This is a genomic window from Mesorhizobium sp. M0571 (assembly GCF_040320985.1).
Lineage (GTDB): Bacteria > Pseudomonadota > Alphaproteobacteria > Rhizobiales > Rhizobiaceae > Mesorhizobium.
Window position 1 is genome coordinate 399177 of record NZ_JAMYQT010000002.1, and the last position, 52602, is coordinate 451778.

Here is a 52602-nt window from a genome sequence, read left to right on the forward strand (position 1 = left end):
GCGGGGTACCAAATGTCAGGTTTTCATCACTAGAACGGCAGCTTCATTCCCGGCGGTATCGGCAGTCCCGCGGTCAGCGCCTTGGTCTTCTCCTGCATGGTCTGCTCGACCTTGGTCCTGGCGTCGTTGTGGGCAGCGAGGAGCAGGTCCTCGAGAATCTCAACCTCGTCCTCCTTGAACAGCGACGGGTCGATCTTCAGCGACTTCATCTCGAATTTGCCGGTCAGCGTCACGCTGACCAGGCCGCCGCCGGCCTGCCCGGTGGCTTCCAGCGTGGCGATCTCGTCCTGCATGGCCTGGAACTTGGCCTGCATTTCCTTTGCCTTGCCCATCAGGCCAAGAAGATCTTTCATCGCATGGTCCTTTGCAGTTGGTGCTGGTTGCTGTTGTATCTCTATTTGAGCATGATCTTCGCCGAAAAACCGGTCCCACTTTTTGCTACGCTGACCTTCGGTTCGGGATCATGCTCTAGGTTTCGTCGTCGTCCGACGGCGGCTCGACCGGCACTTCGGCCTCGGCCGCATCGGCTTCCGGCGCGTCGGGAATGCGCACGTCGATGATCTTGGCGCCGGGAAAGCGCGCCAGGATGGCGGCGACGGTCGGGTCGCTCTTGGCATCGAGGAAGGCGTTTTCGCGCTTTGTCGATTCCATCTCGGCCAAGGTCTGGCCGCCCTCCTCCTTCGACAGCGACACCAGCCAGTTGCGGCCGGTCCAGGCGCGCAGCTTGGCGGTCAAATCGTTGAGCAGCATCTTCGGCGCATCGTCGGTCAGGCTGACGTCGATACGGCCGGGCTCGATGCGCACCAGCCTCACGCAGCGCTTCACCAGCACCTTGAAGGCCATGTCGCGCTGGGCGTCGGCAAGGGCGACAATGTCGGCCAGCGATTTCACCGGCACCGGCGGCGCCTCGTCCACAGGTTTCGGCACTGCGACGAAGGCTGTGGGTGTCAGCTCGGCCTCGACCAGCCGCATGGTCTGCGCGCCGCCATTGGCAGTCGGCATCCGCGCCTGCGCAACGGCACTGGCACCACCGCTTGCAGGCCCATGGTTTGCTGGGCCGGGGCTTGCCGGTGTGCCATTCGCGCGCGGCGCGGCACCCGGCGGGGAAAAGCCGTTCTCCAGCGATTTCAGCGCCTCGTCCAGCGTCGGCAGGTCGGCGGCATGCGCCAGCCGGATCAGCACCATCTCGGCGGCACTGACCGGGCGGTTGGAGGTCTGCACCTCGGGAATGCCCTTCAGCAGCATCTGCCATGTCCGCGACAGCACCTTGACCGACAGCGTCTTGGCGAAATCGGCGCCGCGCCGGCGCTCGTCCTCGGACAGCGAGGCGTCGTCGACGGCCGCCGGCACGAAACGCAGACGGGTGACCAGATGGTTGAACTCGGCAAGGTCGGTCAGCACCGCTGCCGGATCGGCGCCGGTATCGTATTGGGCGCGGAATTCGGCAAGCGCGGCGGCGATGTCGCCCTTCATGACATGTTCGAACAGGTCGACGATGCGGGCACGGTCGGCCAGGCCGAGCATGGCGCGCACCGCCTCGGCGCTGACCGCGCCGCCGCCATGGGCGATCGCCTGGTCGAGGATGGACTGCGCGTCGCGCATCGAGCCTTCGGCCGCGCGCGCGATCATCGCCAGCGCATCGTGTTCGACTTCGATGCCCTCCAGACCGGCTATCCTGGCAAGGTCGGCCTTGATCATTGCCGCATCGATGCGCCTGAGGTCGAAGCGCTGGCAGCGCGACAGGACGGTGATCGGCACCTTGCGGATTTCGGTGGTGGCGAAGATGAATTTGACGTGCGGCGGCGGCTCTTCCAGCGTTTTCAGCAGGCCGTTGAAGGCTTGCGTGGAGAGCATGTGCACTTCGTCGATGATGTAGACCTTGTAGCGCGCCGATACCGGGGCGTAGCGCACGCGCTCGATGATGTCGCGGATGTCGTCAATGCCGGTATGCGAGGCTGCGTCCATCTCGATGACATCGACATGGCGGCCTTCCATGATCGCCTGGCAATGCTCGCCGAGCACGGCAAGGTCGACGGACGGCTGGTCGACGGTGGCGGTCTTGTAGTTGAGCGCCCGCGCCAGGATGCGCGCGGTCGTCGTTTTGCCGACGCCGCGCACGCCGGTCAGCATCCAGGCCTGGGCGATGCGGCCGGTGGCAAAGGCATTGGTCAGCGTGCGGACCATCGGCTCCTGGCCGATCAGTTCGGAGAAATTCGACGGTCGGTATTTGCGCGCCAGCACGCGATAGGCGGCAGGCTTGCCCGACTTCCCGGCCTCGTTTCCGGCTTCGCTCATTCGCCCGTTAAGCTCCCAGGGCTGCCACTGGAGGCGGCCGATTCCTGCGCATAGTTTCGCCCGCACGGCTTGGCGCCGTCAATGTCGGGGCAAAAGGCGAAGAGGCGGGAGGCTGGAACAATGACCCGTTCCGGGCTCGTTAGGGCTGCTTCCTTCCGGACCTGACCCGGTTGGCGAGTGGATCGTCCACCACCAACCTCCCGCTCCCCATATCGGCAATCCGGCGATGAAATGCAAGTGCGGATGATAGAGTAGTGAAGGACGGCGAAAGCTGAAACAAAAACCCGCCTCGGCGGGCGGGTCGCTGGCGCCAATAAGCACCATATGGAAATTAATAGCATAGCTGCCGGCACAAAGCAAGAACAAAATATGACTGCGGTCAATTTTTTACCTCGGTGCTGCCCCTCATTTGCCTGCCGGCACCTTCGCCCCGTGAACAACGGGGAGAAGGTAACGGTGAGGGGCAGCGCAAACCTGAAGCGATTTGCCCCAGGCCTGAATTCTTCGCCGGACAATCAGCGCCACGATGGCCAATGTTTGCCTGCTGCCCCTTGCGGCCCCCCGGCAGCCGCTCTAGCGTCCATAAAGTTCAAAAAACGTCATAATCGAGGAAACGCCAATGCTGCCGGGCCTCAAGGCCGGATTCACGCTTGACGCGCGGCTGGAAGCGGACAGCGAGCAGCTGATGTGGCTCGGCCTGTGCGAATTGCGCGTTATGAACGACCGCCGCTGGCCGTGGCTGCTTTTGGTGCCGCAGCGGCCGGGCGCCGAGGAAATCCACGACATGACGCCGCTCGACCAGGCGATGCTGACCTTCGAGACCAACATGGTGGCGCTGGCGCTGAAGCGGGTGACCGGCTGCACCAAGATCAACACCGGCGCGCTGGGCAACATCGTGCGGCAATTGCACGTGCATGTCATCGCGCGCTCGGAAGGCGATCCCGGCTGGCCTGGCCCGGTATGGGGGCACGGCCTGCGCGAGCCCTACCAGCGCTCCGACCTTCGCCGGTTTGCGGAAAAGATCAAGGCAGCGCTATAAGCCTCTCCCGTGTCCATCGTGAACCTGTCCATCTTGAACCTTCCCGAGTCTGCATGAGCTTCAGCCTGTTTGACGCGCCCGTGCGCGAGCCGAGCCAGTTCGTCGGCTTCGCCGGCAACATTATCGACCGGCAGTCCGAAAACCGCACCGACGATTCCGTCGAAAAGGCGCTCGCCGATCCCTCGGCGCGGCTTTTGCTGATGCATGGCGGCCGGCTCTATCTGAAGCTTGCGCAAGGCGCATTCGATCCCTGGTTCGGCGCGGCCGAAAGCCGGCCGCTCGAGGCATCGCTCGAAAACGGCGTCCTGCTCGGCTTTTCCGAAAGCGGCCCGGTGCTGGCGGTGCCGGCCGGGGTCGAGCCCGAGCAGCTTCCCGAGACGATCAAGGCCATCGACTATCGCTCGGTCTATATGCAGGGGCTGATCGACGAAGCAGCGGCCGGCGCGCTGGCGCAAGGGGCGGCCCTGCTCGCCTGGCATGCCAGCCATCGCTTCTGCAGCAAATGTGGCACCGAAGCCGAGATGCGGGCCGGCGGCTACAAGCGGCATTGCCCGGCCTGCGGCACCGAGCACTTTCCGCGCACCGACCCGGTGGCGATCATGCTGACGGCGACGCGTGAAAAATGCCTGCTCGGCCGCGGCCGGCATTTCGGGCCCGGCATGTATTCGGCGCTCGCCGGTTTCATCGAGCCGGGCGAGACGATCGAGGCGGCGGTGCGCCGCGAAACGCTGGAGGAAGCCGGCATCAGGCTCGGCCGCGTCGTCTACCATGCCAGCCAGCCCTGGCCGTTCCCCTATTCGCTGATGATCGGCTGCTTCGGCGAACCGCTCAACGACGACATCCATCCCGATCTCAACGAGTTGGAAGATTGCCGCTGGTTCTTTCGCGACGAGGTGCTTTCGATGCTGGCCAGGGAGCATCCGGGCGGCCTGGTGACGCCGCCGAAGGGGGCGATCGCCTATAACCTGATCCGCGCCTGGGCCGACAGCGCGTAACAGGATCGACATCGCAGGAGCAGAAAATGATCCGTCACACCGTCGTGTTCACGCTGAAACATCCGCCGCATTCGCTCGAGGAAAAAAGGTTCCTCGCCGACGCCAAGAGAATCCTCACGGCGATAAAGGGCGTCACGCATTTCGAGCAATTGCGGCAGGTCAGCCCCAAGAACGACTACCGCTTCGGCTTCTCGATGGAGTTCGCCGATCAGAGGGCCTATTCCGGCTATAACGACCACCCCGACCACGTCGCCTTCGTCCGCGACCGCTGGATCCCTGAGGTCGAGGCGTTTATGGAGATCGACTACGTGCCGCTCGGCTGGGGCTGAGACTGGGACGATCGCCATGCCCGGGCCTCAGGCGGCTGCAACGTGGATTTGGCGAAGATCGGGGCCTCGACAGCAAACACTGCCGCAGCCGACCGACGCGGCGCTCTAGAACGGTTCATCGTTTCACGGAAACGCCGAACCGGTCCATCTTTTTGTTGACGCAATTCCGGACGGAAAACCGTTCACACTTTTCCTGGAATTGCTCTAATACCCCGCGTCGCGATCCACCACATTTTCCAGCGCTTCGCCGCGCTCGAAGGCGTCCATCTGGCGCAGCATGATCGGCGCCAGGTGGACCGGATCGGAGGTCGCCGCCGCATGCGGCGTCACGAACACTTTCGGGTGGCTCCATAGCCGGCTGGTCTTCGGCAGCGGCTCGACCTCGAACACGTCGAGGCTGGCTTCCTTCAGCGTGCCGTCGTCCAGCGCGCGCAAAATGTCGGCGTCCTTCTGCAGCCTGCCGCGTCCGGCATTGATCAGCACCGAGCCGCCAAGGCCGTTGCGCTTTCGCAGCTCCCTCAGCACGCCATGGTTGATGATGCCTTGCGTCTGCGGCGTCAGCGGCAGAAGCACCACCAGGATGTCGGTGGCGTTGAGGAACGGGATCAGGCCGGCCTCGCCCGTATAGGTCGAGACACCTTGCATCGGCCGGTCGCTGCGCGACCAGCCATTGACCGGAAAGCCGAGTGACAAAAGCACCGACGCCGCCGCGCGACCAAGCGTGCCGAGCCCCATAATGCCGACAGAGATGTCGCCGGCCGGCCGCTGCGGCGGCTCGTGCCAGATCTTCTTTTGCTGCTGGGCGCGGTAGAGCATGCCCTGGCGATGGTGGTCGAGCACCCGCCAGACGACGTATTCGGTCATATATTGGGTAAGGTTGTCGGCCACCACCTTGACGACCGGTACGTCGGGCAAGGTGGGATCGGCGAAAATGTGGTCGACGCCGGCGCCGATCGAGAAGATGGCGCGCAAATTGGGCAGCGACGACAAGAGGTTAGGCCGCTGTTTCCACACCACCGCATAGGTGATCGAAGGATCGCCGGCGCCATTCGGCTCGAGCACCACCTCGCGCTCCGCCGACAGCAGCTCGCGCCAGCGCAGCGGATGAATACCGGTGAGGGCAAGCAGGATGCGGCCTTTTTCCATTGCGGATTTTTTTCCTTTTTACCAACAGCGTTCGCGTCCCAACGTGCAAGGGCGCTGCAGCGTTTTGATTTTGTGCATGATCGTCAGCGAAAATCTACTCGCTGACGATGCCGACCGGCGCCGTTTCGATCTTGAAGGCGGCCGAGATCAACGCCCTTGTATAATCGGTCTGCGGGTTGCCAAAAATCTGTTCGGAACGGCCGGCCTCGACGATCCTGCCATTGCGCATGACGATGACGTCATTGGCCAGCGCGCGGATGACCCTCAGATCGTGGCTGATGAAGAGGTAGGCGAGGTCGTGCTTGGCCTGCAGGCTGCGCAGCAGGTCGACGACCTGCGCCTGCACGCTCATGTCGAGCGCCGAGGTCGGCTCGTCCAGCATGACGAAGCGCGGGTTGAGCACCATGGCGCGCGCAATGGCGACGCGCTGGCGCTGGCCGCCGGAGAATTCGTGCGGATAGCGGTTGCGCGTCGCCGGATCGAGGCCGACTTCCCCGAGCACGTCGACAACGCGCTCGTCGCGCTCATCGGGCGACAGCTTCGGCTCGTGGATCTTCAGCCCTTCCTCGATGATCTCCGCGACCGACATGCGCGGGCTGAGCGAGCCGAACGGATCCTGGAAGACGATCTGCAGTTCGCGCCGCAGCGGCCGCATTTCGTTGAAGGACAGCTGATCGATGCCGCGTCCGTTGAACTGGATGTTCCCGGTCGACGAGATCATCCTGGCCAGAGCCAGGCCGAGTGTCGTCTTGCCGGAGCCCGATTCGCCGACGACGCCAAGCGTCTGGCCGGCCCGCACGGTGACGTCGATGCCATCGACCGCCTTCACATTGTCGACGGTGCGCCGGAAGAAACCCTTCTTGATCGGGAACCAGACCTTGATATCGTTGCCTACCATCACCGGCTTGGCTGCTTCGTTGGCCGCCGGCGGCTTGCCTTTCGGCTCGGCGGCAAGCAGATGCCGTGTATAGGCGTGCTGCGGATTGGCGAATATCTCTTTGGTCGGCCCGGTCTCGACGATCTTGCCCTTGGTCATCACGCAGACCCGGTCGGCGATCTTCCTGACGATGCCGAGATCGTGGGTGATGAACAGCATCGACATGTTCTTGCGGCTTTTCAGGCCGGCGAGCAGTTCGAGGATCTGCGCCTGGACGGTGACGTCGAGCGCCGTCGTCGGCTCGTCGGCGATCAAGAGTTCAGGCTCGTTGGCCAGCGCCATGGCGATCATGACGCGCTGGCGTTGGCCGCCGGAAAGCTGGTGCGGATAGGCGTCGAGCCGTTTCTCCGGCTCGCGGATGCCGACCTCGTGCAGAAGTTCCAGCGTGCGCGCCTTGGCGTTGCGGTCCCCCAGGCCCTGGTGCAGCTTCAGCACCTCGACGATCTGCTGCTCGATCGTGTGCAGCGGATTGAGCGAAGTCATCGGCTCCTGGAAGATCATGGTGATCTTGTTGCCGCGCACGCGGCGCAATTCCTTCTCGTCCGCGGCAAGCAGGTCGGCGCCGAGGAACTGGATCTTTCCCGACGGATGGCTGGCGGTCGGATAGGGCAGCAGCTTCAGCACCGACAGCGCGGTGACCGACTTGCCGGAGCCGGATTCGCCGACTAGCGCCACCGTCTCGCCCTTGGCGAGGTCGAATGAGATATGGTCGACCGCGATCGACTGATTGCCGCCTTGCGCGAAGGCGACGCTGAGGTTCTGGACCGAGAGCAGCGGGGTATCGCTCATCTGAACGTCTTGCGCGGATCGAAGGCGTCGCGCGTCGCCTCGCCGACGAAGACCAGCAGCGACAGCATCAGCGAGATGACGACGAAACCGGAAATGCCGAGCCATGGCGCGTTAAGGTTGCGCTGCGCCTGCTTCAACAGCTCACCAAGCGAGGCGGCGCCGGGCGGCAGACCGAAGCCGAGATAGTCGAGCGAGGTCAGCGTCGAGATCGAGCCACTGAGCAGGAAGGGCAGGAAGGTCAGCGTCGCCACCATGGCGTTGGGCAGCAGATGCCGGAACATGATGGTGACGTTGGATACGCCGAGCGCGCGCGCCGCGTTGACATATTCGAAGTTGCGGGCGCGCAGGAACTCGGCCCGCACCACGCCGACCAGCGCCACCCAGGAGAACAGCAGCATCAGCCCGAGCAGGATGAAGAAGCCGGGCGGCAGGATGGCGGCGACAATCAGCAGCAGATACAGCACCGGGATCGCCGACCAGATCTCGATGAAGCGCTGGAACAGAAGGTCGGTCCAGCCGCCGAAATAGCCCTGCAGAGCGCCGGCCGCCACGCCGATCAGCGCCGAGCCGGCGGTCAGGATCAGCCCGAACAGCACCGAGACCCTGAAGCCGTAGATGACGCGCGCCAGCACGTCGCGGGCCTGGTCGTCGGTGCCCAGCCAGTTCCAGTTGCCGACGATGCAATTGGGGTCCGCCTCGCCTTTCGGATACTGGTTGCAGCGCGTCTTCTTGTCGTAGAGCCAGGACGGCTTGGTCGGTGCTGCCTCTGGAATGGCGTTGTTGACGGTCTGGTAGGAGTAGCGCACCGGCGGCCAGATCATCCAGCCATTGGCATTGATCTCGTCCTGGATGACCGGATCGCGATAGTCGGTGACCGCGTAGAAACCGCCGAACTTCTCCTCGGGATAGGCGACCAGGACCGGAAACAGGATCTCGCCCTTGTAGGAGGCGATGATCGGCCTGTCGTTGGCGACCAATTCCGAAACCAGCGACAGCACGAACAGGAACAGGAATATCCACAACGACCAGTAGCCGCGCCGGTTGGACTTGAAGTTCTGCAAGCGCCGTTGGTTGAGCGGCGACAGAAAGGGCCGCGCGATCCGAGCCGGCGCCGTTTCGACCGTGGCCTGCGCCATCAGACGTCTCTCCGCTCGAAATCGATGCGCGGGTCGACCCAGGTGTAGATCAGGTCGGACAGCAGCCCGACGAACAGGCCAAGCAGCGAGAAGATGTAGAGATTGGCGAAGACCACTGGATAGTCGCGCTGCACCACCGAGTTGAAGCCGAGCAGGCCGAGGCCGTCGAGCGAAAAGATGTTCTCGATCAGCAGCGAGCCGGTGAAGAAGGCCGAGATGAAGGCGCCGGGAAAACCGGCGATGACGATCAGCATGGCGTTGCGGAAGACGTGGCCATAGAGCACCTGCCGCTCCGACAGGCCCTTGGCGCGGGCGGTGACCACATATTGCTTGCGGATTTCCTCGAGGAAGGAATTCTTGGTCAAAAGCGTCGTCGTGGCGAAGGCCGACAGCACCAGCGCCGTCAGCGGCAAGGTCATGTGCCAGAAATAGTCGACGATCCGCGCCGGCCAGGACAGTTGGTCCCAATTGTCGGAGGTGATGCCGCGCAGCGGAAACCAGTCCCAGAACGAGCCGCCGGCAAACAGCACCATCAGCAAGATGCCGAACAGGAAGCCCGGAATGGCGTAGCCGACGATGACGACGCCGCTGGTCCAGACGTCGAAAGTGGAGCCGTCCTTGACCGCCTTGCGGATGCCGAGCGGGATTGAGATCAGGTAGGACAAAAGCGTGATCCACAGCCCGATCGAGATCGACACCGGCATCTTTTCCAGGATCAGGTCGAGCACCGAGATGTCGCGGAAATAGCTGTCGCCGAAATCGAAGCGGAGATAGTTCCACAGCATCATGCCGAAGCGTTCGAGCGGCGGCTTGTCGAAGCCGAACTGCTTCTCCAGCTTCTTGATGAATTCCGGATCGAGCCCTTGCGCGCCGCGGTATTTCGAGCCGACGTCGCCGGCGACGTCGACATTGCCGCCGCCGGCATCGCCGCCGCCGCCGCCGAGGCGATCGCTGCCGCCCTGGTTCGTCAGCCTGGCGATGACCTGCTCGACCGGTCCACCTGGAGCGAACTGGATGACGGCGAAGGACACCGCCATGATGCCGAACAGGGTCGGGATCATCAACAGGATGCGGCGCAGTATATAGGCGCCCATCAGTTTTTATCCTCCTTGAGGACGACCATTGTGTCTGAAGGTGCCCCCAAGGCAATCGCTTCGGACCAATTGTCGACGCCGGCGCCGCCCCTCATTGTCCTGCCCGTCCTCCGCAGCAGCTGCGCTGCAGCTGCGGAGGGTGGACCGGGCACTTCTCCCCGTATAGTGACGGGGAGAAAGGGGCTGGCCGTAGTCTCGGGGCTTTTATTGCGACACTTGTGATTGGCGAAATCGTCGATGACAGCGCCCCTCTCCCCGTCGCTATACGGGGAGAGGATGCCGGCAGGCAGGTGAGGGGCGGCGCCAACGCCCGCAAGAAATTCAGCCTTTGCCAATTTTTGCCGCCTTGTCTTTGTCGAACCACCACAGCGTCTCGACCGGAAAGTCATAATCCGGCTTTTGGGCGGGAAAGCCGAACATGTCCCAGAAGGCTGCCCGGTGATTCGCCAGATGATATGTTGGAATCCAGTCTAGCCGCGCGCGCAAGACCCGATCGAGCGCATTGAGCGCTGTGACGAGTTCGATCCGGCTCTGCGCCTTGCCGGCTGCCTCGATCAGCGCGTCGATGGCTTTGCTTTCCGTACCCGGATAGTTGCGCATCCCCGGCGTTTTCGCCATCCGGGAAGCATAGAGAATCTCCAAACCGTCGGCGGTGGGCGTCGCTCCGATCGACCATGCAAGCATATTGAAGTCGAAGTCGAAATTGCTCTGCCGCGCTTCAAATTGCGTCGAGTCGACCTGCCGGATCGAAGCGTCGATGCCGATCGCCTTCATATTCTCGGACCACGGCGCGAAAATGCGAACGAGACCCTCGTCCTCGGCCAGCATTTCCACCTGCAGTCGCTCGCCTTTGTCGTTGACGACGAAATTGCCCGCTCGCTTCCAGCCGGCTTTGGCAAGCAGCCTCGAAGCCTCGCGCAGCAGCTTACGGTCGTGCCCAGAACCGTCGGAGACGGGTTGCATCACCGGTTCGCCGAAGGTCTCCGGCGGCAACTCGGCTCGAAACGGCTCCAGCAGTTTCAATTCCTGGGGTGAGGGCAGGCCCTTGGCCTTGTAATCCGATCGCTCGAAGTTCGATTGCGAACGCTCGTAGGAGTCGAAAAACAGAACCCGCCTGGTCCATTCGAAGTCGAAGCAATAGGCGATTGCCCGTCTCACGCGAATGTCGCGGAACTGCGGACGGCGCTGATTGAGCGCGACAGCCTGCATGGATGGCGTTTTCTCGCCGGGAAATTCGCGTTTGACGACCCTGCCATCCTTCAGCGCTGGAAAGTCGTAGCCGGTCGCCCATACCCGCGCGGTGAACTCCTCGCGAAAATGCGTATCCCCTTTCTTGAACGCTTCAAAGGCTGCCTGGCGATCAAGGTAGAAATCGATACGGATGCGGTCGAAATTATTAAGGCCGCGGTTCACGGCCAGATCGCGGCCCCAATAGTCGGCGACGCGTTCATATTCGACAGTCTGCCCGGCCACGACCCGTCCCACCCTGTATGGTCCGGAGCTAAGCGGTGGGGTTAACGTCGAGGCGTCGAAATCATTGGCCGTGTAGAAGGCTTTGGACACGATCGGCATTACGACGATCGCGAGGATATTCTGCGAGAACTGTTGGCCGTTGAAGGTAAGGCTGACTGTAAGCGGATCGATTGCGACCGCATCCGTCATATGCCGCAGGGCTTGGGAAAGGTTCGGATGTCCCCGGTCTTTGTAGAGGTTCAAGGCAAAGGCAATGTCTTCGGCGGTCAGCGGCGAGCCGTCATGGAAGCGCGCTTGTGGCCGCAGGCTGAAGCGGTAGCCATTGCGATCCTGCGACAAGGTAACGGATTCGGCAAGCAGGCCGTAGACCGCATCCGGCTCATCGACTGCCCTTGCCATCAGCGAATCGAAGCAGAGCTCGGTGCGCGGCGGCGAATCCCCTTTCAACACCAGCGAGTTCAGCGTGTTGAAAGTCAGGAAGCTCTGATTGAGAGTGGAGTTCGGCGGGGCGAAATTCATCCGGCCGCCCTTGGGCGCGTCCGGATTGACATAGTCGAAATGCGTGAAATCCGGAGGATATTTGAGATCGCCGAAGGCCGACAACCCGTGCAGTTTCACGCCGGTCGGAATGGCCGCGAAAACTCGGCCTGGCAGCAGTGCCGCAGCGGCGGCGGCACCGCCCAGGGCAAGGAAGTCGCGACGGGGCAGCGCCGCCATCAATTGCCACTCTTGTATTTGGCAGCCAGCGCCTTTTCCTTGTCCGGGTCGATCCACCAGGAATTCTGGTCGACGCCGCTGTAGGCGGGCTGCTTTTCCGGCATACCGAACTTGTTCCAGTAGGCGAGCCAGACCACGGCGCGGTAATATTGCGGCACGACGTAGAAATTCCACAACAGCACCCGATCGAGCGCATGGGTGGCGGCAACGAGATCGTCGCGATCGGTGGCAAAGATGATCCGGTCGACCAGCGCATCGACGACCGGGTTCTTGATGCCGGCGTAATTGCGCGACGCGGGCGTATCGGCAGCCTTGGAGCTCCAGAAGTCGCGCTGTTCGTTGCCGGGAGAGTCCGACTGGCCAAGTTGCCCTATGATGACGTCGTAATCGAAATGCTTGACGCGGTTGATGTACTGGGTCTGATCGATCAGGCGCAGCGTGGCGTCGACACCGATCTTGCGCAGATTGGCGATATACGGGCTGGCGATGACCTGGTCGGTGTCGTTCCAGCCGAGGATTTCGAATTTGAACGGTTCGCCGGTCTTGGCGTTGACCATCTTGCCGCCGTTGATGACCCAGCCCGCCTTGGCGAACAGATCGACCGCGGTCTTCAGGTATTTGCGCTCCGCCTGCGGGGTGTCGTAGACCGGCAGCTTGAATTCCTGGGTGAAGACTTCAGGCGGCAGCTTGTCGCGATACTGTTCGAGGATCTCCAACTCCTTGCCTTGCGGCAGGCCGCTCGACGCCAGTTCGGTGCCTTGGAAATAGCTGCTGGTGCGGGTGTTGGAACCGAAGAACAGGGTCCGGTTCATCGTCTCGAAGTCGAAGGGATACATCAGCGCAGCGCGCACTAGGCGATCTTGGAACAGCGGACGCCTGGTGTTGAGCATGAAGGCCTGCATCGGTTCGGGCGATGCGGTCTTGAATTCCTTCTTGATGACGTCGCCGGCCTTGACCGCCGGAAAATCATAGAATGTGTTCCAGCGCCTCGAACTATTTTCCTGCTTGATGTCTTCAAGGCCGCCCTTGGTAAAGGCCTGCCAGGCGGCATTGTCGTCGAGAAAGTAGCTGAAACGCTGCCTGTCGAAATTCTCGCGACCGATCTTCACCGGCAGTTTGGCGCCCCAGTAGTCGGGCACACGCTGCCAGACGATTTCCGAACCCGGCTTGAAGCTGGCGATCTTGTAGGCGGCCGACCCCAGCGGCGGCTCCAATGTGGATTTGGTGACGTCGCGTTTCTTGCCGTTGGCGTCGGTGCCTTCCCACCAGTGCTTGGGCAGCACAACGAGATCGCCGATGATCTTCGGTAGCTCCCGGTTGCCCTTCTGGCTGAAGTGGAATTCGACCTCGCGGTCGGACACCGCGACGGCGTCGGTGACGTTTTCGAAATAGCGGCTGTACATCGGGCTGTTGGCCTTCAGCACCTGGAACGACCAGATCACGTCCTCGGTGGTGATCGGCTTGCCGTCATGCCATTTGGCCCGTGGATCGAGCCGGTAGGTCGCCGAGGAATAGTCGGACGGATATTTGTAGCCGTCGGCGATCAGCGTATGGCTGGTGCTGCCCTCGTCCGTCGCCTGCTCCATCAGCGTGTCGTAGAGCAGTCCGCCGCCGAACTGCGCGAAGCCGGCGGCCGGCGACCCCTGCACGATGTAAGGATTGAAGCTGTCGAAGGTACCAAGCACCACTGAGTTCACCGTGCCGCCCTTCGGCGCATCCGGATTGACGTAGTCGTAATGCTGGAAATTGTCGCCATATTTGGAGTCACCGATCAGCGAGGAGGTCGTGCGCCATTCGTCCGCGAAGGCTGCCTGCAGGCCGGCCGCGAGAGCAGCCACAAACAGCACTGATTTCAGAAGCGTCCGCGCTCGGCCAACCGTCATGCGTTCTCCTCTTTGCGATCGGTTTCGATAGCTATCCGTGCCCAATCTAGATCATTTGACGGCGCTGAAAACCGCAACGCAGCGGCTTTGTCGTCGCATATGCATTTTTCCTAACGAAAAAGCCGGGCTGAACCCGGCTTTTTCAAGGATTATGCCATTACAGTTTTGTTATTTTGCGGGCGCAGCCGGCGCCGGAGCAGCCGGAGCGGCTGGCGCCGCGCCTTCTGCCGGCTTGGCAGGGGCAGCGCCTTCGGCCGGCTTGGCCGGCGCATTCTCGGCCGAGGCGCCGGGCGCCGGCAGCGGCTTCGGATTGTCCGACAGCGTGCGCAGATAGGCGATGACGTTGGCGCGGTCCTCATCCTTCGGCAGGCCGGCGAAGCCCATCGCCGTGCCCTTTACGAACTTCTTCGGCGAGGTGAGGAAGTGATTGATGTTGTCGTAGGTCCACTTCTCGGTGCCGCCCTTGGAGAACTCCTTCATGCCGGCCGAATAGGCAAAGCCCGCATGCTCGGCGACCGGACGGTCGATAAGGTCCCACAGATCCGGGCCGACCTTGTTCGGGCCGCCTTTTTCGCCGGAGTGGCAGGCCTGGCATTTCTTGAAGATGGCGGCACCCGCTTCGGCGTTGGCGGTGGTCAGCAGCTCGGCAATCGGCTTCACCGCCGCGGCCGGAGCGGCCGGGCCGCCTTCGGCGGGCTCGGTCGCCTCGATGGCGAAACCGGGCTTTTCAGGCGCCGGCGAGGCAAACAGCGCGTCGGACACGATGCCAACGGAAAAGACGATGAACACGGTTCCGAGGAAACCGGCGAGCAGCTTGTTGACTTCGTTGGAATCCATACGCCCCAGGCTCCCTTTTCCGGCGGACCGATCCGTCCACTCCGTCCGTCGGTATCGTGATCTACCCGGCGGAGCCGGCCAAATCGCGCGGAAACTAGGTCTTTTGCTCCGGCGTTGCAACACCTATAAGGGCGCTGCCAGTGAGACCTTTTGCCACTTTTGTCCTCCTCTTTTCGAGCCCTTTGCCCGCCTCATGTCCACGCTTATCCTGATCCCGGCCCGCATGGCCTCGACCCGCCTGCCGGGCAAGCCGCTGGCCGACATTGCCGGCACGCCGATGATCGTCCACGTCGCGCGCCGCGCCGCCGAGGCCGGGCTCGGCCGGGTGGTCGTCGCCACCGATACGCAAGGCGTTGCGGAGGCGGTGCGCGCGCATGATTTCGAGGCCGTGATGACGCGGGCGGACCACGAAACCGGCTCCGACCGCATCTTCGAGGCACTGACCATTTTGGACCCCGGACACGCGGTCGAAACGATCGTCAACGTGCAGGGCGATTTGCCGACCATCGATCCCAACATCATCGGCGCCGCGTTGAAGCCGCTCGACAATGCCGCGGTCGACATCGCCACGCTCTGCGTCGAGATCGTCCGCGACGAGGAAAAGACCAATCCGAACGTCGTCAAGCTGGTCGGCTCGCCACTCTCGGCGACGCGGCTCAGGGCGCTCTATTTCACCCGCGCCACCGCCCCCTGGGGCGAAGGCCCGCTCTACCATCATATCGGCCTCTACGCCTATCGGCGCGCCGCACTCGAACGCTTCGTTGCGCTAAGGCCGTCGCCGCTGGAGCGCCGCGAGCGGCTGGAGCAGTTGCGGGCGCTGGAGGCCGGCATGCGCATCGATGCAGAGATCGTGCAGTCGGTGCCGCTTGGCGTCGATACGCCGGACGATCTCGAACGCGCCAGGGCGCTCCTTGCAAATTAAGAAATTTCCCCAATCCCGAGACTCTGTGCATGCCTGACAAGACCAACAAAATATCCTTCCAGGGCGAGCCGGGCGCCAATTCCGACACCGCCTGCCGCAACATGTTCCCGTCGATGAAGCCGTTGCCGTGCCCGACCTTCGAGGATGCCTTCAACGCGGTCGAGACCGGCAAGGCCGATCTGGCCATGATCCCGATCGAGAACACCATTGCCGGCCGCGTCGCCGACATCCATCACCTCTTGCCGGAATCGAAGCTGCACATCATCGCCGAATATTTTCTGCCGATCCATTTCCAGCTGATGGTGCTGCCCGGTGTCAGGCGCGACGAGATCAGGACCGTGCACAGCCACATCCACGCGCTCGGCCAATGCCGCAAATACATCCGCAAGAACGGCTGGAAGGCGACGGTGGCCGGCGACACGGCGGGCGCCGCCAAGATGGTCGCCGCGATGAAGGACCGCACCATGGCCGCGCTGGCGCCGTCGCTGGCCTCGACGCTCTACGGGCTCGACATCGTCGAGGAGAATGTCGAGGACACCGACAGCAACGTCACCCGCTTCGTCGTGCTGACCAAGAACAAGCAATGGGCCGAACGGCCCTCGGCCGACGCCAAGATGATGACGACCTTCATTTTCCGCGTCCGCAACGTGCCGGCCGCGCTCTACAAGGCGATGGGCGGCTTCGCCACCAACGGCATCAACATGACCAAGCTGGAGAGCTACCAGCTCGGCGCGTTTACAGCGACCCTGTTCTACGCCGATATCGAGGGTCATCCCGACGATCCGCTGGTGAAGCTGGCGCTCGACGAACTCGCCTTCTTCTCGCGCGAAATGCGCATCCTCGGCGTCTATCCCGCCAGCGCCTCGCGCGAGCAGTGGAAGGTGGCGGATTAGGATCCGGTCAGGTCAGGCCGAGCTTGTTCTGTTTGGCCGGCTTGCCGCATTCGCGGCGGGCAATCGACCGGTTCATGGCGTCGATCTTGCCGCTTGCCTGGTCGGCGTCGCGCTTGGCTTTGGAGCGCGTATCCGGCGTGAACGGGCCGAAGCCCATCGCCGGGTTGGAGAAGGACGGCTTGGCGTCGACCGGCAAATGATATTGCTGCGCCAGGCCGTTTCGTTGCGCCAGCAATTGATCGCAAGGCACCTTGTCATATTGCAGCGAGGACTGGACGTTTTCGTCCTGCCGTTCGGACATCGAATTGCCGACGCAGCCGGCCATCGCCAGGCAAGATGCCAAGACCATCATGTTCCAGCGCATGGAAAACTTGCTCCTTGTCTTTCGCAGCCGCCGCCTCTCATGCCACGGCCAAAATCTTATCCAGATTTTGCGCTGCCGGAAAGCAAGTTTGCCACTACGGCCAACCCTTCGACCGGTTCGCGGCGATCCTGCCGGATAACCGTTGCCTGAAGCGACAGGACCGAAAAGCCGTTGGCGTCGAGAACCCGCTCTACATAGCCTTGCGAATGCGCGTAGCGGCGGGACGGCTGCAGGGCGAAGCCGGCGCTGCCAGACAATCCGTCACAAGCCAGCGTCTCGACGGAGAACGCAAACAGACCGCCGCCGGCAAGCATTCCGGCAATCTTGTTCACCACCCTGTCGAGTGCGCCGACATAGATGAACACATCGGCCGCCGTCACCAGATCGGCTTTCGGGCCAGAATAGCAAAAATCCTGCAGGTCCGTCTTGACGAGCAGATCGTAGACGCCTTTGGCGCGCGCCTGCCTCAGCATGCCGGCCGAGATGTCGTAACCCTCCAGCCGATCGGTGATCGGCCGCAGCTTCTGGCCCATGAGGCCGGTGCCGCAGCCGAGATCGAGCGCCAGCGAAAACCGGCCCGGCCGTGCTGCCCGGATGGCGCGGTCGAGGCATTCGGGCAGACGGTAGCCGAACCAGCTCAGCCTCGAAGCTCCCGGCATAGTGGTCGTAAAGCGTCTCGACAAAGGCGCTGGGCGGCGCCTGGGCCGCCGCTGCCCTGCCGATCAATTGCAGCTTGAGCACCGCGCCGAGCCTGTCCGCCGGGTCGAGCCGCAGTGCCGTCGTCCAGGCCTGCGCGGCACGATCGCGCGCGCCCGCCGCTTCCTGCATCTCGCCGAGGCGGAACCAGCCGGCTGGCCATTGCGGCGCCAGTTCGAGCGCGCCGAGCAGCAATTCCGCCGCTGCCGCATGATCGCCGGATGCATAGAGCATTTCGGCATAGTCGGCGCGGCGGTCGGCGGTCAAATCGCCGGACGAGGTCTGGAGCGGTTTCATGCGATCGGGTTCCGCCGGGTGTTTGCAGCCGGCTTGCGCTCTATGCTGGAGTCAGCAGTGACTTACAACAGGCTTCCCGCGCCGGAATTAGCGCCTATCTTGGGGCCATGCGCGCCAGCGACCTGCTTCATCCCCGGCCGGAAGGGCTGTATTGCTCGCCCGGCGATTTCTTCATCGACCCGGTGCGGCCGGTCAACCGGGCGCTGATCACACATGGCCATTCCGACCATGCCCGCTCCGGCCACCGCTCGGTGATGGCGACGCAGCAGACGCTCGACATCATGGGGCTGCGCTACGGCGACAGTTTTGCCGGAACGACGCAAGCCGCCGTGCTCGGCGAGACGATTGCGCTCGACGGCGTCACCGTCAGCTTTCACCCGGCCGGCCATGTGCTGGGTTCGGCGCAGATCAAGGTCGCGCATCAGGGCACATGCATCGTCGCGTCCGGCGACTATAAACGCCAGAAGGACGCGACCTGCGAGCCGTTCGAGCCGCTCAAATGCGACGTCTTCATCACCGAGGCGACGTTCGGCCTGCCGGTGTTTCGCCATCCGCCCGATTCCGAAGAGATCGCCCGGCTGCTGAGATCGACCGAGCAGTTTCCCGAGCGAACGCATCTGGTCGGCGCCTATGCGCTGGGCAAGGCGCAGCGCGTCATGCGGCTGCTGCGCGATGCCGGCTACGAAAAGCCGATCTACATCCATGGCGCGCTGGCCAAGCTCAGCGAGTATTACCAGAGCCAGGGCATCGATCTCGGCAAGCTTGAGCCGGCGACCGTCGAGACCGGCCAAAAAAGCGACTTTGCCGGCGCCATCGTCATCGGCCCGCCATCCGCCTTCGCCGATCGCTGGGCGCGGCGTTTTCCCGATCCGATGTCGTGCTTCGCCTCAGGCTGGATGCGCATCCGCCAGCGCGCCAAGCAGGGCGGCGTCGAACTGCCGCTGATCATTTCCGACCATTCCGACTGGGACGAGTTGACCGCGACGATCAAGGAGACCGGCGCGGAAGAAATCTGGGTAACGCATGGCCGCGAGGAGGCGCTGGTGCGCTGGTGCGAGCTCGAAGGCATTGCGGCCAGGCCGCTGCATCTCGTTGGCTATGAGGACGAGGGCGATTGATGGCAGCAATCGCCAACGCAGCGCCCTACGGCGCCCCCCTCTGTCCTGCCGGACATCTCCCCCACTTGGGGGGAGATTGGCAGCTTCTTCGCCGGCGCTCGTTCTGCAACGTTGATGGTTGGCGAAATCGCCGAAGCCATCCGATCTCCCCCCAAGTGGGGGAGATGTCCGGCAGGACAGAGGGGGGCGCGACAGAACGCGACGCCCGCCCATGGTTCTCACCGTCATGAACCGCTTCGCCGAGCTTCTCGACCGCCTCGTGCTGACGCCGTCGCGCAACGGCAAGCTGACGCTTTTGACCGATTATTTCCGCAGCGTCGAGGATCCGGACCGCGGGCTGGCGCTGGCTGCCATCACCGGCGATCTGTCCATCGCCGCGGTCAAGCCGGCGATGCTGCGGACGCTGGTCGTCGAGCGCATGGATCCGGTGCTGTTTGGCTATTCCTACGATTATGTCGGCGACCTGGCCGAGACCGTATCGCTGGTCTGGCCGCAAGCGCCGGTCGACATTGCGAACCACGAGCCGACGCTGGCCGAGGTGGTGGCGAAGCTGCAGGCGGCGAGCCGTTCCGACGGGCCGCAGGTGCTGGCCCGGCTGCTCGACAGCGCCAGCACTTCGGCGCGCTTTGCCATCATAAAGCTGGTCACCGGCGGCCTGCGCATCGGCGTCTCGGCGCGGCTGGCCAAGCAGGCGCTCGCCGATTTCGGCAAGGTCGAAATCGCCGAGATCGAGGAACTCTGGCACGGGCTGACGCCGCCTTATACCGGGCTGTTCGCCTGGCTGGAAGGCAAGGCGGAAAAACCCAGGAAGACGGCGCTGGCGCTGTTCAGGCCGGTGATGCTGGCGAATGCCGTCGGCGACAACGACCTCGAAAAACTCGACCCGGCCGACTACGCGGCCGAATGGAAATGGGACGGCATCCGCGTCCAGGCGGTTTGCGAAGGCGGCATTCGCCGGCTCTATTCGCGCACCAGTGACGATGTCTCCGGCGCCTTTCCCGATCTTGCCGAGGCGATGGATTTTTCAGGCGCGCTCGACGGCGAGCTTCTGGTCGGTGACCCCCGGCAGGCGACGGGAACGTTCTCCGACCTGCAGCAGCGGCTGAACCGCAAGAGCGTAGCGCCTAAGATCCAGCAGCAATACCCCGCCTTTATGCGCTGCTACGACGTGCTGCAGATTGGGGACGAGGATTTGCGCGGACTTCCCTTCCGCGAACGGCGCGGCCGGCTCGAGGCCTTCGCGAGGACACTCGATCCGAGCCGCTTCGATCTGTCGCCGCTGGTCGAATTCACCAACTGGCAGGCGCTGGAGGAATTGCGCCGCAAGCCGCTGCATCCGGTCATCGAAGGTGTCATGCTGAAGCGCTGGGATTCGCCCTATGTGGCCGGGCGGCCGAAGGGCCCGTGGTTCAAATGGAAGCGCGATCCGCACACGGTCGACGCGGTGCTGATGTATGCCCAGCGCGGCCACGGCAAGCGTTCGAGCTTCTACTCCGACTACACGTTCGGCGTCTGGTCCGGGCCGGAAGGATCAGAGGAACTGGTGCCGGTGGGAAAAGCCTATTTCGGCTTCACCGACGAGGAACTGAGGCAAATCGACAAATATGTCCGCGACAACACGATCGAGCGCTTTGGCCCGGTGCGCTCTGTGCGTGCCGACCGCAGACAAGGCCTCGTGCTGGAGGTGGCGTTCGAAGGGCTCAACCGCTCGACGCGGCACAAGTCGGGCGTTGCCATGCGCTTTCCGCGCATTTCGCGGCTGCGCTGGGATAAGCCGGCGGCCGAAGCTGACCGCATCGAGACGCTGCAGGCTCTGCTCGACAGTTAATGCATGTCGCGCAAAGGTGTGCAGCGGTTTTGCAATAACGACATGCATCAAAACAAGAACCTAAAGCGCGTCGCATGAGGCCGATCGAACGCGACGCGCTTTAGGGAACGACTGAAACGCGGATCTCGTAGATGTCGACCGACTTGCCCTGCTTGTCGAAGTCGGAATTGATGGCGATGGTGCCGGCAGCGCCCGGACGCTTGTCGGGAAGGCGCACGTCGAACAGATATTCATTGCGCTCGCGACCGACCGCATAGCGCTTGCGGCCGCAGTCGCCGAGTTCGCCGAAATTGCAGTCGACGGAAATCTGCGTCTCCTGCCCCTCCTCGGAGCGTGCGATGATGTCGAATGTGGCATGCTTGCCGGCGATCCTCTCCAGCACGCCTTGCCCGACGTCGAAGCTGATGGCCGAGCCGGATGCCCCCGAGCGGATGCGCAGGAAGGAACCGCTTTCGTCCTGGATAACGTCGGCCTTGGCGTCCGACGGCGCATTGACCTGCGTCGGGTCACCCGGCGAAAACACGTTGATCCAGTCGCGCGCCTGGTCCTGCTCGCCCTGCTTTGGCGGCGAAGCGGTGTCGTCCGGCGTGAAATCATCGCCGTCCACCGTTGGCGGCGCTTCCGGTGGCGCCGTGTCGAGCTCGGTCGCCGATTTGAAGACGCCGGTCTGGTTGGCGAAATAAAGGCCGATGCCGGCGGCTGCGAGCAGCGTCACACCGAAGAAGATCGCGGTCAAAGGCAGGCGCCGCCGCCTCGCCCGCCGGTCGTCGCGGTCGGGCGTCACTTCCGCGTCGGCGGCCTCGGTCGGAGCGGGCGCCCACATGTCGATCACCGGCGCCTCGGGAACAGGCGCGTCGGGCATGATGTCGGGGACGACCGGCAAGACGCGCGACCGGGGCGCTTCGGATTCGGGCGGCTCCGCCGGCCCCTCCACGACGACATCGGGCGTGGGCTCGGCTTCGGCTTCAGCCGGAGGCTCCACCGCCGGTGCGGCCTCGGAACTGTCGGTCGGCGTGGCGACGTCGGGAACCGCCGGCAGGAATTCCGATTCGATTTCGGTGATCTTCGCCTGGACCGCCTTGCGGCGCTTGATGGCGACTTCCACGGTCACGTTTGGATTGGCCTGCAGGGCACGGTCCAGTGCCGCGAAAGCCGATCGATAGACCCGCTCGCGAAACGCCCGGTCGTCGGCATTGCCTTTCTCGAAGGCATTGCGGATCGCTTTTTCGATCGCGTCCAAGCGAGTTCCCTCTGCAATTTCGCTCACATTGTCATGATCGTTAGCCGCAGGCGACCAATCAATCAACAAGCGAGCGGCCGCATTCTGCGTTGGCGAGGGGTACAAAGCTCATTTCGGCAGTTTTCGGTAAAGGAATCAACATTTTTCGCTGATTTTCCCGTCACGGCGGCGGGCGGCCTGCCGGTGTGGCATCGCGCGACCTATGGCGGATCGGCGCGGCGGCTGCGCTTGCGCCCGGCCTGCGACCGACACGAATTGCCAAGCTTCGTCTTGAATTCGCGGCTGCCATCTTGAATTCAACGCTGGTTGCGTCTATCACCCAGCCCATCTTGGAAGCTCGGCTTCCCGGGCCGCTTTAGCTCAGTTGGTAGAGCACATCATTCGTAATGATGGGGTCAGGTGTTCGAGTCACCTAAGCGGCACCAAACGACTTATCCCGCGCGCCTTCTTCAACTAGCGCTCAGCTGAGCGGAAAGGCTGACGCAGCCGAGACGAGGGCGAGCATTGCCAGCACGACCCCAGCCGCCCGGCAGATGAGCCGGTGATGCCGCATCGCGGCAGCGCGCACGAGCGGACGCGAAAGGGCGACAGCTAGAAGTCCGTACCAGCCTATGTCGATGATCGCGACGATGACCGCGACCGTCAGCATCTCGCCCGAATTCCGGAGCGGCAGCATCAGCCCCATGAAGGCGACGGCAAAGAAGGTGGCGGTTTCAGGCGAGAGAATGCTGATGAGAAACCCGCCGGCAAACAATCCAGCTTGCCGAGGCTCTTCGCCGGCGGTCGGCGGCGCCGTTCTGGCGATGCGCAGGGCCACCCAGCCGAGGACGGCCGCACCGGCGATCTTGACCGCCGGCACCGACAGCGACCCGGAAAGGTGAACGGCGCCAAACGCCACCAGGGCTGCCAGCACGGCGGTTCCGGCGCCGATCCCGGCCACCAGCGGGATCGTCCTGCCAAAGCCGTGCAGGGAGGCAAGGCTGCCGGTCGCGAGCCCGATCGGGCCCGGCGTGATCATGATCACCATATATGCCGCCTCGAAGTGGATCCTCTCGCTCAAGCAGCATCAAGCCCGCGCCTCCAGAACATTGAAGGTACAGCAGTAGGCAATGAGTGCAACACGCTCGTTCATATGGCCGCGGTGATTTGGCACCTCGCCGCTCGGAACCGGACGTCAATTGTCTCGGAGTCCGATATGTTTGCCGCTGCCGTAGGCTTGAAGCCCACAGAACAGGCAGGTGGCCACGGCAGCAGGCGTCGGCAAGACCGGCGAAGCGGATATCTGCGAAGCAACCGCTGCCCCGAGACTCGAAAACCGCCGCGCAGCTCACCGGGTTCCACTAAGCGACGCCACCGTCTTCAGCGCGCCGTCGAGCATGTCGCCCTTCTCGTCCTTCAGCGCGGCTTCGCGCAGGCGCCGGATCCAGTCGGCGGCATCCGCGCGGCCCTCGAGCAGGTCGAGCGCCGACAGCACGCGGTCGAATTTCGACTGCGCGCGGGCGTGAGTGTCGCTGTAGCCCTTGATCAGGCGGCGGCAATTGAGGATTTCGACGGCGAGCGCATAGTCCTGGCTGACATGGCCGAGCGCCAGCGCGTACCAGCGCTCGAGATGCGCGGTCTCGACCTTGTGGCGCAGCAGGCGGCGGCGCCAGCGGCGCAGACCGCCGATGAACCACAAAGCGGCGAAACCGGCAAAGCTGTCGGTGCGGATGTGACGGCCGCGATTGATGCGGCGGTCGAGAAAGGCGGCAAGCTTCGGCCGCGCCTCGATGTAGCTGCCGAGGCCGGCCGGCAGCGTGCCGCAGAATTCCTCGATGCGCGGATGGAAATATTCCGTCACCTGCAGGACCGCGCCTTGCTTGACGCCGACCTCGCGGCGCACGCGCTGGTCGCGGCTCGAGCGCGTCTTCAGGTCGGCGACGCGGATCATGTCGTCGTAGCACATGGCGTTGGCCAAATGCTTTGCCGCGGCGTTCGACAGCGCGTAGCCATGTTCGGCATCGTCCAGAGCGACTGCCTTATCGAGCCTGTCGAGATACTCACCGCCATAGGCGACGTCCTGATAGTCTACGACCTTCCTCAGGCCGCGAAGCGCCATGTCGTGCACGGGTACAGGCAGCGCAGCGACGCGCGACGCCAGTTGTTGCCAGCCCTTCAACAGGCTTTCCGGGCCGCTGACTTTTGTCGCCGCGCCCGAGCCGGTTTTAGCGGCCACCGGCTGTGCAGTCTTGTCGCCCGATGGCGCACTCGCGACGCCGCGGGCCCGATCAAAGGAGGCGCCGAAGGCGGCGAGGCTGGCCTTCACACCGCGGCCGCCGGCGCCGATCGCCTGCTCATAGCTCTCGCGCGTGAACGGCAACGCATCGGACCCCGCCAGGGCGCCGAGCAGGCTGGCCGAGATCATCGAGCCATTGTCGGCGGCGATCTTCTCCATGTCGAAAGCGATGAAGCGCTTGGCGGCGGCTTCCGCCGTGGCATGCACCTTCGAGGACGAGGCGCGGCCGTCGCCGGGCTCGATCTTTTCCGACACGGCGGCGATGCGGTGCGACGAGGCGATCAGCGTGGTGCGCTCGGGCGTGACGAAGCCGCGGATGATGGCGCGGCCCGCTTCCATCAGTTCGGCGGCGATCAATATATCGACGTCGCCTTGCGACGGCGACAGCGCGAAGACCGGCAGGCGGCCGGTGTCGCGGCACATTTCGACATAGTAGATGGTGGCGCCGGTGCGCTGGGCAACGCCGGCGACCGAGGTCGATTGGGCGACATAGAAGTTGCGCTCGGCAACGTCGGTAATCCAGTCGGCCAGCACGCCGCCGCCCTGGCCGCCGACCGCCAACACGGCAAGCTTGATGACGGGCTCGTCGTCCGGCGCGCCCGCCCTGGAGCGGGATGAAGGGACAGCGTCAAGCATCGGCGAATATCAGGCGCCGGCTTTCGCGGCGCCGCTGCAAGAGGCCGATCGTGGCGCGGCGAGCGGCTTCAAGGAAACGGTCCCAGCGGCTCGGATTGTGCACCACGTCGGCGCGGTAGAAGGATGGGCAGAGCACCGCCGCATCGGCCACCTCGCCGCAATTGCCGCAGCCGACGCAGCTCTGGTCGATATGCGCCACCGGATCGTCGCGCAACGGATCGTCGAGCGACTTCACCGAGAGCGACGGACAGCCGGAGAGCCGCATGCAGGCATGATCGCCGGTGCAGATGTCCTCGTCGACGCCGAATTTCGGCTTGACCATCCGCTCGCCGCCCTTGATCGCCTTGTCGACCAGCGGCTTTTCGCGACGCTGCCGGTTGAGCATGCATTCGGACGAAGCAACGATAACTTTTGGGCCCTTCTCGTCCGTCGTCAGCGCCTCGCGCAACGTGGCTTGCATCTTGGTTACGTCGTAGGTGCGGTCGATGTGGCGGAGCCACTTGACGCCCATGCCCTTTACCGCCTCGGTAATCGGATGCTTTGTCGACTTCGTCTTGTTGCCGGCGCGGGATGAAAGGATATCCTGCCCTCCCGTCGCGGCGGAATAGAAATTGTCGACGATGACGATGACGCCGTCGTTCTTGTTGAACACCGCATTGCCGATCGAAGAGGTCAGGCCGTTGTGCCAGAAGCCGCCATCGCCGACGAAGGAGATCGAGCGGCGCTTGGCATCGGGCGAGTTGAACGCCGAGGCCGAGGCCGGCCCCAGCCCGTAGCCCATGGTGGTGGCGCCCAGCTCGAAGGGCGGCATGATCGAAAACAGGTGGCAGCCAATGTCGGAGGCAATGTGGTGCTTGCCCAACTCCTGCTCGACCAGCTTGGTGGCGGCGAAGATCGGTCGTTCCGGGCAGCCGACGCAGAAGCCGGGCGGGCGCCCCGGAACGACATTGATCAGGTCGGCGGTGTCGAGCCCATCGCCGATCTTGTTCGGCGCGCGGACCTCGCTTGGCAGCAGATGCGGGATGGTGGCGCGCAGGAACGATCCGATGCCGTCGAGCATCACCTGGCCGGTGTATTCGCCGGCCATCGGCAGATGCTCCTTGCCGACGAGTTTGGTGCCGCGCCCGGCCTTGTGCAGCATCGCGGCAAAGGCCTGCTCGATGTAGTTGGGCTGGCCTTCCTCGACGACGAGAACGGCGTCCTTGCCCTCGCAGAAGGACAGGAACTCGTCATCGACCAGCGGATAGACGGCGTTCAGCACATAGAGCGGCACGTCGGTGTCGCCATAGGTGTCGGCCAGGCCGAGGCGCTGCAGCGCGCGAACGACGGAATTGTACATGCCGCCCTGCATGACGATGCCGACCGCGCCGTGCTCCGGACCGAAGAACTCGTTGATCTTGTTTTTGCGGATGAAATCGACCGCCGCCGGCCAGCGTTTCTGCACCTTTTCCTTCTCGTGCAGGAAGGACGCGGGCGGCAGCACGATGCGGCCGGTGTCGCGGCGCGGCGCATCGAGCGCATCGGCGACCGTCATTGCCGGGCGCTTGTTGTCCTTGGCGATGAAATGGCCATGGACGTGGCAGCAGCGGATGCGGACCTGCAGCATGACCGGCGTGTTGGAAACCTCCGAAAGCTCGAAGCCGTCCTCGACCGCCTTGACGATCGACGGCAGGTTCGGTCGCGGGTCGAGCAGCCAGACCTGGCTTTTCATGGCGAAGGCATGGCTGCGCTCCTGCATGATCGACGAGCCTTCGCCATAATCCTCGCCGACGATGATCAGCGCACCGCCGGTGACACCGCCGGAGGCCAGATTGGCGAGCGCGTCGGACGCGACATTGGTGCCGACCGTCGACTTGAAGGTCGCCGCACCGCGGATCGGATAGTGCACCGATGCCGCCAGCATGGCGGTGGCGGTGGCTTCCGAGGCGCTTGCCTCGAAATGCACGCCAAGCTCGCCCAGAATATCCTGCGCGTCGGCCAGCACGTCCATCAAATGGCTGATCGGTGCACCCTGATAGCCGCCGACATAACCGACGCCGCATTGCAGCAGCGCCTTGGTGATGGCGAGAATGCCTTCGCCGGAAAACTCCTCGCCGGCGCCGAGCCTGAGCTTCTCGACTTCCTTGGCAAAAGACCGTTCGGCCATTTTTTGCTCCTTCCGTTGCCGCCGGCAATTTGGCGGCGCGTAAGATCAGATGTCGTGCTTGCGAATGTTCTTCAGCATCTTCTGCAGCGTGGCGATCAACGCCGCATATTCGGCATCGTCGACGTCGTCGAACATGGCCTCGAACGCATCATGCATGGCCGGCCAGGCGCGCGCGAACTCGGCGCGGCCGTCATCGGTCAGGAACACCTTGCGAACGCGGCTGTCGGTGTCGCCGGGCTCGCGCCGCACCAGGCCTTGCGTTTCCAAGGCATCAAGCGTGCGGCTCAGCGTCGATTGCTCGATCACAGTATACACCGAAAGGTCATTGACGGTGACGCCATCGGTGACCGACAGCACGGCGAGTGTTCGCACCTGTGGGATGGTCAGGCCCTGCTTGCGAAAATCGTCGCGCAAGGTGGCGTTGTAGCGGCCCATAATGCGGTTCATCAGATAGGGCGCGAACTGCTGCAGGCCGATCTGACCCAAAGTCGAGATGCGCTGGCGCTTTTCAACCTTCTGTTCCATCACAGCCTCCCCGCCAGCAGGAAGCCGGAGCCGCCGCCAAGCCCGGCGCCGGGATGGGTCGAGGCGCCGATATGGTAGAGGCCCTTGACCCCGGTGTCGTGGTTGCGGCTCGTCTTGAACGGCCGCCACAGGAACGACTGGTCGATGGTCGAGGAACCGCCATAGGGGTCGCCGCCGACCAAATTAATGTTCATCGCTTCCAGATCGGCCGGCGAATAGGCGTGGCGTGCGATGACGCTGTCCTTGAACCCGTCGATATGGCTGGCGAGGATCGCTTCGGCACGGTCGGCATAGGCTTCGCGCAATGCCTCGGTCCAACGGCCGTCCGCCGGTGTCTGCAGTTTGCCGGCGGCGTCGCCCTTGATATAGCGTGGCGCCTCGGGCAGTTGCAACCATAGGATCGCCTTGCCGTCCGGACAGCGCGAAGGGTCGAGCGCGTGCGGCTGACCGACGCAGATGGTCGGCACTTCCGGCAGCATGCCGCGCACGGCCTCGTTGCAGGCCTTCGACACGCCATCCAATCCAGGCGTCAAATGCAGCAGCGCGACCTTGTCGAGCCCTTCGACGCGCCATGCCGGTGGCCGGTCAAGCGCATAGTGGATCTGGAAATTGCCTTTGCCGTAGCGGTATTTTTGCGCCGCCTCGATGTCGTCCTTTGCAGCATCCTTGCCGAGCAGCCGCTCGTAAAGTTGGGTCGGCGTGACCGAGCAGATCACGCTCTTCTTCGCGTTGACTGTTTCGCCCGAAGCCAGCCGCACGCCGGTGGCTCGGCCTCCACTCTGGATGATGGAGGCAACGTCCCCTTCAGTCCGGATCACGCCGCCGCGCTCCTTGATCAGCGCTTCGAAGGCAGAAAGCAGATTCTTGGCGCCGCCCCTGACGATCGGCGCGCCGGCAGCTTCCAGCGCAAAGGCGATAACCCTGGCGATCTGGCCGGAGAACGCGTCTTCAGGCCCAAGGCCGGCATGCAGCACCCAGGGCGCCCACAGCGCGCGGGTGATTTCCGACTGATAAGTGCTCTCCAGCCAGCCGCGTGCCGGAACCAGCGCTTCGCCGAGAAAGGCGGCAAGGCCGCGCGGCCCGCGCCGCCAGGCTTCGCCCGCCAGCAGCCTGGCCGTGGGATAGGACCACAGGCTGCCGCCGAGCAGCCCGAACAGCAGGCCGGCATTGCGCTCGATCTCACCGACATCGCTGCGGTGCCGGTCGCCGTCGCCTGCGGCAAGCGCATTGGCAGCCGCGACATTGGCGGGTCGGTCGGTACGCACGACGGCATGGCTGCCGTCCGGCCGCAGCACGCCGGTCGGCGTGCCGGTGTTGCAGAACTCCAGGCCGTGCCGCGCCAGGTCCTTGCCCAGCGCCGCATAGGCCGGCGAGGTGATGAACAGGACGAAGGTCGTCGCCATCACGTCATGGATGAAGCCTGGAGCGGTGATCTCCTCGGTGCGCATGCAGCCGCCGATGCGGTCGTTGCGCTCGAGCACCAGCACCTTCGCCGCCTTGCCGCCAAGCATCGCCGCGCAGACCAGCGCATTGATGCCGCTGCCGACGATGATGTGGTCGATATCGCTCATCGTCGTGGCCTGTCGCTTAAGCGCGCGGCACCAGCGCCAGCGCGCGGATCGGGCTGCCGGTGCCGTGCTCGATCTTGAGCGGTGCGGCGATCAGGATGGCGCCTTTCGGCGGCAGCCGGTCGAGCTTGCAGAGGCTGGCGAGACCGTAGCGGTTGGCCTTGTGCATCAGGCTGTGCGCCGGGAATGGCGGCTCCATTCCCCCTGCTTTGCCAGCATCCGTGCCGATTGTCTCGCTGCCCCAGCCCTTGATGTCCTTGCTGATCAGATACTGGATGGCTTCGGCGGTCGGGCCGGGCGTGTGCGGTCCGGTCTCGTCGGCGTTGAGGAATTCGGCTTCCGAGCCGTTACGCTTGTACCAGTCGGTGCGCATCACCACCCATTCGCCGGCGTTGATCGTGCCATGTTTGGCTTCCCATGCCTTGATGTAGTCGACGGTGAGCAGGAAATCGTGATCGGCGGCCGCTTCCTTCGAACAGTCGATGACATTGACGGGTCCGACAAAGTTCTGAGCCGGAATGGTGTCGGTAGCGCCGTCCGGATAATCCTTGCCCGTGATCCAGTGATTGGGCGCATCAAAATGCGTGCCTGAATGCTCGCCGAGCTTCAGCCAGTTCCACGCCCACCAAGGTCCGTTCTTGTCATAGGCGGAGATGGCATGGATCTCGATCTTCGGCGTGTCGACGGCGAGTTCCGGCGGCAGCTTGATCAGCGGCGTGTCGGGCCCGAGCGGCGCCGTCAGGTCGACCACCTGGATGGCGCCTGAAAGAAGCTGGCCGGCGACTTCGCCGAGGAGTTGTTGCGTGTCCATGGTCTCTGTTCCCTCTTCTTGGATGGCTCTGAAGGCTCGTTGCGGCCCTTAATATCCTACTAGACGAAAACATATGCATCTGCAATTATCTTTAAGCATAAAGGAATGGGACGGGGCGTGAGCGAGTTCGACGCCATATTTGTCGGGGCGGGCCACAACAGTCTGGCATGCGCCGCGCATCTGGCGCTCAAAGGCTGGAACACAGCGGTTTTCGAACGCAATCCAACGATCGGCGGCGCCGTCCAGACGCGCGAATTTACGCTGCCCGGCTTCCGGCACGATTTCGGCGCGATGAATCTGAGCCTTTTCGCCGGCTCGGCCTTTCACAAGAAATATGCAAATGAATTGAAAACCCACGGGCTGGAATTCGCGCCGGTGGCCGATAGCTTTGCCAGCGCCTTCCCGGACGGAAGCTGGTTCGGCGTCAGCAGCGATCTGGAAAAGACTGCCGCGCGCATGGCGGCTTTTTCCGAGGGCGATGCACAGACATGGCGCCGTCTGGTTGCGGCTTTCCCTGCAGAGGCCGAGCACCTGTTCCGGCTGCTGGGCTCGCCGATGAGCGGCCGTGCGCTCGCCGGCACCGCCTGGAACCTCTGGCGCAAGAAGGGTTTTGCCGGCGCGCTCGATACCGGTCGATTACTGCTTTCCTCACCCCGCGCGTGGCTCGAGGAGACTTTCCAGTCGCCGCATGTCAGGGCGACGCTCGCCACCTGGGGCATGCATCTTGATTTCGCGCCTGACATCGCCGGCGGCGCGGTGTTTCCTTACCTCGAATCCATGGCCAACCAATGCTTCGGCATGGTGCTCGGCAGAGGCGGCGCCGACACGATTATCCGGGCCTTGTCGGGCATGCTCACGGCTGCCAGCGGCAAGATCGTCGCTGGGGCTGACGTGGCCGAGATCACGGTTTCGGCCGGCAAGGCGACCGGCGTGCGGCTCGCTTCCGGCGAAACCCATAGCGCCACCAAGGCGGTCATCGCAGGTGTCGCGCCCAGAGCGCTGACCGGGAAATTGCTGCCAAACGGCTCCGGCGACGCCGACTTCGACGCGGCAATGAAAAAGTTCCGCCACGCGCCGGGGACGATGATGATCCATCTGGCACTGGACGATCTGCCGGACTGGCGCGCCGGCGCCGAACTTCGGCAGTTCGCCTATGTGCATCTGTCGCCGTCGCTCGACGCCATGTCGCGGACCTATCAGCAGGCGATGTCCGGCACGCTGCCGGACGAACCGGTGCTGGTCGTCGGCCAGCCGACGGCGGTCGACCCGTCGCGCGCGCCGGACGGCAAACACGTGCTGTGGGTGCAGGTGCGTATGCTGCCCGCCGAAATATCAGGCGATGCGGCGGACAAGATCGCGCCAGATCACTGGGACAAGGTTAGGGAACGCTACGCCGAGCGCGTTCTCGACATCATCGAGACCTATGCGCCAGGCCTTCGCCGGAAGATCCTTGGCCGTGCCGTGTTCTCGCCGATCGACCTCGAACGCGAGAACCCGAACCTTGTCGGCGGCGACCAGATCTGCGGCAGCCATCATCTGGCGCAGAACTTCCTGTTTCGGCCGGCGCGCGGTTACGCCGGCTGGAACACGCCGGTCGGCAATCTGCATCTGACCGGGGCGGCAACATGGCCGGGCGCCGGCACAGGTGCGGCCTCGGGCTTCATGCTCGCGCAACAACTTGGCGGGAGGTAAGAGCCGCATTTTTCATTTAGGGTGAAGGAGGACAGTGCGCGGTTGCCCAGGAGCCTGAACCCACCAATCGACAGCGACACCGCGCATAAAAACCAACAGGGGAACGACCATGACAATCAACAGACGAGAATTGCTTGGATATGGCGCAGCGGCGCTTGGCGCCACCGTCATCGGCCTGCCGCAAATCGCCAAGGCAGCCGGTGAACTGACCATCGCCTACAATGTCAACCTGCCGTCCTGGGACCCGACCACCGGGCCTTCGGCGGTCAACCCGACCATCCAGGGCCTCTACCAGTCGGTGTTCGACCAGTTCATCCCGCAGAAGCCGGACCTTTCCTTCGCTCCCGGCCTGCTTACCGAATGGGGCTGGAACGAGGATCGCAGCAAGATCACGATGACGGTGCGCGAGGGCGTCACCTGGCATGACGGCTCGCCGTTCACGGCCGAAGACGTGGTCTGGTCGTTGCAGCGGGCGGGCGACGAAAAGACCGGCAATCCGATCCAGTTCGTCTGGAAGAACGTCAACAACTTCAAGATCGACGGTAACAAGATCACCGGCGATATCGTGCAGTTCGACCCGGTGTATTTCAAGTGGATGTCGTTCCTCACCGGCTACATCATGCCGAAGGCCTATTACGAGAAGGTCGGCGCCGAGGGCTTCGAGAAAGCCCCGATCGGCACCGGCCCCTATATGGTCGACAAATTCGAGCGCAACGCCTTCCTGCGGCTCAAGGCCAATCCCAACTACTGGGGCGGCAAGCCGGCCTTCGAGAACGTGACCATCAAGTTCGTCACCGACGCGGCGAGCCGCGTCGCCGAGATCGAGTCCGGTTCCTCGCAGGTGACGCTCGAAATTCCCTATGAGGAGTATGACCGCCTGATCGCCACGGAAGAGCTTGCAGGCTCTTGCAAGAACGTTTCCGACATCGGCATGATCTTCTTCAACGACATCGACGTGATGCTGGACAAGAACGTGCGCCAGGCGGCGGTGATGGCGGTTGACAAGAAGCTGCTCGTCGACCGACTGCTGCGCGGCTACGGCCAGCCGATCGATACGCTGGAAACGCCGGAATACGCGGCTTACGATCCGTCGATCAAGGTCGAGCATAACCCGGAGAAGGCCAAGGAATTGCTGGCGGCATCCGGCTATTCGCCGGAAAAACCGGTCAAGTTCACGATACAGACGACGAAGGGCTTCAAGCCCAAAGATTACGAGATGATCCAGGCGATCGTCGGCATGTGGCGCAAGGTCGGCATCGAGGCGACGATCGAGGTCTACGAGATCGCCAAGCACTACGAACTGCGCGCCGCCGACAAGCTGGCACCAGCCGCCTTCTACAATTGGGGCAATGCCATCGGCGACCCCACCACCTCGACCGGCTTTGCCATGTATGGCCCGAGCCCGCATTCGGTGTGGGACAGCCAGGATTTGATCGACATGATCAACCCGCTATGGGGCGAGAAGGACGAGGTCAAGCGCATTGCCGGCTGGAAGGCCGTCGACAAGTACATTGCCGAGCAGGCCTATGTGCTGCCGCTGATCCAGTATGCGCAGCCGATCGTGCATGCCAAGGGCGTCAATGTCGTGCAGCATGTGTCCGGCGCGCTTTTGCCGGCGCTGATGACCCCGGCCTGAGACGGTCCTGGGCTTGCCGCGCGCCGTCCAGAACGACGGCGCGCATTTTCCGCCACGGGCGACCATGCTGCTGCAGAGATTCCTGATCCGTCTTCTGACGATGGCGATCACGCTGTTCGGCGTCGCCGTCGTGGTCTTCGTCGTGATCCGTGTCGCCCCCGGCGATCCGATCGCGATGATGCTGCCGCCCGGTGCCACCGATGCCGACATCGCGCGTCTGCGCGCGCTTTACGGGCTGGACAAGACCATCGTCCAGCAATTCTTCATCTGGCTGGCCGGTGTCATCAGAGGTGATTTCGGCACTTCGATTTCGCTCCGGCAGGATGTTCTGGGGCTGGTCTTCAACCGCCTGCCGGCGACGCTGGAACTCGCGATCGTCGCGCTCTTGATGGCGCTGGCGATCGGCGGCACGACGGCGATCCTCGGCGCGCGCGAACGCGGCACCGCGGTCGAGGCAGGCATCGACATCGCCAGCGGTGCGGCGCTCTCGATTCCCGATTTCCTGTGGGGCTTGGTGCTGATCCTTTTGTTCGGCGTGCTGGTGCCGGTTTTCGACATTTCCGGCCGGGTGTCGCCGCAACTCGACCTGCCCTTCGTCACGCAATTCTATCTGTTTGAGAGCATCGTGCGGCTGCGCTTCGACCTGACCAAGGACCTGCTGGCGCACATGCTGATGCCGGCGATTGCACTGGCGCTGCCGCTTGCCGCGATCATTTCGCAGTTGTTGAAACAGTCTCTCAAGGAAGTGCTCGATCTCGACTATGTCGTGCTGGCGCGGGTGAAGGGCTTTTCGGAAACGCAGGTCATCTTACGCGAGGCGCTGAAGAACGCCGCGCTTCCGACGCTCACTTTGGTCGGCGTGCAATTCACCTTCCTGATCGGCGGTACGGTCATTGTCGAGCGGCTGTTTTCCTATGAAGGTCTCGGCAATATGGCGATCGATGCCGTCATCAATCGCGACCTGCCGCTGATCCAGGGCATCGTGCTGGTCTTCGCACTGCTGTTCGTGCTGATCAACCTTGCCGTCGACATGATGTATGCGCTGCTCAATCCGAGGCTGCGCCATGGATGAGGGGCGTATTTCGAGACATGGCTCGGGCGCAAGGCTGTGGCTTGCCGGCGGCTGGCTATTGCTGGCTTTGCTTGCCGCGATCTTCGCGCCGCTGGTCGCACCGCAAGACCCACTGGCGCAGGATCTGATGCTGGAGCGGCTGCCGCCATTCTGGCTGAATGGCGCCGAGCCTGGCTATTGGCTCGGCACAGACAGCCTCGGCCGGGATTTGTTGTCGCGGTTGATCTTCGGTGCCCGCATCGCCTTCATTGTCGCCTTCGCAGCGGCTATCGCTGCATGCCTGGTCGGCTCGGCGCTCGGGCTGATCGCCGGCTATTTCGGCGGCTTGGCCGACCGCATCATCTCGCGTATCGTCGATATCTGGATGGGGTTTCCGCCGGTGCTGTTCGCAATCCTCCTGGTCGCCGTGCTCGGCACCGGATTGAGCTCGGTCATCATCGCCATCGTTGTCATCGACTGGACGCGCTTCTGCCGGGTGATCCGCGCCGAGACCATGGGCCAGTCGCGCATGGACTATGTCGAGAACGCCCGCATCGCCGGCTACGGCCGGATCGGCATCATGCTGCGCGAGGTGCTGCCCAACGTGGTGCCGTCGATCGTGGCGCTGCTATCGCTCGAAATGGGTATCGCCGTCATCGTCGAGGCGATCCTGTCCTTCGTCAATCTGTCGATCTCGACCGACGACCCGACCTGGGGCAGCATCATCGCCGAGGGTCGCCTGTCGATCCATCAGGCCTGGTGGGTGCTGGTGTTTCCGCTGGTCGCTCTGATCCTGACGGTGCTGTCGTTCAGCCAGTTCGGCGAGGGCCTCAGGGCGCGTTTCGATCCGGTGCTGCGATGAACGCGAAACCGTGCCTTGCCATCAGAGACTTGAGCGCGGTGCTGCCGAATGGCGTACGCGTGTTGCGCTCGGTATCGCTCTCCGTTCAGCCCGGCGAGGTTCGCGCGCTGGTTGGCGAGAGCGGCGCCGGCAAGACGATGATCGGCAAGGCGGTGCTCGGCGTGCTGCCACTGAGCGTGCGCATCGTCGAAGGCGATATGCTGCTCGAAGGCGAGGACCTCGGCCGGCTGGCGCCCAAGGCAAGACGTGCGCTGATCGGCGCGCGCACCGCGCTGATCCCGCAGGATCCGCTGACCGCCCTCAACCCGTCGCGTCGCATCGGCCCGCAGATGACCGACCGGCTGGTGCGCATCCTCGGCTGGAGCGGTGAGAAGGCCGATGCCCGCATCCGCCAGCTGCTGGACGAGGTGCAGATCCGCGACCCGGACCGTGTGCTCAAAAGCTATCCGCACGAGCTGTCCGGCGGCATGCGCCAGCGCGTGCTGATCGCCGCCGCGTTCGCGGCCGAGCCAAGGCTGATCGTCGCCGACGAGCCGACAACGGCGCTCGACGTGACGGTGCAGAAGCAGATACTGCGGCTGATCGCGCAATTGCAGCGCGAGCACGGCACGGCGATCCTGTTCGTCACTCACGATCTCGGTGTCGTTGCTAAGATCAGCCAGAAAGTTTCGGTGCTCTATGCCGGCAAGGTGGTGGAGGAGGCCGAGACGGCAGCCCTCTTCGCTTCACCGCAGCATCCTTATACGCGGGCACTGATGGCGGCGACGCCGCGCTACACCGATCCGTTCGCGTCGCTGAAGCCGGTCGACGACAAGGTACTGGCCGGGCTGGCCGCGGAGATCGCCGCCGCCGACCGGGCATGGAGGCGGCCGCATGGCTGAGCCGCTATTTTCCGTGCGCGGACTGAAGGTTGCGTTGCCCGACATGACGCGCAAGCCGCTGATCGGCCGGGCGCCGCAGGCCGAGATCCTGAAAGGGCTGGATTTCGACCTGCCAAGGGGATCGGTGACCGGCATCGTCGGCGAATCCGGCTCCGGCAAATCGACGCTTGGCCGCACGCTGGTGCGCCTTTTGGAGCCCAGCGCCGGCAATGTCATTTTCGACGGCCGCGACATCACGCATCTGCCCGAGGCGGAACTCCGGCCGCTGCGTCGCAATCTGCAGATGATCTTCCAGGACCCGATGTCGTCGCTCAATCCGCGCCGCACCATCTTCAGCATCATCGCAGCACCCCTGAAGCAAAACGGGCTTGGCGACAATCTCAGGGACCGTGTCGCGGAGGCGCTGCAGCGCGTCGGCCTGCCGCAAGGTTTCGCCAGCCGCTACCGCCACGAACTGTCGGGCGGCCAGCGCCAGCGCGTCGGCATTGCCCGCGCCTTGGCACTGTCGCCGAAATTCGTACTGGCCGACGAAATCGTCTCCGGCCTCGATGTGTCGACCCAGGCGCAAATCCTGACGCTGCTGGAAAAACTCGCAGCCGAAATGGGCCTGACCGTTGCCTTTATCAGCCACGACCTGTCGGTGATCCGGCGGCTCTGCCGGCAAGTGATCGTCATGCGCGAAGGGGCGATTGTCGAAGCCAGCGCGACCGACGCTTTGTTCGAGCACCCGCAGCAGGCCTACACGCGCGACCTCATGGCCGCCATTCCACTGCCCGAGATCGATGACGGCTGGCTACTGCCCGCCGCAAAGGCGCCGGCATGAAACACCTGCAACTTCAACCGCACGCCGAAGAGCGGGCCTCGGGCGTGCGTCCGCAAGTGTCCCGCGATGGAGGATGACAGATATGAAGAATGCAATCCGATACGCTACGCTTGCAGCCACCGTGCTGGGAAGCATCGGCACCGCTTGTGCCAGCTCCATTCCCGGCATGCGCGGCCACGACCACACCGGCATTACTGTCCCCGACATGAAGCAGGCGGTCGATTTCTTTACCGAGGTGGTCGGCTGCAAGAAGGCGATGTCCTTCGGTCCGTTCGCCGACGACAAGGGCACATTCATGCAGGATCTGCTGGGCGTCGATCCCAAGGCGGTGATCGAGGAGATCACCCTGGTCCGCTGCGGACACGGGTCGAACATCGAGCTGTTCAAATACACTGCACCGGACCAGAAGGACCTGACGCCCCGCAACAGCGACATAGGCGGCTTCCACATCGCCTTCTATGTCGACGATATCGCCGCCGCAAAAGCCTATCTCGATCAAAGGGGCATCAAGACGCGTATGGGGCCGCTGCCGGTTACCGAAGGCCCGGCCGCCGGCCAGACCATCCTTTATTTCCAGGCGCCCTGGGGCTTGCAGTTGGAAGCAATCAGCTATCCCAATGGCATGGCTTATGAAAAAGATGCAGAAACGGTGCTGTGGAGCCCGAAGAACCCGGAAAAATAGCCGGGATATTACGCGCCCTGTTGAAACCGACCGACGGCAAGTCGGAGTCATCCGAAGCGGATTGTTTCAATCTTGAAACTTCAAGCTTGAATTAATCAGCCTCAGGCGTAAACTCGACAAACAGAAGCGAAGAGGAGATCGCACAATGAAGGTTGCGGTTCTCGGCGGTGGACCAGCCGGCCTCTACTTTGCCATTTCGATGAAGCTCAGGGACGCCGCGCATGAGGTGACGGTGTTCGAGCGCAACCGTGCCGACGATACGTTCGGTTGGGGCGTCGTGTTGTCGGCCGAAACGCTGGAAAACCTGACCAGGAACGATCCGGTCAGCGCCGTCTGGATCCGCAAGCATTTCGCCTATTGGGACGATATCGCCGTCATCCATGACGGCGTGCGCACGGTCTCGACCGGCCACGGTTTTTGCGGCATCGGCCGCAAGCGGCTGCTCACCCTTTTGCAGCGGCGGGCGCGCGAACTCGGCGTCAAGCTAGTCTTCGAGACCGATATCGCCGACCCCAGGCCGTATATGGAGACGCACGATCTGGTCGTCGCCGCCGACGGGCTGAACTCGAAAGCCCGCGCCAGCTTCGTCGACGTGTTCAAGCCCGATATCGATGTCCGCAAGTGCAAGTTCGTCTGGCTCGGCACCCGTCAGAAATTCGACGACGCCTTCACCTTCATCTTCGAAAAAACCGAGCATGGCTGGGTGTGGGCGCATGCCTACCAGTTCGACAGCGACACCGCGACCTTCATCGTCGAATGCAGCGAGCAGACCTGGCAGCGATTCGGCTTCGGCGCGATGTCGCAGCAGGAATCGATTGCCGTCTGCGAGCGCATCTTTGCCAGCCATCTGGGCGGCCACGAGCTGATGACCAACGCCAATCACATCCGCGGCTCGGCCTGGATCAATTTTCCGCGCATCTTGTGCGAACGCTGGTCCTACAAGAATCTGGCGCTGATGGGCGACGCCGCGGCGAGCGCGCATTTCTCGATCGGTTCCGGCACCAAGCTGGCGCTGGAAAGCGCGGTGGCGCTGGCCGACTATGTCGAGTCCGAGCCAGACCTCGAAGCAGCCTTCCGCAAATATGAGGACGCGCGGCGCACCGAGGTGCTGAAGCTGCAGTCGGCGGCGCGCAATTCCCTCGAATGGTTCGAAGAGGTCGAGCGCTATCTCGGCCTCGATCCGGTGCAGTTCAACTACTCGCTGCTGACGCGTTCGCAGCGCATAAGTCACGAGAATTTGCGGCTGCGCGACGCCGAATGGCTTGCCGGCGCCGAGGAATGGTTCCAGCGTCAGGCCGGCGCCGGCGGCAACAGTCTGCGCCGCACGCCGATGTTTGCGCCTTTCCGGCTGCGCGACATGGTGCTGCAGAACCGCGTCGTCGTCTCGCCTATGGCGCAGTACAAGGCGGTTGACGGCTGTCCGACCGACTGGCATTTCGCCCACTATGCCGAACGGGCCAAAGGCGGCGCCGGTCTCGTCTACATCGAGATGACCTGCGTCAGCCCGGAAGGCCGCATCACGCCGGGTTGCCCCGGTTTCTATGCGCCCGAGCACGGGGTCGCCTGGAAGCGGCTGGTCGATTTCGTCCATGCCGAGACGGAGGCCAAGATCTGTGCCCAGATCGGCCATTCGGGCGCCAAGGGGTCAACTAGGCTCGGCTGGCAAGGAACCGACGTGCCGCTGACCTCGGGCAACTGGCCTGTGATGGCGGCATCTTCCGTGCCGTGGTCGCCGCAGAACCAGATGCCGAAGGCGATGGACCGCGCCGACATGGATATGGTGCGCGAGCAGTTTGTCGCTTCGGCCGAGATGGCGGCGCGCTGCGGCTTCGACATGCTCGAAATCCACGCCGCGCACGGCTATCTCCTGTCCTCCTTCATCACGCCCTTGACCAACCGGCGCACCGACGCCTATGGCGGCTCGCTGGAAAACCGCATGCGCTATCCCTTGGAAATCTTTCATGCGGTGCGCGCCGCATGGCCGGCCGAGAAGCCGATCTCGATGCGCATCTCCGCCAATGACTGGCTCGGCATCGAGGGCGTGACGCCGGCCGATGCCGTCGAGATCGCGCGGCTGCTGCATGAAGCCGGCGTCGACATCTGCGACGTGTCGGCCGGCCAGACTTCGGCCGTGGCAAGGCCGGTCTATGGCCGCATGTTCCAGACGCCGTTTTCCGACCGCATCCGCAACGAGGTCGGCATGGCGACCATGGCGGTCGGCAATATCTATGAGCCGGACCATGTCAATTCGATCCTGATGGCCGGCCGGGCCGATCTCGTCGCACTGGCGAGGCCACATCTTGCCGATCCCTATTGGACGCTGCATGCGGCCGTCACGCTTGGCGATCGCGGCGTCAAATGGCCGGATCCCTATCTGCCCGGCCGCGACCAGCTCTACCGGCTGGCCGAACGCGAAGCAGCAGCGGGGCTGAAAGTATGAGTGCCGCCGCGACGATTTCGGGGCGGCATGCGCTGGTCACCGGCGGCGGATCCGGCGTCGGCCGCGCGATCGCGCTGGCGCTTGCCGGCGCCGGCATCGACGTGACCATCTGCGGCCGGCGTGAAGAGCCGCTGGCTGCGGTCGCCGCTGAGAACAAGCGCATCTTCGCCATTGTCGCCGATGTCACCGACGAAGCGGCAATGGCGTCGCTACACGAGGCCGCGGAAGCGGCACGTGGACCATTCGACATCGTCGTCGCCAATGCCGGCATGTCCGGCAGTGCGCCGGCGCAACGGACCTCGCTGGCAGACTGGCAGCGCACGCTCGACGTCAACCTGACCGGTGCGTTCCTGACCGTGAAGCCGGCGCTGGCCGGCATGGCCGCGCGCAAGACGGGCCGTATCATATTCATCGCTTCCACCGCCGGACTGAAAGGCTATCCCTATGTCGCAGCTTATGTCGCAGCCAAGCATGGCGTCGTCGGCCTGATGCGGGCACTTGCCGTCGAGACCGCCAAGTCCGGCGTGACCGTAAATGCGGTGTGCCCGGGTTTCGTCGAAACCGAGATGCTGGAAGGCGCCGTCCAGCGCATCGCCGAAACGACCGGCCGCTCGGCCGAGCAGGCACGGACAAGCCTTGCCTCGACCAACCCGCAAGGCCGCTTCATCCAGCCACAAGAGGTCGCGGCCGCCGTGCTTCATCTGAGCGGCGATGCCGCCCGGTCGATCACCGGGCAGACGATTTCGATCTCCGGAGGTGAGACATGGTAGCCGGTCCCCTGCCCGCCCCGTCCGGACCCGGCAAGGACCGCCTGCGGCTGTGGATACGCCTGCTGCGCGCCTCGCGCACCATCGAGGCCGAACTGCGCGAACGCTTGCGGCAGGAATTCAGCACCACGCTGCCGCGCTTCGACGTGATGGCGGCGCTCTATCGCGCGCCGGAAGGCATGCTGATGAGCGACCTGTCGCGCTTCCTGCTGGTGTCCAACGGCAATGTCACCGGCATTATCGACCGGCTGGTCTCGGAAGGATTGGTCATGCGGGCCCGACGCAATGGCGACCGCCGCACCTCGGTGGTTCGGCTGACGGAAGAGGGGTCGAAGACTTTCTCCGTTATCGCCGCCGCACATGAAAAATGGGTCGGCGAGTTGCTGGGCAATGTGAGCGAGGACGAGGCGCGCCGGCTGACCGGCATGCTGACCTCCTTCCGCAGCAATTGGGAGGGACGGGAATGACAAAGATGGCCGGCCGCAAGCCGAAGCATTTCCTCTGGCAGGTCGAAGGCAAGATCGCAAAAATCCGGCTCGACCGGCCCGAACGCAAGAACCCGCTGACCTTCGATAGCTATGCCGAATTGCGTGACACTTTTCGCGACCTCGTCTACGCCGACGATGTCGATGCCGTGGTGTTCCTGCCCAATGGCGGCAATTTCTGCTCCGGCGGCGATGTCCACGACATTATCGGTCCACTGGTCAAGATGGACATGAAGGCGCTGCTCGCCTTCACCCGCATGACCGGCGATTTCGTCAAGGCGATGCTGAATTGCGGCAAGCCGATTATTGCGGCGGTCGACGGCGTGGCGGTCGGCGCCGGCGCAATTATCGCCATGGCCTCCGACATCCGCATCGCCACGCAACAGGCCAAAACGGCTTTCCTGTTCACCCGCGTTGGTCTTGCCGGCTGCGACATGGGCGCCTGCGCGATCCTGCCGCGCATCATCGGCCAGGGCCGCGCCGCCGAGCTGCTCTATACCGGCCGCACGATGAGTGCCGAGGAAGGCGAGCGCTGGGGCTTCTACAACCGGTTGGTCGATGCCGAAGTGCTCGAGGCCGACGCGCTCGACATGGCCGCGCGCATCGTTTCCGGCCCGACCTTCGCCCATGGCATCACCAAGACGCAGCTGAACCAGGAATGGTCGATGGGCCTCGACCAGGCGATCGAAGCGGAAGCGCAGGCGCAGGCGATCTGCATGCAGACGGGCGATTTCGAGCGGGCGTACACGGCTTTCGTCGCCAAGGAAAAACCGGTGTTCGAGGGAAATTAGCATGGAAGCTGCATCCCCGGGAATGGACAGGTTGGCAGGCCCGAAGCAGAGCGGAGGCAGTCATGCCTGACCGATCCTTCCTCTCCTGGCCGTTCTTCGAGGACCACCATCGTGAGCTGGCCGAGCGGCTGGAAGCATGGTGCGCGAAAAACCTGCCGGTCTCGCATGACGATGTCGACGCCGCCTGCCGCGAGCTGGTAGCCAAACTCGGCCAGGACGGCTGGCTGAAGCCGACTGCACTCGACACCGAAAACTCTGGGCCGCTCGACGTGCGGACGCTGTGCCTCACGCGCGAGACGCTGGCCCGGCATGACGGGCTGGCCGATTTCGCCTTCGCTATGCAAGGGCTCGGCACCGGCGCACTCAGCCTGTTCGGCACGCCCGACCAGCAGCGCTGGCTGGCGAAGACGCGCGCCGGCAAGGCGATTTCGGCTTTCGCGCTGTCGGAGCCGCGCTCGGGATCGGACGTCGCCAATATGGAGATGACGGCAACGCGCGATGGCGACAGCTACGTGCTATCCGGCGAAAAGACCTGGATCTCCAATGGCGGCATCGCTGATCTCTACGTCGTTTTCGCCCGCACCGGCGAGGCGCCCGGCGCCAAGGGGCTTTCAGCTTTCATCGTGCCGGCCGAGACAAAAGGCCTGACCATCGCCGAACGGCTGGAGGTGATCGCACCGCACCCGCTCGCCCGCCTGTCCTTTGACAACGCCCGCGTTCCAGCCTCGGCGCTGATCGGCCGGCCGGGCGACGGTTTTCGCATCGCCATGTCCGTGCTCGACGTGTTCCGTTCGACTGTCGGCGCAGCGGCGCTCGGCTTTGCCCGGCGCGCGCTGGACGAAAGCATCACAAGAGTGGCCGAGCGCAGGCTGTTCGGTGCACCCATGGCCGAGTTGCAGATGGTGCAGGGCCACATCGCCGATATGGCGCTGGATGTCGATGCCGCCGCGTTGCTGGTCTATCGTGCCGCCTGGACCAAGGACATGGGCGCGGCTCGCGTTACCCGCGAAGCCGCTATGGCGAAGCTGTTCGCCACCGACAAGGCGCAAGAGGTGATCGACAAGGCTGTGCAGCTGCATGGCGGCGACGGCGTCCGGAAGGGCCATATCGTCGAAAGACTGTATCGCGAGATCCGGGCACTGCGCATCTACGAGGGAGCGTCCGACGTGCAGAAGGTGGTGATTGCACGGCAAGTGATGGGAGCGGCCTGAGACCGGAGTTTGTGTGGAAGAATTGATTGTCTTCGAGTTTTGAGTGACCGGATTTGAGCATTGGGAGGCTTTGATATGCACACCATCCTGCAGCCGGAAGGCTGGGCGAAACCCGTCGGCTACGCCAATGGCGTCGCCGCGCGTGGGCAGCTTGTCTTCGTCGGCGGGCAGGTCGGCTGGAACGGACAGGGCCGCTTCGAGACCGACGATCTTGTCGGCCAGGTGCGGCAGACGCTGGCCAATATCGTCGCCGTGCTCGCCGAGGCCGACGCCAAGCCGCAGCACATCACCTCCATGACCTGGTATTTTACCGACAAGGCCGAATATCTGGCCAATCTCAAGGGAATCGGCGAGGCCTATCGCGAGGTGATCGGCCGGCATTTTCCGGCGATGGCCGCCATCCAGGTGATGGCGCTGGTCGAGGATCGCGCCAAGGTGGAGGTCCAGGCTACGGCGGTTATTCCGGACTGACCCGCATTCCGCGAGGGGCGGTAGGCCTGAAACACCGGCCCTTGGCGCCTGCAAGCTCGTCTGCCTGGCATCACGCGGCAATTTTTTAAGCTTAAACTTTCGCCTTGAAAAGCGCCGTACTTTGGATAGCATCCGATGTCTTACGACTGCCGTGCCGGGAGGGCTTTCCGGCAGTCCGGTCAATTGGCGCATCAAAAACCGTGCGGGGCCAAACCCGCCCGATCACAACCAGAGGGAACGAAAATGAACTTCACCCGTCGCAACCTGCTACTTCTTGCGGCCGCCATCGGCATCGCCGGCGGCCCGGCCTATGCCGAAGGCACGCTGAATGTCGGCGCCTATCCGACCAATCCGCCTTTCGAATACAAGAACGAGAGCGGCACATTCGAGGGTTTCGAAGTCGACATCATCAACGAAGCGGCAAAGCGTATCGGGATGACCACTGATATCGCCGACCTCGGTTTCCAGGCGCTGTTCGCCGCCACCACCTCGAAGCGCATCGACGTCGCCATCTCATCGATCACGATTACGCCGGAGCGGCTGAAGTCGCAGTCGTTCACGCAGCCCTACTATGATTCCGACATGGGCATCGCCGCGAAGGCCGACAGCCCAATCAAGGCCGAGGCCGACCTCAAGGGCAAGATCGTCGGCGTGCTGTCCGGCTCGACTGGCGAAGCCTGGGTCAAGGCGCACCAGGAAGCGGACGGGTTCAGCGAGGTGAAAGGCTACGACACGCAGCAGAATTTGCTGCTCGATCTCGGCTCCGGCCGCGTCGATGCGGCGGTCAGCGACATTCCGGGCCTGGAATATTCCTTCACCAAGATGAAGGATCTCGCCGTAAAGCAGCGTATCAAGACCGGCGAGCAGTACGGCCTGATGATGACCAAGGACCACCCGCTGCTCGGCAAGCTGAACGACGCGCTGACCGCGATGAAGACGGACGGCTCACTCGCCGCGATTCACAAGAAGTGGTTCGGCAGCGACGCACCGGCCGATTCCTCGACCGTCAAGGAAATGCCTATGCCGAAGGCCTGAGAGGCAGTTCGCGCTTAATGTCGTGCCGGCTTTCGATGCCGGCACGATTTCGGATTTCGGGCTTGGGCTCGAGCGTCGCGGGACGCCAAACGTTTCGGGAATGCTGCGATGTCGCTGCTGGACACCTTCTTCAACGCCGACGTCATGATCTCCAGCCTGCCGGCGCTGCTGCGCGGTTTCCTGAACACGCTGCTGCTCGGAATCCTCAGCATCGGCATCGGTATTCCCGTCGGCCTGGCGATCAGTCTAGTGCGGCTCTATGCGCCAAAGCCATTTCGGCTGCTGGCGGTCGGCTACATCGACATCTTTAGGGCGATGCCGGTGCTGGTCGTGCTGATCCTGATCTACTATGCGCTGCCGTTCCTCGGCATTCGCTTGTCGTCGTGGACCTCGGCGGTGCTAGCCTTCGCCATCATCATGGCAGCCTATTCGGCCGAGGTGTTCCGCTCCGGCATAGAAAGCATTCCGCGCGGCCAGTTCGAGGCGGCGCAGGCGCTTGGCCTGCCGTTTTTGCTGACCCTGCGCAAGGTGGTGCTGCCGCAGGCGATCCGCGTGGTCATTCCGCCGATGACCAGCAATTGCGTCTCGATGTTCAAGGATACCTCGCTCGCCTCCACGGTAGCATTGCCTGAACTGCTGAAGGAAGCGACCAACGCGCAATCGCTCTATGCCAACCCCTCGCCGCTGATCGGCGCGGCGCTGGTCTATCTCATCTTTCTCTGGCCGATGGTCCGCCTCGTCAGCCTTCTTGAACGCCGCTTCCAGACCGAAAAGACCCGCTGAGGTCGCCAACGATTTCCATCCGCCAATTCTCCCAAATATCAACTTTCCTATCCGTCAGGCACTTCGCAGGAGACGACCTTGAACCAGCATCAGATTTCGAAAACAGGCGACGCTGTAGCTTTCCCGGTCGAGAAGATCCGCGCCATGTTTCCCGCCCTGCAGCAGGCCGGCGACTTCGTCTTCATGGACAATGCCGCCGGCGCGCAGATTCCGCAAAGTGTCCTCGACGCGGTGACCAACCACCTGGTCGCGCATAATGTGCAGCGCGGCGGCCGCTATGGCCGCAGCGTCACCGTCGACCAAGCGGTCGCCGGAGCGCGCGAAAGTGTGGCCTTACTGATCAACGCCACCAACCCGGCGGAGATCTGTTTCGGCATGAACGCCACCTCGTTCATCCGCCTGGTCAGCCTCGGCGTCGGCCAGATGCTTTCTGAGCGCCCAAATGGGGAGCGTGACGAGATCGTCATCACCGACATGGACCACGATGCCAACATCGCGACGTGGCTGGCGCTGGCGCCCGCCGGCGCCAAGTTCAAATGGTGGCGGATGCGCGAGGACGGCAATCTGCATGTCGACGATTTACGCCCGCTGGTCTCCGAGCGTACCCGGCTTGTCGCCTGCACGGTGACGGCGCATTCGATCGGCTCGATCGTCGACGTTGCTTCCGTGGCGGGGATCGCGCATGCGGCCGGCGCCGAAGTGTTCCTCGACTGCGTGCATTACGGCCCCCACGGGCTGATCGACGTGCAGGCCTGGGATTGCGACTATCTGGTCTGCTCCGGCTACAAGAATTTCTCGCCGCATATGGGCTTCCTGTGGGGCCGCTTCGAAACGCTGAAGCGCTTGCCGACCTTCCGCGAGGATTTCATCCCCGACGAGCCGCCCTACAAAATCGAGGCCGGCACCTTCATCTACGAGAACGTCTCCGGCATGGATGCCGCGGTGCGCTATCTCGAATCGATCGGTCGCAATTTCTTGTCCGAGAACAACAGGTCGCGACGCGACAACATCGTCGCCGGCATGAATGCCATCCGCGACTACGAGCAGGTGCTGGCGCGCGAAATGCTGGCGGTGCTCAAGGATTGCGGCGCGACGATCTACGGTGTCGCCGACGAGGCGCGCCTCAGCGAGCGCGTGCCGACCTTCTGTTTCAACATCGGCATGCTGTCGCCGCAGAGGATCGTCGAGGAAATGGCCGAGATGCAGATCGGCATTCGCGACGGCCATATGTATGCGCCGCGCCTGATGAAGCGGCTCAACCTCAGCATGGACAGCGGCGCCGTCCGCGCCTCGCTGGTGCATTACAACACGATCGAGGAGGTCCGGCGCTTCGGCGAGGCGCTGCGTGCCATCATCGCCCGGCTGTCCTGATCGCGCTGTCCGGCTGAGCTTGCGCCGTTCTGGTGGAGCGCGAAGGCGGTTGCACCTGGGTTCTCCAGGCCGGGGCGCAACTGCATGCTTGGGATCAGGTAATCGCCGCCATTCTGCCGCCGATAAGGAATGGGCCGGATTGTCTCGAGCGTCCGCATCCTTTCGCGCAGCCGCGCCGCGACAGGCTCGAAATCGGCCTCCCCAAAACGGTCCACTCTGTAGACCACGAACGGCGGAAGCACGTCGTAGCCCGGATAATAGAGGATCCCGTGATTGATCGGGAACAGCAGGTCGTCGATCGGGCCGTTGACGCCGCGGGCGGAATAATGCTCCTCCCAGCCGCCGGTGGTCACGATCAGCATCGCGCGTTTGCCGGCGAGCGTTCCCTCACCAAAGCGGTCACCCCACCGCTTGTCGCTGTGCTCGCCGACACCATAGGCGAAGCCGTAGGCGTACACCCGGTCGACCCAGCCCTTGAGGATCGCCGGCATCGCGTACCACCACAGCGGGAACTGGAGGATCAAGGTGTCGGCCCATAGCAGCTTGTCGATCTCCGCTTTGACGTCTCCGGTCAGTGTGTTGGTTGCGAAAGCCTTTTTGGAGGCCCCAGCCGGCAGGAAGCGTGCTTCGAGCGGCCACGACGGAAAGTCGGCACGGTCCACCTCGGCTTTCCAGCCATCGGCATAAAGATCCGACACCCGCACTTCGTGGCCTTGGGCCTCGAGTTCCCTGATGGCGACGTCACGCAGCGCGCCGTTGAGCGAACGCGGTTCAGGATGAGCAAAAACAAGCAGGACTTTCATGGGTCTACTCCGCAGAAGGACGATAGACACCAAAGGTAGCCAGCCGTGCGCTGATCCGCTATATGTATATAATGTATAAGATTATGCCGAATAATGGATAGATCGGACGTCACACTCGAGCGCATGCGCACCTTCGTTCGCGTCGCCGAGCGCGGCAACCTCTCGGCGGTGGCGCGCGAACTCGGAGTTGGGCAGTCGACGGTCACACGACATTTGCGGGAGCTCGAGGAGGCCGTCGGCGTGCCCTTGCTCAGCAGGACCACCCGGCGTGTCACGATGACCGATGAAGGCAGCCGTTACTATGCCGACAGCGTCCAGATCCTGCGCCTCGTCGAGCAGGCCGGCGATGAGGCGCGGGGCACGCGCGGCGCGTCGGCCGGCACGATCCGGATATCCTGCACGGCGGCGCTCGGGGTCTTGCACGTCAGCCGGCTGATCTTCACCTTTCAGGACCGCTATCCCGATATCGGCATCGATCTTAGCCTCACCGACGAGCGCATCGACCTTGTGCGGGAGGGCGTCGACATTGCGCTTCGCCTCGGTCCGCTCACCGACAGCTCGATGAAACTGCGGGCGCTCGGCCAGTCCCGGCGTCTGCTGGTGGCGGCGCCGGCCTATGTGGCGGCGCGGGGCAGACCGGCTGTCCCGCAGGATCTGCCTGGCCATGAAGGCATCCGGATGTCGAACATCGCGGGAAGCGACACGCTCGCCCTGCAGGGGCCTGGCGGCGAACGCTTTGCGGTGCCCTTTGGCGGCCGATTTCGGGTCGACCATGGGCTTGCCGCGCGCCAAGCCCTTGTCGCCGGACGCGGTATCGCCCCCGCCCATCACTGGCTTGTCGACGATCTTCTGGCGGCCGGCCGGCTGGAAGCGGTCCTGCCGGGCTATTTTCCGCCTCCCGTCCCGCTGAGCATGCTGATCGTTCCGGAGCGTGCGGGCATTGCCCGGGTCCGGCTGCTGGTCGACTTTCTCGCCGAGCAGATCGCCGGCGTTCCGGGGATCGAGAAGCCGAGGCCAGAGCGTTAACCGGCAAACCTCGCCGGATCAGGCGGCCCTCTTCTTCGCCAACCTTGCCTTGATGCTGGCGACGTCGGCACGCGGCGTCGCCGCGAACAGCGTCCTGGTGTAGCTGTGTTTGGGGTCGGCGAAGACCTCGTCGCGCGAGCCGTATTCGACCGCTTCGCCGAAATACATCACCATCACGTCGTCGGCGATATAGCGTACCACCGACAGGTCGTGGCTGATGAAAACATAGGTCAGCTGAAATTCGTCCTGCAGGTCGGCTAGCAGGTTCAGCACCTGCGCCTGCACCGAAAGATCAAGTGCCGAGACCGGCTCGTCCAGCACCAGAAGGCTGGGGTTGAGCATCAGCGCGCGGGCAATGGCGATCCGCTGGCGCTGGCCGCCCGAAAACATGTGCGGGTAGCGATTATAGTGCTCGGGGCCGAGACCGACCTTCTTCAGCATCTTCATGGCGAGATCGCGCCGCTCGCCGGCCGAGCTGTCGGTGTTGATGAGCAGCGGCTCGCCAAGCACGTCGCCGATCTTCTGGCGTGGATTGAGCGAACCATAGGGGTTCTGGAAGACGATCTGCACCTTGCGGCGCATTTCCTTCGACAGGCCGTCCTTGGCGATGTCTAGCTTCTTGCCGTCGATGAAAAGCTCACCGGAGGTCGCCGGGTCAATCAGGGTGATGATGCGGGCAAGCGTTGACTTGCCGCAGCCGCTCTCGCCGACGATGGCCAGCGTCTTGCCCTTGTCGACGCTGAACGAGACGCCCTTGACCGCATGAACGGTACGGGAGGGGCGGAAAAGCCCGCCGCCGACATGATAGTCGCGCATGATGTTCTTGCCTTCGACTACCGTCACGCTCATGAGGCGGTTCCCCCTGCGGATCGCGCTGCGACTACAGACGGAGCCGGCTCGAACAGCATGTCGGAAACGGTCGGCAGCCGGTCGCCGACGGCGTTTTCCGGCAGCGCCGAGAGGAGCGCGCGCGTATAATTGCTCTTCGGGGACTCGAACAGCGACAGCACGTCGGCCTCTTCCATCTTGCGGCCCTTGTACTGGACGATGACCCGGTCGGCGGTCTCGGCAACCACCCCCATATTGTGGGTGATCATGATCAGGCCCATGCCGTATTTGGCCTGCAGGCCGACCAGTAGATCGAGGATCTGCTTCTGGATGGTGACATCGAGTGCCGTGGTCGGCTCGTCGGCGATCAAAAGCTTCGGATTGCAGGCGATTGCGATGGCAATCATGACGCGCTGACACTGACCGCCCGACATCTGGTGCGGGAAGGAGCCCAGCCGTTCTTCGGGATCGGCGATGCCGACCAGCGTCATCAGTTCGATGGCGCGCGCCCGGCGCTGGGCACGGTCCATACCCATATGGAAGCGCAGCACTTCTTCGATCTGGAAGCCGACGGTGAAGCATGGGTTGAGGCTGGCGACCGGCTCCTGGAAGATCATCGAGATGTCCTTGCCGACGATCTTGCGCCGCTCGGACGGGCCGAGCTTGAGCAGGTCGATGCCGTCGAAGGCCATGCGGTCCGCCCTCACCGTCGCCGTGTTGGGCAAAAGCCCCATCACCGCCAGCATCGCCACCGATTTGCCGGAACCGGATTCGCCGACAATCGCCAGCACCTCGCGCGGTTCGACCGACAGGTCGATGCCTTGCACCGCCATGAACGGCCCGGCGGCGGTGTCGAAGGAAACGGTGAGGTTCGTGATCTCGAGAAGAGGCATCGGATTATGACCTCTTCAGCTTGGGGTCGAAGGCATCGCGCAGGCCATCGCCGATCAGGTTGATGGCAAGCACAGTGATCAGGATGGCAAGGCCGGGGAAGGTCACCACCCAAGGCGCGCGCAGGATGAACTCGCGCGCCGAAGCGAGCATTGTACCCCATTCGGGCGTCGGCGGCTGCGCGCCGACACCGAGGAAGCCGAGCGCCGCAGCCTCGAGAATAGCGTTGGAGAAGGACAGCGTTGCCTGCACGATCAGCGGCGCAAGACAGTTCGGCAGGATCGTCCTCACCATCAAGCGAAGGTGGCCGGCACCGGCCACCTTGGCGGAGATCACATATTCGCGGTTCTTTTCCGCCATTACGGCGGCGCGGGTGAGACGCGCAAAGTGCGGCTGCAGCACCAGCGCGATCGCCAGCATGGCATTGAACAGGCCAGGGCCGAGGATCGCCACAAGCACCAGCGCCAGAAGCAGTGACGGGAAGGCCAGGATGATATCCATGATGCGCATGATCAGCGTGTCGACCCAGCCGCGGAAATAGCCGGCGAGCACGCCAAGCACGATGCCGCTGGTCAGCGAGAAGACAACGACGACCAGGCCGATGAACAGCGAGAAACGCGCCCCGAAGATCAGTCGCGAAAGCATGTCGCGGCCGACCGCATCGGTGCCGAGCAGGAACAACGATTTGCCGCCTTCCTGCCAGGCAGGGGGCGCCAGCAGCGAATCGCGAAACTGCTCGTCAGGCGAATGCGGCGCGACGAACGGCGCAAAGATCGCCACCAGCACCAGCGCCGAAAACACGACAAGGCCGATGACGGCGCCGGTGTTCATCGAGAAGTAGTGCCAGAACTCGGCGAAAGCCCGTTGCCTGCCGCCGGTCGGGATGGAGGCAGCGGTGGCTTCGGCGGCGGATTCGTCGGTCATCTCACTGCACCCGGATGCGCGGATTGATGACGGCGTAGAGCACGTCGACGATCAGGTTCACCGCCATAACGATCAGCGCGATGATCAGCAATCCGCTCTGGACGACGACATAGTCGCGCTTGCCGATGGCGTCGATCATCCATTTGCCGATGCCGGGCCAGGAAAAGATCGTCTCGGTCAGAATGGCGCCCGCCATCAACGTCCCGACCTGCAGGCCAATGGTGGTGACCACCGGGATCAGCGCGTTACGAAAAGCGTGCAGCCCGATGACACGGCGCGGCGCCAAGCCCTTGGCGCGCGCGGTGCGGACATAGTCCTCGCCCAGCACCTCGAGCATCGCCGAGCGCGTCTGGCGCGCTATGACGGCGAGCGGGATCGTCGCCAGCACGATCGACGGCAGGATCAAATGGCTGACGGCGGACTTGAAAGCGCCGCTCTTGCCGGAGATCAGGCTGTCGATCAGCATGAACCCCGTTGTCGGCCTGAAGAAATACTGCAGGCCGATGCGGCCGGAAACCGGCGTCCAGCCGAGATAACCGGAGAAGAAGATGATGAGCAGCAATCCCCACCAGAAGATCGGCATCGAATAGCCGGTCAGCGCGACACCCATCGTCGCCTGGTCGAACCACGAGCCGCGCTTGACCGCAGCGAAAATGCCGGCGGGGATGCCAAGCAGAATGGCGATGATCAACGCCACCGTCGCCAGTTCCAGCGTGGCCGGAAACAGCGCCTGGAATTCGCCAAGCACTGGCCGCTTGGTGGCAATCGATATGCCGAAATCGCCGGTCAGGACCCTGCCGATATATTCCAGATACTGGATGACATAGGGCCGGTTGTAGCCAAACTGCTCGATAAGCTGCGCGTAGCGCTCGGGGCTGACACCGCGCTCGCCGGCAAGGGCCAGGATCGGATCGCCCGGCAGAAGCCGGACGAAAGCGAACGCCGCCAGCGATATGCCGAACACGGTCGGGATGATCAAGGCGAGCTTGTGGAGTAGATAACGGAGCATCTTGCTTCATAGAACGGCGGGGGGGGGGGGGGGGCGCCCCCCGGGGAATTTTTATGGAGGTATTGGGGTAGGGGGGGCCCCGCAAAACGGGGAGTAGGACCCCGGGGGAAAAAAAGACCCACCCCAAAATTGTTTTAAGGGAGAATTAAAT

The 52602-nt window shown here is 63.6% G+C and carries 46 protein-coding genes, 1 tRNA gene, 1 other RNA gene and 1 pseudogene; 25 read left to right on the forward strand and 24 right to left on the reverse strand.

The features are described from left to right. Positions 1-29: 29 nt before the first annotated feature. The 3 genes from NKI85_RS04370 to ffs all read right to left on the reverse strand — a co-directional run bounded on the left by NKI85_RS04370 (position 30) and on the right by ffs (position 2496). Positions 30-353, reverse strand: coding sequence for a YbaB/EbfC family nucleoid-associated protein (locus NKI85_RS04370; RefSeq protein ID WP_023719593.1), 324 nt, complete (start codon positions 351-353; stop codon positions 30-32). 115 nt (positions 354-468) lie between these two features. Then, on the reverse strand, positions 469-2295 hold the full coding sequence (locus NKI85_RS04375) for a DNA polymerase III subunit gamma/tau (RefSeq protein WP_352522748.1): 1827 nt from the start codon (positions 2293-2295) through the stop codon (positions 469-471). A 104-nt stretch (positions 2296-2399) separates the two neighbouring features. Further along, positions 2400-2496, reverse strand: an RNA gene (gene ffs, locus NKI85_RS04380) — signal recognition particle sRNA small type. Positions 2497-2914: 418 nt separating this feature from the next. Between ffs and NKI85_RS04385 the strand changes: the two genes are divergently transcribed. Genes NKI85_RS04385 through NKI85_RS04395 form a run of 3 tightly spaced genes read left to right on the forward strand, consistent with a single transcriptional unit; the run spans position 2915 to position 4658 of the window. Beyond that, the gene (locus NKI85_RS04385) at positions 2915-3334 is read left to right on the forward strand and encodes an HIT family protein (protein WP_352522747.1); all 420 of its coding nucleotides are present in this window, start codon (positions 2915-2917) and stop codon (positions 3332-3334) included. Between the two features lie 53 nt (positions 3335-3387). After that, on the forward strand, positions 3388-4329 hold the full coding sequence (nudC, locus tag NKI85_RS04390) for an NAD(+) diphosphatase (RefSeq protein ID WP_352776175.1): 942 nt from the start codon (positions 3388-3390) through the stop codon (positions 4327-4329). A gap of 26 nt (positions 4330-4355) precedes the next feature. Beyond that, complete coding sequence (locus tag NKI85_RS04395) at positions 4356-4658, forward strand: Dabb family protein (RefSeq protein ID WP_023676866.1); 303 nt, start codon at positions 4356-4358, stop codon at positions 4656-4658. A gap of 204 nt (positions 4659-4862) precedes the next feature. On the opposite strand, the gene NKI85_RS04400 is transcribed toward NKI85_RS04395, so the two are convergent. The 7 genes from NKI85_RS04400 to NKI85_RS04430 form a co-directional block, all read right to left on the reverse strand. After that, the gene (locus NKI85_RS04400; protein WP_352776177.1) at positions 4863-5804 is read right to left on the reverse strand and encodes a 2-hydroxyacid dehydrogenase; all 942 of its coding nucleotides are present in this window, start codon (positions 5802-5804) and stop codon (positions 4863-4865) included. Positions 5805-5898: 94 nt separating this feature from the next. Then, positions 5899-7530: an ABC transporter ATP-binding protein gene (locus tag NKI85_RS04405; RefSeq protein WP_352776179.1), complete on the reverse strand. Its 1632-nt coding sequence runs from the start codon at positions 7528-7530 to the stop codon at positions 5899-5901. Beyond that, positions 7527-8666, reverse strand: coding sequence for an ABC transporter permease (locus NKI85_RS04410; protein WP_352522743.1), 1140 nt, complete (start codon positions 8664-8666; stop codon positions 7527-7529). The genes NKI85_RS04405 and NKI85_RS04410 overlap by 4 nt, the downstream gene beginning before the upstream one ends. Further along, positions 8666-9760 carry a microcin C ABC transporter permease YejB gene (locus NKI85_RS04415; RefSeq protein ID WP_352522742.1) on the reverse strand — a complete coding sequence of 365 codons (1095 nt, stop codon included), beginning with the start codon at positions 9758-9760 and terminating at the stop codon, positions 8666-8668. Before NKI85_RS04415 ends, NKI85_RS04410 begins: the two co-directional genes overlap by 1 nt. A 321-nt stretch (positions 9761-10081) precedes the next feature. Further along, positions 10082-11950 (reverse strand): extracellular solute-binding protein, encoded by a 1869-nt coding sequence (locus tag NKI85_RS04420; protein WP_352776181.1) that lies wholly within the window; start codon positions 11948-11950, stop codon positions 10082-10084. Continuing rightward, positions 11950-13833 (reverse strand): extracellular solute-binding protein, encoded by a 1884-nt coding sequence (locus NKI85_RS04425; protein ID WP_352776182.1) that lies wholly within the window; start codon positions 13831-13833, stop codon positions 11950-11952. Before NKI85_RS04425 ends, NKI85_RS04420 begins: the two co-directional genes overlap by 1 nt. 168 nt (positions 13834-14001) lie before the next feature. Continuing rightward, complete coding sequence (locus NKI85_RS04430) at positions 14002-14670, reverse strand: c-type cytochrome (protein WP_352776183.1); 669 nt, start codon at positions 14668-14670, stop codon at positions 14002-14004. Between the two features lie 193 nt (positions 14671-14863). On the opposite strand from NKI85_RS04430, the gene NKI85_RS04435 reads away from it, so the two are divergent. Both NKI85_RS04435 and NKI85_RS04440 read left to right on the forward strand, forming a co-directional pair. Then, positions 14864-15592, forward strand: a complete 729-nt coding sequence (locus NKI85_RS04435) for a 3-deoxy-manno-octulosonate cytidylyltransferase (protein WP_352776185.1) — start codon at positions 14864-14866, stop codon at positions 15590-15592. Positions 15593-15621: 29 nt separating this feature from the next. Then, positions 15622-16485 carry a prephenate dehydratase gene (locus NKI85_RS04440; RefSeq protein WP_352776187.1) on the forward strand — a complete coding sequence of 288 codons (864 nt, stop codon included), beginning with the start codon at positions 15622-15624 and terminating at the stop codon, positions 16483-16485. A 7-nt stretch (positions 16486-16492) separates the two neighbouring features. Here the strand turns inward: NKI85_RS04440 and NKI85_RS04445 are convergent, their stop codons facing one another. Together NKI85_RS04445 and NKI85_RS04450 are read right to left on the reverse strand one after the other, a co-directional pair. Further along, positions 16493-16849 carry a hypothetical protein gene (locus tag NKI85_RS04445; protein ID WP_352776188.1) on the reverse strand — a complete coding sequence of 119 codons (357 nt, stop codon included), beginning with the start codon at positions 16847-16849 and terminating at the stop codon, positions 16493-16495. 56 nt (positions 16850-16905) lie between these two features. After that, positions 16906-17842: pseudogene (locus NKI85_RS04450) on the reverse strand (methyltransferase domain-containing protein). 107 nt (positions 17843-17949) lie between these two features. Between NKI85_RS04450 and NKI85_RS04455 the strand changes: the two are divergent. Together NKI85_RS04455 and NKI85_RS04460 are read left to right on the forward strand one after the other, a co-directional pair. Beyond that, positions 17950-18960: a ligase-associated DNA damage response exonuclease gene (locus tag NKI85_RS04455; RefSeq protein ID WP_352776189.1), complete on the forward strand. Its 1011-nt coding sequence runs from the start codon at positions 17950-17952 to the stop codon at positions 18958-18960. Positions 18961-19186: 226 nt separating this feature from the next. Beyond that, positions 19187-20788, forward strand: a complete 1602-nt coding sequence (locus NKI85_RS04460) for a cisplatin damage response ATP-dependent DNA ligase (RefSeq protein WP_352776244.1) — start codon at positions 19187-19189, stop codon at positions 20786-20788. Positions 20789-20888: 100 nt separating this feature from the next. Here NKI85_RS04460 and NKI85_RS04465 read toward each other — a convergent pair whose 3' ends face one another. Further along, the gene (locus NKI85_RS04465) at positions 20889-22028 is read right to left on the reverse strand and encodes a hypothetical protein (RefSeq protein ID WP_352776191.1); all 1140 of its coding nucleotides are present in this window, start codon (positions 22026-22028) and stop codon (positions 20889-20891) included. Positions 22029-22377: 349 nt separating this feature from the next. Between NKI85_RS04465 and NKI85_RS04470 the strand changes: the two genes are divergently transcribed. Continuing rightward, positions 22378-22453: transfer RNA gene (locus NKI85_RS04470), tRNA-Thr, on the forward strand. A gap of 35 nt (positions 22454-22488) precedes the next feature. On the opposite strand, the gene NKI85_RS04475 is transcribed toward NKI85_RS04470, so the two are convergent. From NKI85_RS04475 to NKI85_RS04500, 6 genes are all read right to left on the reverse strand, one after another. Next, positions 22489-23088, reverse strand: coding sequence for a LysE family translocator (locus NKI85_RS04475; RefSeq protein WP_352776193.1), 600 nt, complete (start codon positions 23086-23088; stop codon positions 22489-22491). A gap of 267 nt (positions 23089-23355) precedes the next feature. After that, positions 23356-24939 carry an indolepyruvate oxidoreductase subunit beta family protein gene (locus tag NKI85_RS04480; RefSeq protein ID WP_352776195.1) on the reverse strand — a complete coding sequence of 528 codons (1584 nt, stop codon included), beginning with the start codon at positions 24937-24939 and terminating at the stop codon, positions 23356-23358. Next, entirely contained in the window at positions 24932-27085 is a 2154-nt protein-coding gene (locus tag NKI85_RS04485) for a thiamine pyrophosphate-dependent enzyme (protein WP_352776197.1), read from the reverse strand. Before NKI85_RS04485 ends, NKI85_RS04480 begins: the two co-directional genes overlap by 8 nt. A gap of 45 nt (positions 27086-27130) precedes the next feature. Then, the gene (locus NKI85_RS04490; RefSeq protein ID WP_352522696.1) at positions 27131-27610 is read right to left on the reverse strand and encodes a MarR family winged helix-turn-helix transcriptional regulator; all 480 of its coding nucleotides are present in this window, start codon (positions 27608-27610) and stop codon (positions 27131-27133) included. Continuing rightward, positions 27610-29181, reverse strand: coding sequence for a phytoene desaturase family protein (locus tag NKI85_RS04495; RefSeq protein ID WP_352776199.1), 1572 nt, complete (start codon positions 29179-29181; stop codon positions 27610-27612). Before NKI85_RS04495 ends, NKI85_RS04490 begins: the two co-directional genes overlap by 1 nt. Before the next feature lie 16 nt (positions 29182-29197). Beyond that, a complete protein-coding gene (locus tag NKI85_RS04500; protein ID WP_352522694.1) occupies positions 29198-29989 on the reverse strand; it encodes a cyclase family protein in 792 nt (263 codons plus the stop codon). Between the two features lie 117 nt (positions 29990-30106). Between NKI85_RS04500 and NKI85_RS04505 the strand changes: the two genes are divergently transcribed. The 16 genes from NKI85_RS04505 (at position 30107) to NKI85_RS04580 (ending at position 46970) form a co-directional block, all read left to right on the forward strand. Next, positions 30107-31681, forward strand: coding sequence for a phytoene desaturase family protein (locus NKI85_RS04505; RefSeq protein WP_352776201.1), 1575 nt, complete (start codon positions 30107-30109; stop codon positions 31679-31681). 109 nt (positions 31682-31790) lie between these two features. Beyond that, the gene (locus NKI85_RS04510; RefSeq protein WP_352776203.1) at positions 31791-33317 is read left to right on the forward strand and encodes an ABC transporter substrate-binding protein; all 1527 of its coding nucleotides are present in this window, start codon (positions 31791-31793) and stop codon (positions 33315-33317) included. A gap of 64 nt (positions 33318-33381) precedes the next feature. Next, positions 33382-34389: an ABC transporter permease gene (locus tag NKI85_RS04515; protein WP_352776246.1), complete on the forward strand. Its 1008-nt coding sequence runs from the start codon at positions 33382-33384 to the stop codon at positions 34387-34389. Continuing rightward, positions 34382-35230 (forward strand): ABC transporter permease, encoded by an 849-nt coding sequence (locus tag NKI85_RS04520; RefSeq protein ID WP_352776205.1) that lies wholly within the window; start codon positions 34382-34384, stop codon positions 35228-35230. Before NKI85_RS04515 ends, NKI85_RS04520 begins: the two co-directional genes overlap by 8 nt. Then, entirely contained in the window at positions 35227-36111 is an 885-nt protein-coding gene (locus NKI85_RS04525; RefSeq protein WP_352522690.1) for an ABC transporter ATP-binding protein, read from the forward strand. Before NKI85_RS04520 ends, NKI85_RS04525 begins: the two co-directional genes overlap by 4 nt. Next, on the forward strand, positions 36104-36934 hold the full coding sequence (locus NKI85_RS04530) for an ATP-binding cassette domain-containing protein (RefSeq protein WP_352776206.1): 831 nt from the start codon (positions 36104-36106) through the stop codon (positions 36932-36934). Before NKI85_RS04525 ends, NKI85_RS04530 begins: the two co-directional genes overlap by 8 nt. Positions 36935-37016: 82 nt before the next feature. Further along, a complete protein-coding gene (locus tag NKI85_RS04535; protein WP_352522688.1) occupies positions 37017-37616 on the forward strand; it encodes a VOC family protein in 600 nt (199 codons plus the stop codon). A 145-nt stretch (positions 37617-37761) separates the two neighbouring features. Then, on the forward strand, positions 37762-40056 hold the full coding sequence (locus tag NKI85_RS04540) for a bifunctional salicylyl-CoA 5-hydroxylase/oxidoreductase (protein WP_352522687.1): 2295 nt from the start codon (positions 37762-37764) through the stop codon (positions 40054-40056). Beyond that, on the forward strand, positions 40053-40826 hold the full coding sequence (locus tag NKI85_RS04545; RefSeq protein WP_352776208.1) for an SDR family NAD(P)-dependent oxidoreductase: 774 nt from the start codon (positions 40053-40055) through the stop codon (positions 40824-40826). Before NKI85_RS04540 ends, NKI85_RS04545 begins: the two co-directional genes overlap by 4 nt. Then, complete coding sequence (locus NKI85_RS04550; protein WP_352522685.1) at positions 40820-41290, forward strand: MarR family winged helix-turn-helix transcriptional regulator; 471 nt, start codon at positions 40820-40822, stop codon at positions 41288-41290. Before NKI85_RS04545 ends, NKI85_RS04550 begins: the two co-directional genes overlap by 7 nt. Continuing rightward, positions 41287-42099 (forward strand): enoyl-CoA hydratase family protein, encoded by an 813-nt coding sequence (locus NKI85_RS04555; protein ID WP_352522684.1) that lies wholly within the window; start codon positions 41287-41289, stop codon positions 42097-42099. The genes NKI85_RS04550 and NKI85_RS04555 overlap by 4 nt, the downstream gene beginning before the upstream one ends. Before the next feature lie 62 nt (positions 42100-42161). Continuing rightward, complete coding sequence (locus NKI85_RS04560) at positions 42162-43310, forward strand: acyl-CoA dehydrogenase family protein (RefSeq protein ID WP_352776209.1); 1149 nt, start codon at positions 42162-42164, stop codon at positions 43308-43310. 75 nt (positions 43311-43385) lie between these two features. Continuing rightward, positions 43386-43781 carry a RidA family protein gene (locus tag NKI85_RS04565; protein WP_352522682.1) on the forward strand — a complete coding sequence of 132 codons (396 nt, stop codon included), beginning with the start codon at positions 43386-43388 and terminating at the stop codon, positions 43779-43781. Positions 43782-44024: 243 nt separating this feature from the next. After that, positions 44025-44816 (forward strand): ABC transporter substrate-binding protein, encoded by a 792-nt coding sequence (locus NKI85_RS04570; protein WP_352522681.1) that lies wholly within the window; start codon positions 44025-44027, stop codon positions 44814-44816. A 108-nt stretch (positions 44817-44924) separates the two neighbouring features. Next, positions 44925-45599, forward strand: a complete 675-nt coding sequence (locus NKI85_RS04575) for an amino acid ABC transporter permease (RefSeq protein ID WP_352522680.1) — start codon at positions 44925-44927, stop codon at positions 45597-45599. Positions 45600-45677: 78 nt separating this feature from the next. Beyond that, on the forward strand, positions 45678-46970 hold the full coding sequence (locus NKI85_RS04580; RefSeq protein WP_352522679.1) for a cysteine desulfurase-like protein: 1293 nt from the start codon (positions 45678-45680) through the stop codon (positions 46968-46970). Here the strand turns inward: NKI85_RS04580 and NKI85_RS04585 are convergent. Next, positions 46901-47773, reverse strand: coding sequence for an NAD(P)H-dependent oxidoreductase (locus NKI85_RS04585; RefSeq protein WP_352776211.1), 873 nt, complete (start codon positions 47771-47773; stop codon positions 46901-46903). The genes NKI85_RS04580 and NKI85_RS04585 overlap by 70 nt on opposite strands. Before the next feature lie 93 nt (positions 47774-47866). Here NKI85_RS04585 and NKI85_RS04590 point away from each other — a divergent pair, with 93 nt between their 5' ends. Beyond that, entirely contained in the window at positions 47867-48799 is a 933-nt protein-coding gene (locus tag NKI85_RS04590) for a LysR family transcriptional regulator (protein ID WP_352776212.1), read from the forward strand. An 18-nt stretch (positions 48800-48817) separates the two neighbouring features. Here the strand turns inward: NKI85_RS04590 and NKI85_RS04595 are convergent, their stop codons facing one another. The 4 genes from NKI85_RS04595 to NKI85_RS04610 are packed head-to-tail and all read right to left on the reverse strand — an operon-like array spanning position 48818 to position 52451. Next, complete coding sequence (locus tag NKI85_RS04595) at positions 48818-49648, reverse strand: dipeptide ABC transporter ATP-binding protein (RefSeq protein WP_352776214.1); 831 nt, start codon at positions 49646-49648, stop codon at positions 48818-48820. Beyond that, positions 49645-50520: an ABC transporter ATP-binding protein gene (locus tag NKI85_RS04600; RefSeq protein ID WP_352776215.1), complete on the reverse strand. Its 876-nt coding sequence runs from the start codon at positions 50518-50520 to the stop codon at positions 49645-49647. The genes NKI85_RS04595 and NKI85_RS04600 overlap by 4 nt, the downstream gene beginning before the upstream one ends. A 4-nt stretch (positions 50521-50524) precedes the next feature. Further along, a complete protein-coding gene (locus NKI85_RS04605) occupies positions 50525-51442 on the reverse strand; it encodes an ABC transporter permease subunit (protein WP_352522674.1) in 918 nt (305 codons plus the stop codon). Position 51443: 1 nt separating this feature from the next. Next, positions 51444-52451 carry an ABC transporter permease subunit gene (locus NKI85_RS04610; protein ID WP_352776217.1) on the reverse strand — a complete coding sequence of 336 codons (1008 nt, stop codon included), beginning with the start codon at positions 52449-52451 and terminating at the stop codon, positions 51444-51446. Positions 52452-52602: the final 151 nt, after the last annotated feature.

Excerpts from the sequence above, each read along its gene's own strand:
- NKI85_RS04370 (WP_023719593.1), bottom strand. The coding sequence starts at position 353 with ATGAAAGATCTTCTTGGCCTGATGGGCAAGGCAAAGGAAATGCAGGCC.
- NKI85_RS04375 (WP_352522748.1), bottom strand. The coding sequence starts at position 2,295 with ATGAGCGAAGCCGGAAACGAGGCCGGGAAGTCGGGCAAGCCTGCCGCC.
- NKI85_RS04385 (WP_352522747.1), top strand. The coding sequence starts at position 2,915 with ATGCTGCCGGGCCTCAAGGCCGGATTCACGCTTGACGCGCGGCTGGAA.
- nudC (WP_352776175.1), top strand. The coding sequence starts at position 3,388 with ATGAGCTTCAGCCTGTTTGACGCGCCCGTGCGCGAGCCGAGCCAGTTC.
- NKI85_RS04395 (WP_023676866.1), top strand. The coding sequence starts at position 4,356 with ATGATCCGTCACACCGTCGTGTTCACGCTGAAACATCCGCCGCATTCG.
- NKI85_RS04400 (WP_352776177.1), bottom strand. The coding sequence starts at position 5,804 with ATGGAAAAAGGCCGCATCCTGCTTGCCCTCACCGGTATTCATCCGCTG.
- NKI85_RS04405 (WP_352776179.1), bottom strand. The coding sequence starts at position 7,530 with ATGAGCGATACCCCGCTGCTCTCGGTCCAGAACCTCAGCGTCGCCTTC.
- NKI85_RS04410 (WP_352522743.1), bottom strand. The coding sequence starts at position 8,666 with ATGGCGCAGGCCACGGTCGAAACGGCGCCGGCTCGGATCGCGCGGCCC.
- NKI85_RS04415 (WP_352522742.1), bottom strand. The coding sequence starts at position 9,760 with ATGGGCGCCTATATACTGCGCCGCATCCTGTTGATGATCCCGACCCTG.
- NKI85_RS04420 (WP_352776181.1), bottom strand. The coding sequence starts at position 11,950 with ATGGCGGCGCTGCCCCGTCGCGACTTCCTTGCCCTGGGCGGTGCCGCC.
- NKI85_RS04425 (WP_352776182.1), bottom strand. The coding sequence starts at position 13,833 with ATGACGGTTGGCCGAGCGCGGACGCTTCTGAAATCAGTGCTGTTTGTG.
- NKI85_RS04430 (WP_352776183.1), bottom strand. The coding sequence starts at position 14,670 with ATGGATTCCAACGAAGTCAACAAGCTGCTCGCCGGTTTCCTCGGAACC.
- NKI85_RS04435 (WP_352776185.1), top strand. The coding sequence starts at position 14,864 with ATGTCCACGCTTATCCTGATCCCGGCCCGCATGGCCTCGACCCGCCTG.
- NKI85_RS04440 (WP_352776187.1), top strand. The coding sequence starts at position 15,622 with ATGCCTGACAAGACCAACAAAATATCCTTCCAGGGCGAGCCGGGCGCC.
- NKI85_RS04445 (WP_352776188.1), bottom strand. The coding sequence starts at position 16,849 with ATGCGCTGGAACATGATGGTCTTGGCATCTTGCCTGGCGATGGCCGGC.
- NKI85_RS04455 (WP_352776189.1), top strand. The coding sequence starts at position 17,950 with ATGCGCGCCAGCGACCTGCTTCATCCCCGGCCGGAAGGGCTGTATTGC.
- NKI85_RS04460 (WP_352776244.1), top strand. The coding sequence starts at position 19,187 with ATGAACCGCTTCGCCGAGCTTCTCGACCGCCTCGTGCTGACGCCGTCG.
- NKI85_RS04480 (WP_352776195.1), bottom strand. The coding sequence starts at position 24,939 with ATGCTTGACGCTGTCCCTTCATCCCGCTCCAGGGCGGGCGCGCCGGAC.
- NKI85_RS04485 (WP_352776197.1), bottom strand. The coding sequence starts at position 27,085 with ATGGCCGAACGGTCTTTTGCCAAGGAAGTCGAGAAGCTCAGGCTCGGC.
- NKI85_RS04490 (WP_352522696.1), bottom strand. The coding sequence starts at position 27,610 with ATGGAACAGAAGGTTGAAAAGCGCCAGCGCATCTCGACTTTGGGTCAG.
- NKI85_RS04495 (WP_352776199.1), bottom strand. The coding sequence starts at position 29,181 with ATGAGCGATATCGACCACATCATCGTCGGCAGCGGCATCAATGCGCTG.
- NKI85_RS04500 (WP_352522694.1), bottom strand. The coding sequence starts at position 29,989 with ATGGACACGCAACAACTCCTCGGCGAAGTCGCCGGCCAGCTTCTTTCA.
- NKI85_RS04510 (WP_352776203.1), top strand. The coding sequence starts at position 31,791 with ATGACAATCAACAGACGAGAATTGCTTGGATATGGCGCAGCGGCGCTT.
- NKI85_RS04515 (WP_352776246.1), top strand. The coding sequence starts at position 33,382 with ATGCTGCTGCAGAGATTCCTGATCCGTCTTCTGACGATGGCGATCACG.
- NKI85_RS04520 (WP_352776205.1), top strand. The coding sequence starts at position 34,382 with ATGGATGAGGGGCGTATTTCGAGACATGGCTCGGGCGCAAGGCTGTGG.
- NKI85_RS04525 (WP_352522690.1), top strand. The coding sequence starts at position 35,227 with ATGAACGCGAAACCGTGCCTTGCCATCAGAGACTTGAGCGCGGTGCTG.
- NKI85_RS04530 (WP_352776206.1), top strand. The coding sequence starts at position 36,104 with ATGGCTGAGCCGCTATTTTCCGTGCGCGGACTGAAGGTTGCGTTGCCC.
- NKI85_RS04535 (WP_352522688.1), top strand. The coding sequence starts at position 37,017 with ATGAAGAATGCAATCCGATACGCTACGCTTGCAGCCACCGTGCTGGGA.
- NKI85_RS04540 (WP_352522687.1), top strand. The coding sequence starts at position 37,762 with ATGAAGGTTGCGGTTCTCGGCGGTGGACCAGCCGGCCTCTACTTTGCC.
- NKI85_RS04545 (WP_352776208.1), top strand. The coding sequence starts at position 40,053 with ATGAGTGCCGCCGCGACGATTTCGGGGCGGCATGCGCTGGTCACCGGC.
- NKI85_RS04550 (WP_352522685.1), top strand. The coding sequence starts at position 40,820 with ATGGTAGCCGGTCCCCTGCCCGCCCCGTCCGGACCCGGCAAGGACCGC.
- NKI85_RS04555 (WP_352522684.1), top strand. The coding sequence starts at position 41,287 with ATGACAAAGATGGCCGGCCGCAAGCCGAAGCATTTCCTCTGGCAGGTC.
- NKI85_RS04560 (WP_352776209.1), top strand. The coding sequence starts at position 42,162 with ATGCCTGACCGATCCTTCCTCTCCTGGCCGTTCTTCGAGGACCACCAT.
- NKI85_RS04565 (WP_352522682.1), top strand. The coding sequence starts at position 43,386 with ATGCACACCATCCTGCAGCCGGAAGGCTGGGCGAAACCCGTCGGCTAC.
- NKI85_RS04570 (WP_352522681.1), top strand. The coding sequence starts at position 44,025 with ATGAACTTCACCCGTCGCAACCTGCTACTTCTTGCGGCCGCCATCGGC.
- NKI85_RS04575 (WP_352522680.1), top strand. The coding sequence starts at position 44,925 with ATGTCGCTGCTGGACACCTTCTTCAACGCCGACGTCATGATCTCCAGC.
- NKI85_RS04585 (WP_352776211.1), bottom strand. The coding sequence starts at position 47,773 with ATGAAAGTCCTGCTTGTTTTTGCTCATCCTGAACCGCGTTCGCTCAAC.
- NKI85_RS04590 (WP_352776212.1), top strand. The coding sequence starts at position 47,867 with ATGGATAGATCGGACGTCACACTCGAGCGCATGCGCACCTTCGTTCGC.
- NKI85_RS04595 (WP_352776214.1), bottom strand. The coding sequence starts at position 49,648 with ATGAGCGTGACGGTAGTCGAAGGCAAGAACATCATGCGCGACTATCAT.
- NKI85_RS04600 (WP_352776215.1), bottom strand. The coding sequence starts at position 50,520 with ATGCCTCTTCTCGAGATCACGAACCTCACCGTTTCCTTCGACACCGCC.
- NKI85_RS04605 (WP_352522674.1), bottom strand. The coding sequence starts at position 51,442 with ATGACCGACGAATCCGCCGCCGAAGCCACCGCTGCCTCCATCCCGACC.
- NKI85_RS04610 (WP_352776217.1), bottom strand. The coding sequence starts at position 52,451 with ATGCTCCGTTATCTACTCCACAAGCTCGCCTTGATCATCCCGACCGTG.